The organism is Aeromicrobium sp. 50.2.37 (assembly GCF_024655735.1).
GTDB lineage: Bacteria > Actinomycetota > Actinomycetes > Propionibacteriales > Nocardioidaceae > Aeromicrobium.
The window spans coordinates 1-57,671 of the sequence record NZ_JANLGG010000011.1 but is presented as its reverse complement, the minus strand read 5'-3'; the positions used below and the strand labels follow the sequence as shown (position 1 = coordinate 57,671).

50 protein-coding genes (1 of these 50 running past the window's edge) are annotated in these 57,671 nt (G+C 71.6%); 29 read left to right on the top strand and 21 right to left on the bottom strand.

Translation table 11 applies throughout. From position 1 onward, the window contains the following. From NUV38_RS07675 to NUV38_RS07650, 6 genes are all read right to left on the bottom strand, one after another. Positions 1-123, bottom strand: partial view of a hypothetical protein gene (locus NUV38_RS07675; RefSeq protein ID WP_257728561.1) — the start only. Its footprint begins 324 nt before the window's first position; 123 of the gene's 447 nt are visible here — the first part of the coding sequence; it begins with the start codon at positions 121-123; its stop codon lies off the left edge, out of view. A gap of 102 nt (positions 124-225) precedes the next feature. After that, a complete protein-coding gene (locus NUV38_RS07670; protein WP_257728560.1) occupies positions 226-1,917 on the bottom strand; it encodes an FAD-binding dehydrogenase in 1,692 nt (563 codons plus the stop codon). 147 nt (positions 1,918-2,064) lie between these two features. Continuing rightward, positions 2,065-2,931, bottom strand: coding sequence for an oxygenase MpaB family protein (locus NUV38_RS07665; RefSeq protein WP_257728559.1), 867 nt, complete (start codon positions 2,929-2,931; stop codon positions 2,065-2,067). 198 nt (positions 2,932-3,129) lie between these two features. Beyond that, a complete protein-coding gene (locus NUV38_RS07660; protein WP_257728558.1) occupies positions 3,130-5,829 on the bottom strand; it encodes a dipeptide ABC transporter ATP-binding protein in 2,700 nt (899 codons plus the stop codon). After that, positions 5,829-6,926 carry an ABC transporter permease gene (locus NUV38_RS07655; protein ID WP_257728557.1) on the bottom strand — a complete coding sequence of 366 codons (1,098 nt, stop codon included), beginning with the start codon at positions 6,924-6,926 and terminating at the stop codon, positions 5,829-5,831. Before NUV38_RS07655 ends, NUV38_RS07660 begins: the two co-directional genes overlap by 1 nt. A gap of 83 nt (positions 6,927-7,009) precedes the next feature. Continuing rightward, positions 7,010-8,593: an ABC transporter substrate-binding protein gene (locus NUV38_RS07650; RefSeq protein WP_257728556.1), complete on the bottom strand. Its 1,584-nt coding sequence runs from the start codon at positions 8,591-8,593 to the stop codon at positions 7,010-7,012. Positions 8,594-8,847: 254 nt separating this feature from the next. On the opposite strand from NUV38_RS07650, the gene NUV38_RS07645 reads away from it, so the two are divergent. The 5 genes from NUV38_RS07645 to NUV38_RS07625 all read left to right on the top strand — a co-directional run bounded on the left by NUV38_RS07645 (position 8,848) and on the right by NUV38_RS07625 (position 14,311). Further along, complete coding sequence (locus NUV38_RS07645) at positions 8,848-10,470, top strand: GAF domain-containing protein (protein WP_257728555.1); 1,623 nt, start codon at positions 8,848-8,850, stop codon at positions 10,468-10,470. Between the two features lie 26 nt (positions 10,471-10,496). Beyond that, positions 10,497-11,144 (top strand): response regulator transcription factor, encoded by a 648-nt coding sequence (locus NUV38_RS07640; protein WP_257728554.1) that lies wholly within the window; start codon positions 10,497-10,499, stop codon positions 11,142-11,144. Between the two features lie 733 nt (positions 11,145-11,877). Then, positions 11,878-13,152 carry a serine hydroxymethyltransferase gene (gene glyA, locus NUV38_RS07635; protein WP_257728553.1) on the top strand — a complete coding sequence of 425 codons (1,275 nt, stop codon included), beginning with the start codon at positions 11,878-11,880 and terminating at the stop codon, positions 13,150-13,152. Positions 13,153-13,154: 2 nt separating this feature from the next. Beyond that, a complete protein-coding gene (locus tag NUV38_RS07630) occupies positions 13,155-13,979 on the top strand; it encodes an SURF1 family protein (protein ID WP_257728552.1) in 825 nt (274 codons plus the stop codon). Continuing rightward, complete coding sequence (locus NUV38_RS07625; protein WP_257728551.1) at positions 13,976-14,311, top strand: DUF3817 domain-containing protein; 336 nt, start codon at positions 13,976-13,978, stop codon at positions 14,309-14,311. The genes NUV38_RS07630 and NUV38_RS07625 overlap by 4 nt, the downstream gene beginning before the upstream one ends. A 9-nt stretch (positions 14,312-14,320) precedes the next feature. On the opposite strand, the gene NUV38_RS07620 is transcribed toward NUV38_RS07625, so the two are convergent. Then, positions 14,321-15,118 carry an enoyl-CoA hydratase/isomerase family protein gene (locus tag NUV38_RS07620; protein WP_257728550.1) on the bottom strand — a complete coding sequence of 266 codons (798 nt, stop codon included), beginning with the start codon at positions 15,116-15,118 and terminating at the stop codon, positions 14,321-14,323. Beyond that, positions 15,115-15,237: a hypothetical protein gene (locus NUV38_RS07615; protein ID WP_257728549.1), complete on the bottom strand. Its 123-nt coding sequence runs from the start codon at positions 15,235-15,237 to the stop codon at positions 15,115-15,117. Before NUV38_RS07615 ends, NUV38_RS07620 begins: the two co-directional genes overlap by 4 nt. 115 nt (positions 15,238-15,352) lie before the next feature. Here NUV38_RS07615 and NUV38_RS07610 point away from each other — a divergent pair, with 115 nt between their 5' ends. Continuing rightward, positions 15,353-15,877, top strand: a complete 525-nt coding sequence (locus NUV38_RS07610; RefSeq protein ID WP_055966091.1) for a peptidylprolyl isomerase — start codon at positions 15,353-15,355, stop codon at positions 15,875-15,877. Between the two features lie 2 nt (positions 15,878-15,879). Then, the gene (locus tag NUV38_RS07605; RefSeq protein WP_257728548.1) at positions 15,880-16,716 is read left to right on the top strand and encodes a rhomboid family intramembrane serine protease; all 837 of its coding nucleotides are present in this window, start codon (positions 15,880-15,882) and stop codon (positions 16,714-16,716) included. Positions 16,717-16,782: 66 nt separating this feature from the next. Here the strand turns inward: NUV38_RS07605 and NUV38_RS07600 are convergent, their stop codons facing one another. After that, complete coding sequence (locus tag NUV38_RS07600) at positions 16,783-20,370, bottom strand: hypothetical protein (RefSeq protein WP_257728547.1); 3,588 nt, start codon at positions 20,368-20,370, stop codon at positions 16,783-16,785. A gap of 372 nt (positions 20,371-20,742) precedes the next feature. Between NUV38_RS07600 and NUV38_RS07595 the strand changes: the two genes are divergently transcribed. From NUV38_RS07595 to NUV38_RS07580, 4 genes are all read left to right on the top strand, one after another. Further along, positions 20,743-21,561 carry an SDR family oxidoreductase gene (locus NUV38_RS07595; protein ID WP_257728546.1) on the top strand — a complete coding sequence of 273 codons (819 nt, stop codon included), beginning with the start codon at positions 20,743-20,745 and terminating at the stop codon, positions 21,559-21,561. A gap of 1 nt (position 21,562) precedes the next feature. Further along, complete coding sequence (locus NUV38_RS07590; protein ID WP_257728545.1) at positions 21,563-22,321, top strand: SDR family oxidoreductase; 759 nt, start codon at positions 21,563-21,565, stop codon at positions 22,319-22,321. 79 nt (positions 22,322-22,400) lie between these two features. Then, positions 22,401-23,333, top strand: coding sequence for an SPFH domain-containing protein (locus tag NUV38_RS07585; RefSeq protein ID WP_257728544.1), 933 nt, complete (start codon positions 22,401-22,403; stop codon positions 23,331-23,333). Positions 23,334-23,408: 75 nt separating this feature from the next. Continuing rightward, entirely contained in the window at positions 23,409-23,609 is a 201-nt protein-coding gene (locus NUV38_RS07580; protein WP_257728543.1) for a hypothetical protein, read from the top strand. Positions 23,610-23,627: 18 nt separating this feature from the next. On the opposite strand, the gene NUV38_RS07575 is transcribed toward NUV38_RS07580, so the two are convergent. Beyond that, complete coding sequence (locus tag NUV38_RS07575; protein ID WP_257728542.1) at positions 23,628-24,533, bottom strand: NAD-dependent epimerase/dehydratase family protein; 906 nt, start codon at positions 24,531-24,533, stop codon at positions 23,628-23,630. Between the two features lie 129 nt (positions 24,534-24,662). Here NUV38_RS07575 and NUV38_RS07570 point away from each other — a divergent pair, with 129 nt between their 5' ends. After that, positions 24,663-25,349, top strand: a complete 687-nt coding sequence (locus NUV38_RS07570) for a TetR/AcrR family transcriptional regulator (protein ID WP_257728541.1) — start codon at positions 24,663-24,665, stop codon at positions 25,347-25,349. A 16-nt stretch (positions 25,350-25,365) separates the two neighbouring features. Here NUV38_RS07570 and NUV38_RS07565 read toward each other — a convergent pair whose 3' ends face one another. Both NUV38_RS07565 and NUV38_RS07560 read right to left on the bottom strand, forming a co-directional pair. Next, positions 25,366-26,487 (bottom strand): homoserine O-acetyltransferase, encoded by a 1,122-nt coding sequence (locus tag NUV38_RS07565; RefSeq protein WP_257728540.1) that lies wholly within the window; start codon positions 26,485-26,487, stop codon positions 25,366-25,368. Next, complete coding sequence (locus NUV38_RS07560; protein WP_257728539.1) at positions 26,484-27,773, bottom strand: bifunctional o-acetylhomoserine/o-acetylserine sulfhydrylase; 1,290 nt, start codon at positions 27,771-27,773, stop codon at positions 26,484-26,486. The genes NUV38_RS07565 and NUV38_RS07560 overlap by 4 nt, the downstream gene beginning before the upstream one ends. 106 nt (positions 27,774-27,879) lie before the next feature. On the opposite strand from NUV38_RS07560, the gene NUV38_RS07555 reads away from it, so the two are divergent. Then, positions 27,880-28,314, top strand: coding sequence for a GNAT family N-acetyltransferase (locus NUV38_RS07555; protein ID WP_257728538.1), 435 nt, complete (start codon positions 27,880-27,882; stop codon positions 28,312-28,314). Positions 28,315-29,149: 835 nt separating this feature from the next. On the opposite strand, the gene NUV38_RS07550 is transcribed toward NUV38_RS07555, so the two are convergent. After that, the gene (locus NUV38_RS07550) at positions 29,150-30,469 is read right to left on the bottom strand and encodes an ATP-dependent 6-phosphofructokinase (RefSeq protein ID WP_257728537.1); all 1,320 of its coding nucleotides are present in this window, start codon (positions 30,467-30,469) and stop codon (positions 29,150-29,152) included. A gap of 186 nt (positions 30,470-30,655) precedes the next feature. Between NUV38_RS07550 and NUV38_RS07545 the strand changes: the two genes are divergently transcribed. The 4 genes from NUV38_RS07545 to NUV38_RS07530 all read left to right on the top strand — a co-directional run bounded on the left by NUV38_RS07545 (position 30,656) and on the right by NUV38_RS07530 (position 33,117). After that, complete coding sequence (locus NUV38_RS07545) at positions 30,656-31,312, top strand: SIMPL domain-containing protein (protein ID WP_257728536.1); 657 nt, start codon at positions 30,656-30,658, stop codon at positions 31,310-31,312. Between the two features lie 106 nt (positions 31,313-31,418). Next, complete coding sequence (locus NUV38_RS07540) at positions 31,419-32,702, top strand: alpha/beta hydrolase (protein WP_257728535.1); 1,284 nt, start codon at positions 31,419-31,421, stop codon at positions 32,700-32,702. A gap of 38 nt (positions 32,703-32,740) precedes the next feature. Next, positions 32,741-32,944, top strand: coding sequence for a hypothetical protein (locus NUV38_RS07535; RefSeq protein WP_257728534.1), 204 nt, complete (start codon positions 32,741-32,743; stop codon positions 32,942-32,944). Beyond that, entirely contained in the window at positions 32,872-33,117 is a 246-nt protein-coding gene (locus NUV38_RS07530) for a hypothetical protein (RefSeq protein WP_257728533.1), read from the top strand. The genes NUV38_RS07535 and NUV38_RS07530 overlap by 73 nt, the downstream gene beginning before the upstream one ends. A gap of 18 nt (positions 33,118-33,135) precedes the next feature. On the opposite strand, the gene NUV38_RS07525 is transcribed toward NUV38_RS07530, so the two are convergent. Then, complete coding sequence (locus tag NUV38_RS07525; protein ID WP_257728532.1) at positions 33,136-33,540, bottom strand: VOC family protein; 405 nt, start codon at positions 33,538-33,540, stop codon at positions 33,136-33,138. Between the two features lie 44 nt (positions 33,541-33,584). Then, entirely contained in the window at positions 33,585-35,414 is a 1,830-nt protein-coding gene (locus tag NUV38_RS07520; RefSeq protein WP_257728531.1) for a DUF3352 domain-containing protein, read from the bottom strand. A gap of 166 nt (positions 35,415-35,580) precedes the next feature. Here NUV38_RS07520 and NUV38_RS07515 point away from each other — a divergent pair, with 166 nt between their 5' ends. From NUV38_RS07515 to NUV38_RS07465, 11 genes are all read left to right on the top strand, one after another. After that, a complete protein-coding gene (locus tag NUV38_RS07515; RefSeq protein WP_235493072.1) occupies positions 35,581-36,177 on the top strand; it encodes a TetR/AcrR family transcriptional regulator in 597 nt (198 codons plus the stop codon). 1 nt (position 36,178) lies between these two features. Continuing rightward, entirely contained in the window at positions 36,179-37,009 is an 831-nt protein-coding gene (locus NUV38_RS07510; RefSeq protein WP_257728530.1) for a TIGR03084 family metal-binding protein, read from the top strand. Further along, positions 37,006-38,772, top strand: coding sequence for an acyclic terpene utilization AtuA family protein (locus NUV38_RS07505; RefSeq protein ID WP_257728529.1), 1,767 nt, complete (start codon positions 37,006-37,008; stop codon positions 38,770-38,772). The genes NUV38_RS07510 and NUV38_RS07505 overlap by 4 nt, the downstream gene beginning before the upstream one ends. Continuing rightward, positions 38,769-39,923, top strand: a complete 1,155-nt coding sequence (locus NUV38_RS07500) for an acyl-CoA dehydrogenase family protein (RefSeq protein ID WP_257728528.1) — start codon at positions 38,769-38,771, stop codon at positions 39,921-39,923. Before NUV38_RS07505 ends, NUV38_RS07500 begins: the two co-directional genes overlap by 4 nt. A gap of 163 nt (positions 39,924-40,086) precedes the next feature. Further along, the gene (locus tag NUV38_RS07495; protein WP_374626440.1) at positions 40,087-41,676 is read left to right on the top strand and encodes an acyl-CoA carboxylase subunit beta; all 1,590 of its coding nucleotides are present in this window, start codon (positions 40,087-40,089) and stop codon (positions 41,674-41,676) included. A gap of 211 nt (positions 41,677-41,887) precedes the next feature. Beyond that, on the top strand, positions 41,888-43,849 hold the full coding sequence (locus tag NUV38_RS07490; protein ID WP_257728527.1) for a biotin carboxylase N-terminal domain-containing protein: 1,962 nt from the start codon (positions 41,888-41,890) through the stop codon (positions 43,847-43,849). Then, positions 43,846-45,009: an acyl-CoA dehydrogenase family protein gene (locus NUV38_RS07485; RefSeq protein ID WP_055962600.1), complete on the top strand. Its 1,164-nt coding sequence runs from the start codon at positions 43,846-43,848 to the stop codon at positions 45,007-45,009. The genes NUV38_RS07490 and NUV38_RS07485 overlap by 4 nt, the downstream gene beginning before the upstream one ends. A 186-nt stretch (positions 45,010-45,195) precedes the next feature. Next, positions 45,196-45,942, top strand: a complete 747-nt coding sequence (locus NUV38_RS07480; RefSeq protein ID WP_257728526.1) for an enoyl-CoA hydratase-related protein — start codon at positions 45,196-45,198, stop codon at positions 45,940-45,942. Positions 45,943-46,058: 116 nt separating this feature from the next. Further along, complete coding sequence (locus tag NUV38_RS07475; protein WP_257728525.1) at positions 46,059-48,164, top strand: AAA family ATPase; 2,106 nt, start codon at positions 46,059-46,061, stop codon at positions 48,162-48,164. A gap of 142 nt (positions 48,165-48,306) precedes the next feature. Continuing rightward, the gene (locus tag NUV38_RS07470) at positions 48,307-49,914 is read left to right on the top strand and encodes a metallophosphoesterase (RefSeq protein ID WP_257728524.1); all 1,608 of its coding nucleotides are present in this window, start codon (positions 48,307-48,309) and stop codon (positions 49,912-49,914) included. Positions 49,915-49,948: 34 nt separating this feature from the next. After that, a complete protein-coding gene (locus tag NUV38_RS07465) occupies positions 49,949-50,887 on the top strand; it encodes an aminoglycoside phosphotransferase family protein (RefSeq protein WP_257728523.1) in 939 nt (312 codons plus the stop codon). A 367-nt stretch (positions 50,888-51,254) separates the two neighbouring features. Here NUV38_RS07465 and NUV38_RS07460 read toward each other — a convergent pair whose 3' ends face one another. From NUV38_RS07460 to NUV38_RS07450, 3 genes are read right to left on the bottom strand one after another with little or no spacing between them, the layout of a single operon-like run. Further along, positions 51,255-52,460 carry an ArgE/DapE family deacylase gene (locus NUV38_RS07460; RefSeq protein WP_257728522.1) on the bottom strand — a complete coding sequence of 402 codons (1,206 nt, stop codon included), beginning with the start codon at positions 52,458-52,460 and terminating at the stop codon, positions 51,255-51,257. Next, complete coding sequence (locus NUV38_RS07455; protein WP_257728521.1) at positions 52,439-52,813, bottom strand: type II toxin-antitoxin system death-on-curing family toxin; 375 nt, start codon at positions 52,811-52,813, stop codon at positions 52,439-52,441. Before NUV38_RS07455 ends, NUV38_RS07460 begins: the two co-directional genes overlap by 22 nt. 9 nt (positions 52,814-52,822) lie before the next feature. Then, a complete protein-coding gene (locus tag NUV38_RS07450; RefSeq protein WP_257728520.1) occupies positions 52,823-53,026 on the bottom strand; it encodes a CopG family transcriptional regulator in 204 nt (67 codons plus the stop codon). A gap of 204 nt (positions 53,027-53,230) precedes the next feature. Between NUV38_RS07450 and NUV38_RS07445 the strand changes: the two genes are divergently transcribed. Beyond that, positions 53,231-55,174, top strand: coding sequence for an anthranilate synthase family protein (locus tag NUV38_RS07445; RefSeq protein WP_257728519.1), 1,944 nt, complete (start codon positions 53,231-53,233; stop codon positions 55,172-55,174). 28 nt (positions 55,175-55,202) lie between these two features. Here the strand turns inward: NUV38_RS07445 and NUV38_RS07440 are convergent, their stop codons facing one another. From NUV38_RS07440 to NUV38_RS07430, 3 genes are all read right to left on the bottom strand, one after another. Further along, a complete protein-coding gene (locus NUV38_RS07440; RefSeq protein WP_257728518.1) occupies positions 55,203-55,415 on the bottom strand; it encodes a DUF2945 domain-containing protein in 213 nt (70 codons plus the stop codon). An 18-nt stretch (positions 55,416-55,433) separates the two neighbouring features. After that, positions 55,434-56,351 (bottom strand): DMT family transporter, encoded by a 918-nt coding sequence (locus NUV38_RS07435; protein WP_257728517.1) that lies wholly within the window; start codon positions 56,349-56,351, stop codon positions 55,434-55,436. 167 nt (positions 56,352-56,518) lie between these two features. Further along, positions 56,519-57,671, bottom strand: a 1,153-nt coding sequence (locus NUV38_RS07430) for a S1C family serine protease (RefSeq protein WP_257728516.1), incomplete at its 5' end; no start/stop codon positions are given.

Below are 57,671 nucleotides of genomic sequence, written 5' to 3'. Positions count from 1 at the left end.
GACGGTGGGAGAGTTCCAGACCTTCTGGGACTGGGTGCGGATCTGGTCGTAGCGCTCGCGTCCGGCCTTCGTGCCGAGCACGTAGCCGGCGACGCCAGCAGCAGCGATGAGCAGCTTGTTCACGTCGGACCCTCCTTCGGTGGTGGTCCGTCCATCTTGCTCCACTCCGCGGCGCCCAGCCACTCGGGTCGCGCGAGGTGGAGGCGGGCGGGAGCGACGCTCCCGTCAGGACAGACGTCGTCCGAGCGACCGCCCTGCCGCACGGCCGGAGAAGATGCACCCGCCGAGGAAGGTGCCCTCCAGGGCGTTGTGCCCGTGCACCCCGCCGCCGCCGAAGCCCGCGACCTCGCCGGCCGCGTAGAGACCGGGCACGGGCATGCCGCTGGCGTCGAGCACGCGCGACTCGAGGTCGGTCTGCAGCCCGCCCAACGTCTTGCGCGACAGGATGTTCAGCCGGACGGCGATCAGCGGACCGTGCTCGGGGTCGAGGATCTTGTGCGGCTTGGCCACGCGAACGATCTTGTCGGTGCGCGAGCGTCGCGCGTTGTGCACGGCCATGAGCTGCAGGTCCTTGCTGAACGCGTTGTCGACCTCACGGTCGCGCTCCACGACCTGCTGCTCCAGCGTGGCGAGGTCGATCGTGGCCCCGCCGCGGCTCTTCGCGTTCATCCCCTCGACCAGCTCGGCCAGCGTGTGCGCGACGACGAAGTCCTCGCCGTGCTGCTTGAACTTCTCGACCGGCTCCGGTGCGCCCTTCGCGAGCCGTGTCTGGGCGAGGAACTTCAGGTCCTTGCCGGTGATGTCGGGGTTCTGCTCCGAGCCCGACAGCGCGAACTCCTTCTCGATGATCGACTGCGTGAGCACGAGCCAGGAGTAGTCGTGGCCGGTGGCCAGGATCTCCTTCATCGTGCCCATCGTGTCGAAGCCGGGGAAGTTGGGCGCGGGCAGGCGCCGGCCGGTCGCGTCGAACCAGAGCGACGACGGGCCGGGGATGATGCGGATGGCGTGGTCGGGCCAGATCGGGTCCCAGTTGTGCACGCCCTCGGTGTAGGCCCACATGCGGTCGCGGTTGACCACGCGGCCGCCGACGGACTCGGTGATGGCGAGCATGCGACCGTCCACGTGCGCGGGCACGCCGAGGATCATGTGCTCCGGCGTGGGTCCGAGACGGTCGGTGGGCCACGCCTCGCGCATGGCCTCGGGGTTGCCGCCGATGCCGCCCGACGTGACCACCACGGCCGCGGCGCGCTTCTCGAACGCGCCGACCGGGGTGCGCGACGATGCGACGCCGCGGTCGGACTCGTCCGGCTCCAGCTCCGTGCCCCGCACGCCGACCACCGATCCACCCTCGACGACCAGGTCGTCGACCTGGTGGCGGAAGGCGAACCGCACCCGGCCCGCACGCTCCGCTGCCAGCACGGGCTCGGCGAACACGCGGACGACCTCGGGGCCGGTGCCCCACGTGAGGTGGAAGCGGGGGACGGAGTTCCCGTGCCCGCTCGCGCTCCCGCTGCCGCGCTCGGCCCAGCCGACGATCGGCAGGACCTTGAGGCCGAGGTCGCGCAGGTACTGGCGCTTCTCGGTGGCCGCGAAGTGCACGTACGCCTCCGCCCAGCGTCGACCCCAGGCGTCGTGCCCGGTCTCGTCGTCGGTCGGGCTCTCGAACGCCGCGGACCCGAACCAGTCCTGCAGGGCGAGCTCGGGCGAGTCCTTGATGCCCATGCGCCGCTGCTCCGGGGAGTCGACGAAGAACAGGCCACCGAGCGACCAGAAGGCCTGCCCGCCGAGGTTGGAGCGGTTCTCCTGCTCGACGACCAGCACGCTGCGGCCGGCGAGCACCAGCTCGTGCGTCGCCACCAGCCCCGCCAGTCCGGCACCCACCACGATCACGTCAGGTTCGAAGCTCTTCTGGTCCACCCCCCGATCCTGCCAGGCCCCCCGACCACCGCACGTCCCGGTGATTCCCATCAGTTGATGGGAATCACGAGCTCCCCTCGGGAATCTCCCGCTCACCATGGCGTGCCCGCCATGGTGAGTGGCAGAGAACCATGGTGAGTGGGAGGTTCAGGCCTCGACCGGGTGCTCGGGCGGCGTCATGGCCCAGCGGATGGACCGGGTCACCACCTCGCCGCCCAGCCGGACGGCACTCGCCTCGGCCACCGGGAGCCAGGGCAGGCGAAGCGGCCAGCGCGACCAGCGCGGCATGAGTCCGACGCCCGCCGCCGCGAGCACGCCGTACGGGACGCGGATGGCGAGGGGCACGGGCGGGTGGACGAGCAGGTACCGCACGGTTCGTCGGGCCGCCTCGGTGCTCTCGAGCTCCGGCCGGAACGCCTCGAGCGCAGCCTCCAGCTCGGCGACCGACTCCGGGACGTCGCTCGCCCCGAGCTCGCGGGCCACCACGGCGGCCTCGCGGACGTAGGCGTCGCGCCCCTCGGCGTCCAGCGGCTGGTGCCCGTACCGGTCGTGGGCGCGCAGGAAGCTGTCGACCTCGGCCACGTGCACCCAGCGCAGCAGGTGCGGGTCCGAGGCCCGGTACGGCCGACCGTCGGGAGCGACGCCCTCGATCGTGTCGTGCACGGCGCGCACCGCGCGGATGGCGCGCTCGGCGTCGGCATCGGTGCCGAAGGTCGTGACCGCGAGGAAGCCGCTCGTGCGCTGGAGCCGGCCCCAGGGGTCGCCGCGGAACCCGGAGTGCTGGTCGACCGCGGCCATCGCCAGCGGGTGCAGCGACTGCAGGAGAAGTGCCCGGATGCCTCCCACGAACATCGACGCGTCGCCGTGGACCGTCGCGATCGCGGAGTCCGGAGCGAACCGGCGCGGTCCGGGCGCGAACATGATGCGCTCGCGTCGGGCCGGTCCCTCGTCGCCGGCGACGCGCGCGAAGATCGTCGCGCCGAGCGTCGAGCGTGCAGAGGTCAGCGGCTTCATCGCTCCAGTGTCACCCGGGGTGCGGCGTTCCACCCGCCGACCGGGACGGAGGTAGCCGGCCACTCACCTCGGCCATCCCCGACTCACCATGGCGAGCACGCCATGGTGAGTCGGAGATTCCCGAGGTGAGCTCGTGATTCCCATCAACTGATGGGAATCGCCGGCACGCGGCCGGCGGGGGTGGCCCACCGGGTCGGGTCAGGGGGTGGCGCGGCGGGCCCGCTGCTCGACGGGGTCGGGGACGGGGACGGCCGCGATGAGGCGGCGGGTGTAGTCCTGCTGCGGGCGACGCAGCACGTCCTCGCGCGGGCCGACCTCGACCAGTCGACCCTGCTGGAGCACCGCCACGCGGTTCGCCAGCGAGTCGACCACCGCGAGGTCGTGGCTGATGAACAGGCACGCGAAGCCCACCCGCTGCTGCAGCTCGGCGAAGAGCTCGAGCACCCGCGCCTGCACCGACACGTCCAGCGCCGACGTCGGCTCGTCCGCGATCAGCAGGTCGGGGTCGAGCGCGATGGCACGGGCCAGGCTGATGCGCTGGCGCTGGCCGCCCGACAGCTCGTGGCCGAACCGTGTCGCGTACGACGCGGGCAGCTCCACGGACTCCAGCAGCGACGCGACCTTCGCGTCCACCTCCGCACCGGACAGGTCGGTCTGCACCCGCAGCGGCTCGGCGATGCAGTCGCCGATGCTCATCCGCGGGTTGAGCGACGCCGCCGGGTCCTGGAACACGAAGCCGAAGCGCGACCGCAGGGGTCGCAGCCGCGCGTCGGACAGACCCGACACCGTGGTGCCCGACACGGAGATCGTCCCGCTCGTGGGCTGCTGCAGCCCGACCGCGGCACGGCCGATCGTCGACTTCCCGGAGCCGGACTCCCCCACCAGCCCGAGCACCTCGCCCCGACGCACCTGCAGCGACACGTGGTCGACCGCGGTGAACGCCGGCTGCCCGAGACGCCCGGGGAACTCGACCACCAGGTCGTCGACGTCGAGCACGACGTCGGCCTCCTCGGACACGAGCGACGGTCCGTCCTCACGACCGAGGTGGGGCACCGCGTCGAGCAGGGCACGGGTGTAGGGGTGCCGGGGCGCGGCGAACAGGCGGTCGACGGGTGCGGTCTCGACCAGCCGGCCGCGGTACATGACCACGACGCGGTCGGCCACGTCGGCCACGACGCCCATGTTGTGCGTGATGAGCACGATCGCGGTGCCGAGGCGGTCGCGCAGGCTGAGGAGCAGGTCGAGGATCTGCGCCTGCACGGTCACGTCGAGTGCGGTCGTGGGCTCGTCGGCCACGATCACGTCGGGGTCGCAGGCGATGGCCATCGCGATGACGACCCGCTGCTTCTGGCCGCCCGACAGCTGGTGGGGGTAGTAGTCGACCCGCTGCTCCGGGTCGGGCAGACCGACCATCTCGAGCAGCTCGACGGCCCGCGCGCGGGCCGCCTTGGCGCTGACGTCGCGGTGGGCGCGGATGCCCTGCACGATCTGCCAGCCCACGGTGCGCACGGGGTCGAGGGCGGTCGACGGCTCCTGGAAGACCATCGAGACCTCGTCGCCGCGGATCGGCCGCAGCTCCTTGGCGCTGCGGCCGACGAGCTCGCGCTCGGCTCCCACCTCGGTCGTCCCACCCCGCGACGGGTCCTGGCCCGAGCGCAGCACCGCCGAGCCCGACACCGTCGCGGTCGACGGCAGCAGCCCCAGCACCGCCCGGGCCGTGACCGACTTGCCCGACCCGGACTCACCGACGACGGCCAGCACCTCGCCCGGCGCGACGTCGAACGTCAGACCGCGCACGGCACGTACGGCTCCGCCGTCGGTCGCGAACGAGACGGTGAGGTCCCCCAACGAGAGGACCGCCGCCCGTCTGACGTCGTCCGGCACCTCGTCGACGCCACCGCTGGCGTCGAGCTGGGCCAGCGCCTGCTCGTCCAGCTCGATCTCGGACTCGGTGGCACCGGATCCACCATCACCACCACGCGTGCGCAGCAGCGGGTTGAGCACGTCGTTGAGGCTCTCGCCCACGAGCGTCACGCCCAGCACGACCAGCACGATCGCCAGACCCGGGAAGACGCCGGTCCACCAGATGCCGTTGGTCGCGTCGGGCAGCGCCTTGTTCAGGTCGTAGCCCCACTCCGCGGCGGCCGACGGCTCGATGCCGAAGCCCAGGAAGCCCAGGCCGGCGAGCGTCAGGATGGCCTCGGAGGCGTTGAGGGTGCCGATGATCGGCAGGTTCTGCGCGACGTTGCTGAACACGTGCTTGAACATGATGCGCGGCGTCCGCACGCCCACCACGCGGGCGGCGTCGACGTACGGCTCGGTCTTCACCGACAGCGTGGCGTTGCGGATCACCCGGAAGTACTGGGGCACGAAGATCACGGTGATCGAGATGGCGGCCGACATGATGCCGCCGAACGCCCCGCTCGACCCGCCGGACAGCACGATCGAGACGACGATCGCGAGCAGCAGCGACGGGAACGCGTAGAGCGCGTCCATCACGAGCACGAGCACGCGGTCGAGCCAGCCGCCGAGGTAGCCCGAGACCAGACCGAGCGGCACGCCGACGAGGCTCGACAGCACCACGGCCAGCGCGATGACGATGACCGCGGTGCGGGTGCCGTAGACGACGCGCGAGAACACGTCGGTGCCGCCGACGTTGGTGCCGAACCAGTGCGCGGCCGACGGTGCCTGCTGGGTGCCGAACACGACGCCGTCGGCACCGCGGTCGTCGTTGAAGCCGTACGGCGCGATCCACGGTGCGAGGACGGCCACGACGACGAACGCGATCACGATCGCGAAGCCGAGGAGCAGCATGAAGCGCTGCAGGCCGTGGCTCTGCCGCACCACACCGGGCACGTACCTCGACAGGCTCGGCATCCGGTTGGTCGTCCGCGCCATCAGAACCGCACCCTCGGGTCGACGAGCGCCACGATGACGTCGATGAGGAAGCTGGCCAGGCACACGACGAGCGCGATGAGCGTGACGATGCCCTGCACGGCCAGGAAGTCGCGGGCCTTCAGGTACTCGGCGAGCATGTAGCCGATGCCCTTCCACTCGAAGGTGGTCTCGGTGAGCACGGCACCGGCGAGGAGCATGGCGATCTGCATGCCCATGACGGTGACGACGGGCACGAGGGCGTTGCGGAACGCGACCTTGCGCACCACACGACCCTCGGAGATCCCTCGGGCGCGGGCCGCGGTCACGTACTCGGCACGCAGCGTCTGCAGCAGGTTGATGCGCACGAGCCGCAGGAAAACGCCTCCGGTCAGCAGACCCAGGGCCAGCGCCGGCAGCAGCGCGTACTGGAGGACCTCGAGCACGTAGCCCGGGTCGCCCCACAAGATGGCGTCGACGAGCAGGATGTTCGTCCGCGGCTTCACGTCCTGCAGGGTGAGCAGCGTGGTCGTGGAGGCCCGCCCCGACGACGGCCAGCCGAACGGCGTGAACGCCAGCTTGAGCAGCAGGCCGACGAAGAACACCGGCGCCGCGTAGGCCACGATCGCGAACAGTCGCAGGGTCACGTCGGGCAGGCGGTCGCGGTAGCGGGCGGCGAGCCGGCCCAGCGGGATGCCGATCGCGAAGGCCACGACCAGGGCGTAGAGCGTGAGCTCGAGGGTCGCCGCGCCGTTGACCTTGAGGATCTGCGAGATCGGCTGGTTGTCGGTGAGCGTGGTGCCGAAGTCGCCGCGCACCAGCCCCGACACGTACTCCCAGTACTGCACGAGCATCGGACGGTCGAGACCGGCGTCGGCCTTGCGCTGGGCGATCTGGTCGGGGGTCAGTCGTCCGCCCTGGGCTGCGGTGATGGGGTCGCCGATCACCCGCAGCAGCACGAACACGAGGGTGACGAGCACCCAGATCATCGGCACCACGAGGGCCAGACGCACCAGCAGGTAGCGCGCCAGGGGCGGCAGGCCCCGACGCCGGGCGGGCGCGGGCCCCGGTGACGGGCTGGTGGGCGGCTCGTCCGCGGCGAGCACCTCGGCGGAAGACATGGGACTCCTGGTGGGAGAGGACGGACAGGCCTTCGACAGGCTCAGGGGGCGAGTGCTCCCCGAGCCTGTCGAAGGGTCGAAGGTCAGCCCTTCGAGAGCGACGAGAACCGGAACTTGAACGCCGCGTCGAGCGTGTCGTCCACGCCCTCGACGTCGTCACCGGCCACGGCCACCTGGGCCCCGGTCAGCAGCGGCAGGATCGGCACCTGCTGGGCGACCCGCTCCTGGACCTGGGCGAGCGTCTTCTCGCGCTCGGCCTCGTCGGCCTGCGTCCGCTCGGTGTCGAGCAGCTTCGTCGTCGTGTCGTCCTCGTAGTGGGACTGCAGGAAGTTGTTCGGCGCGAAGAACGGCGTCAGGTAGTTGTCCGGGTCCGGGAAGTCCGGGAACCAGCCCAGCTGGTACATCGGGTAGGCGTCCTTCACCCGCTCCTCGGAGTAGGTGTTCCACTCGGTGGACTGCAGGTCCACCGTGAAGAGCTTCGTGGCCTCCAGCTGCCGCTTGACCATGGCGTACTCCTGGTCGGAGTTGGAGCCGTAGTGGTCCGGGTTGTACTGCAGCTTGAGGTCGACGGGCGTGTCCACGCCGGCGTCGTCGAGGAACTTCTTGGCCTTGGCCGTGTCGGGCTTCTCGCCGTAGAGCTCCTTGAACGGCTCCGTGGCACCGGGCTGACCGTCGGGGACGGCCGAGTAGGCCGGCGTGAACGTGCCCTTGTAGACCTGCTCCGACAGCTCGGCGCGGTCGATCGAGCTGGCCATGGCCTGGCGGATCGCCGTCTTCTGCTCGTCGTCGTCGCCCGGCATCGTCTTGAGGTTGAACACGATGTAGCGCAGCTCGCCGCCGTCGCCCTGGTGCACCTCCACGCCGTCGGCCTTCTCCAGGCTGGCGATGTCGGTGGGGGTGAGCGAGCGCCACGCCACGTCGATCTTGCCGTTCTGGACGTCGAGCTTGAGGTTGTTGGAGTCCGAGTAGTAGGTCATGGTGACCGCGTCGTTCTCGGGCTCGCCGTAGGCGCCGTCGTACTTCTCGTTCTTGGTGAACTCGGCGATCTCGTTCTTCGTGTACGAGCCGATCGTGTACGGACCCGAGAAGCCCTGGGCCTTCACGGCGGCGTCGTCGTCGAGCACCGAGTCGGCGGGGTAGGTCTCCTCGTCGACGATCGGTCCGGCCGAGGTCACGAGCACCTGCGGGAACGTCACGTCGTTGGGGGCCGCGAGGGTGAACACGACGGTCTTGTCGTCGCGCGCCTCCACGCTCTTCATGGCCCCGAGCAGCGATGCCGGGCCGTTCGGGTCGTTGATGTCGACGATGCGCTTGAAGGAGAACGCGACGTCGGAGGCGGTCAGCTCGTTGCCGTTGGCGAACGTCAGCCCGTCCTTCATGGTGCAGACGAACTCGGTCGGCGTCTCGAAGTCGCACTTCTCGGCGGCGTCGGGCGTGAGCTCGGTGCTGCCCGCGGGGAAGTTCAGCAGGTACTGGTAGGCCTGCGTCTGGATCTGCGTCGAGCCGTTGTCGTACGCACCGGCTGGGTCGATCGAGACGACCTTGTCGGTGGTGCCGACGAGGATGCCGGCCTTGGTGTCGCCTGAGTTGCCTGCGCCGCAGGCGGCCAGGGTGAGCCCGGCCAGAGTCGTCGCAGCGAGGACCGCTGCCCCCCGATGGATGTGCATGCGCTGCCTTCCTGAGCAGGTGTGCCACGCGCTGATGGTTGCGCGGATCATGGACTTCTCGGCACGCTAGTGGGGGCTCGCGCCCGCTGGAAGGGTGCGCAGGTTGCGTTTCGATGACGACGCGGCCGGTGTGGGTGGCCTCGCGTCATGGTCTGGTCGCTGGGGACTCTCGCAGACATGTGTCCATCAGGTTCGGCTCAACCCCCTCCGCGGGAAGGGCCACAGCACTATCCTCCCTCGGGAGGGAGTCGTCGATGAAGAAGAGCGGAGTGGGGTCGGAGCGTCAGAGCAGCCTGCTCGACGCTGTCGTCGCGCTGTCCCAGGACCTCTCCCTCGACAACGTCCTCCAGCGCATCGTCGACTCCGCCAGCGAGCTGGTCGGAGCCACCTACGGCTTCCTCGGCGTGCTCGACGGTCGGTCCTCGAACCGGCTCGGCACGTTCGCCGTGCACGGGCTCGACGCCGAGCACCAGGACATGATCGGCCGCCTCCCCCAGGGGCAGGGTCTGCTCGGCCTGGTGATCGACCGGCCCGAGCCGCTGCGGGTCAACGACCTGAAGTCCCATCCCGAGAGCGCAGGGTTCCCGCGGCTCCACCCCGACATGACGTCGTTCCTCGGGGTGCCGATCCGCGTCCACGACCAGGTGTTCGGCAACCTGTACCTCACCGACAAGCAGGGTGACGGCGGGTTCACCGCGGAGGACGAGGCGGTCGCGGTGGCCATCGCGTCGGCCGCGGGCGTGGTCATCGAGAACGCCCGGCTGTTCGAGCAGAGCGAGCAGCAGCGGCGCTGGCTGCGAGCCACCTCCGAGGTAGCCACGGCGCTGCTGCGTCCCATCTCCCGCCAGGCCGCCAGTCAGCTCATCGTCGAACGGGTCCGCGACGTCGCGGGCGCCGGCGCCGCTGCGCTGGTCGTGCCCGACGACGACGGTCCGTTCGTGGTCGCGGCGGCGGTGGGCATCGAGCCCGACCCGGTCGGCGTCCGTCCCGACATCCCGTTCCTGCGCGAGGTCGTCCGGTCGGGGCAGGCGGTGGTCATCTCCGACGCCCTCCACGACGAGCGCATCGACGACGACACGCTGGCTGCGCTCCCGGGGCTGCAGACGGTGCAGGCGCACCCGTTGCACTTCGAGGAGGGCACGGCGGTCCTCGTCATGGGATGGTTCTCCGAGCAGGCGTCGGCCACCTGGGCGCTCGACCCCGAGCTGCCGAACGGCTTCACCCAGCAGGCCGCCCTCGTGATGCAGGTGGTGCGGGCTCGCGAGACCCAGGCCAAGCTGGCGATCTTCGAGGACAGGGACCGCATCGGCCGCGACCTGCACGACCTGGTCATCCAGCGCCTCTTCGCCATCGGGCTCTCGCTCGACAGCGCCTCGGCCTCCGTCCCACCGGCGGTCGGGGCACGACTGTCCGACGCCGTCGACGGGCTCGACCAGACCATCAAGGAGATCCGTCGCACGATCTTCGACCTCAGCTCGCCCACGGTGCCGGCCAACCTGCGCCTCGAGATCGACGCCATCGTCGGTGAGGCCGAGCGGATGCTCGGCTACCGCCCGACGGTGGAGACCATCGGACCGGTCGAGAGCGTGGTGCCCGACATGGCGGCCGAGCAGCTCGCGGCCGTGCTCAAGGAGATCCTGTCCAACATCGTGCGGCACTCCCACGCCGGTGAAGTGGCGATCGAGCTCGACGTCACCGACGACATCGTGCTCACCGTGACCGATGATGGTCTCGGGCTCGACCCCGACCAGCCGTTCGGCAACGGACTGCGCAACATGAGGCACCGCGCCCAGAACCTGGGCGGCAGCTGCGAGTTCCTGGAGCCGTCGCACGGCGGCCTCCAGGTCCGCTGGAGCGTCCCGAAGTCGATGCCGTGATCCCCGCCAACGAAGGAACCCCCCACATGAGCGAGTCCGTACGGATCTTCCTGCTCGACGACCACGAGATCGTCCGACGTGGCATCCGCGACCTCCTGGAGGCGCAAGAGGGCCTGTCGGTCATCGGTGAGGCCGGCACCGCTGGTGAGGCGCTCGAGCTCATCCCCACGCTGCTGCCCGACGTGGCGGTGCTCGACGCCCGACTGCCCGACGGATCGGGCATCGAGGTGTGCCGCGACGTCCGGGCCGCGCACCCGGAGGTCAACGTCATCATCCTGACGTCGTTCGACGACGACGAGGCGCTGTTCTCCGCGATCATGGCCGGCGCCGCCGGCTACGCGCTCAAGCAGATCCGCGGCAACGACCTCGTCGACGCCGTCCGCCGGGTGGCCGACGGCCAGTCGCTGCTCGACCCCGCGGTGACCGCCCAGGTCCTCGACCGGATCCGCAACGCGCCTGCGCCGAAGGACCCGCTCGCCGAGCTGACGGCCCAGGAGCGCCGCATCCTCAGCCTCATCGGCCAGGGCATGACCAACCGCCAGATCGCCACCGAGATGTACCTCGCCGAGAAGACGGTCAAGAACTACGTCTCCCAGCTGCTGTCGAAGCTGGGGCTCCAGCGCCGCACCCAGGCCGCCGTGCTCGCCGAGAAGCACCGCCTCTCCGGCGACTGACCCCCTCCTTCGGCCCGGCTTGGCTGCCTCCTGGCCTGCGGCTGCCTTCGCTGGGTGGGCTTCGGCCTTGCGGCTGCGCTGCTCCGGCTGGGTCTCGTCCTGCGGCTGCGCTGCCTCGGCTGGGTCTCGGCTCGGTCTCCGAGAGGGCCTCGACCGGCGGATGGCCTCCCGCTCGGCCGAGTCCCGGTGCTGCGGGCTGGTCCTGGGCCGTCGGAGGTAGGTGAGGCACCGAATCGAGAGGTCAGAGGTAGGTGATGCACCGAATCGGGCCGGCAGAGGTAGGTGACGCACCTCAAAACGCTCGGATTCGGTGCTTCTCCTACCTCCCACTGCCCAAGCCGGGTGAGAGGTAGGTGGCCCGCGGAATCGGCGCGTCTGAGGTAGGTGGCCCGCGGTATGGCGGCCCGTATGCGCGGGCCACCTACCTGCGCCCGGCGAATAACGCGCGCCACCTACCTCTGACGGCCTCGACCGACGCACGATGAGGCAGTCGGGTGGTCAGGACGACCCGAACGCATCATCGTGCGTATCGGTGGCCCGAGAACCCGGACCGAGCACGCACCCCACCGCCGGTCGAGGCTCCTTTCGGAGCGCAGGTCGACGCGAGGCCGAGGCAGCCGCAGCCGCAGGACGAGCCCCAGCCGAGGAAGCGCAGCCGCAGGACGAGACCCACCCCCGCCCACGTCACACCCGGACTCCCCCGCCCTTCGAGGAGGCCCACTACCCTGGGGGCATGGACCTGAACCAGTCGCTCGCCGCGTTCGACCCCGACGTCGCGCGTCTCCTCGACGCCGAGCTGGAGCGCCAGCAGACGACGCTCGAGATGATCGCCTCGGAGAACTTCGCCCCCGTCGCCGCGCTCCAGGCGCAGGGCAGCGTGCTCACCAACAAGTACGCCGAGGGCTACCCGGGCAAGCGGTACTACGGCGGCTGCGAGGTCGTCGACGAGGTCGAGCAGATCGCGATCGACCGGCTGAAGCAGCTGTTCGACGCCGACTACGCGAACGTCCAGCCGCACTCGGGTGCGAGCGCGAACGCCGCGGTGCTGCACGCGATCGCCCGGGCGGGCGACACGATCATGGGTCTGGACCTCGCCAACGGCGGCCACCTGACGCACGGCATGAAGATCAACTTCTCCGGCCGGCTCTACGAGGTCGTTCCGTACCACGTCGACGACGCCGGTCTGGTCGACATGGACGAGGTGCGCACCCTCGCCCGTGAGCACTCGCCCAAGGTCATCATCGCCGGCTGGTCGGCCTACCCCCGCCAGCTCGACTTCGCCGCGTTCCGCGAGATCGCCGACGAGGTGGGCGCCTACCTGTGGGTCGACATGGCGCACTTCGCGGGCCTGGTCGCCGCCGGCCTGCACCCGTCGCCGCTGCCGCACGCGCACGTCGTGTCCAGCACCACGCACAAGACGCTCGGTGGTCCTCGCGGCGGCGTGATCCTGTCCAACGACGCCGAGCTGGTCAAGAAGCTGCAGTCCGCGGTGTTCCCCGGCCAGCAGGGTGGCCCGCTCGAGCACGTCATCGCCGCCAAGGCGGTGGCCTTCAAGATGGCGCTCGAGCCCGACTTCAAGGACCGCCAGCAGCGCACCATCGAAGGTGCGCAGATCCTGGCCGAGCGGCTGCTCGCCGACGACGCCCGTGAGGCCGGCGTGCAGGTGCTCTCCGGCGGCACCGACGTCCACCTCGTGCTGGTGGACCTGCGCGACAGCGAGCTCGACGGACAGCAGGCCGAGGACCGGCTCCACGAGGTCGGCATCACGGTCAACCGCAACGCGGTCCCGAACGACCCGCGTCCGCCGATGATCACGTCGGGACTGCGCATCGGCACGCCCGCACTCGCCACCCGCGGGTTCGGTGCCGAGGAGTTCGGTGAGGTCGCCGACGTCATCGCCGAGGCGCTCAAGCCGGGCGACATCGACGTCGAGGGCCTGCGCAAGCGGGTCACGACGCTCGCGGAGCGGTTCCCGCTCTACCCGCACCTCACGCCCTTCACCTCCTGATCGTGACGTCCGCGGCCAGGCCGTCCACCGCGCGGCTGTGGCTGCGGCTCACGCCGCTGCACCTGTTCGCCCTGGTGGCGCTGGCGGCGTGCGTGGCGGGCGGGTTCTGGCAGCTCGGTGCGTACGAGTCGCGCCAAGGTGACGCGGCGCGCGAGTCCGCTGCTGCGGCGCCGGCTCCCATCGTCGACGTGTGGGGGCTGGGGCAGCCCTACCGGACCGACCTGCAGGACCGCCGCGTGACCGTCGAGGGACGGTTCGGACCGGTGGACGAGCAGTTCTGGGTCCGCGGCGAGATGACGCAGGGACGCTCCTGGCTGGTCGCTCCCTTCCTCGTCGACGGCTCCGACGGTGCACTCCTGGTCGTGCGCGGGGGCGTCGACTCGTCGACGCCCAGGAACGCGGCGATCCCGGAGGTTCCCACAGGACCGCAGAAGCTCACCGTCGTGCTGCAGCCCAGCCAGGGCGGTGGGTCGCCCCTCGGTCGCGAACGCACGACGACGGCGATCACCACGCCGTCCCTGCTCAACGAGCTGCCGTACCGGCTCTGGTCGGGCTACGGGCTGCTCGCGACGCCTTCGTCCGAGGGCGCACAGGCGCAGGGGTGGGAGCTCGTGGAACCGCCCGACCCCGACGTCTCCTGGACGGTGGGCCTGAAGAACCTCGCCTACGCCCTCCAGTGGTGGGTGTTCGGCCTGTTCGCCGTGGTCATGTGGTGGCGGATGTGCCGCGACCAGGTCGACGAGGCACGTGCCCGCCACGACGCCGCAGCAGCGGAGCGACCCGCCCACCGACCCGACGACCAGCCCGCCGATAACCTGGCCCCGTGAGTCGCATCGCTGTCGCCTACCGCATCCTCGCCTGGGTCGTGGGCGTGAACCTGCTCGTCGTGTTCGCCGGATTCTTCGGCAAGATCCTCACCGAGCCCGGCTCGTGGTGGCGCCGCAACCAGGACGTCTTCCTGGTCATCGACCAGGTCCACGGGCTCCTCTTCATGGTGCTGCTCGTGCTCATCGCCCTGCTGTCGAGCCGTCACCGCTGGAAGCCGGCCTTCACCGTCACGACGATGCTCCTGGCCACGGTGCCGTTCGTGAGCTTCTGGGCCGAGCGCCGCACCACCCGCGTGCTGCGCGCGGAGGCCGACGCTCCCAGCGCCCCCTGACCGGACGGCTCAGCGACCGGTGAAGGTCGCCTTCCCGGGGCCGTTCTCCAGGAACGAGGCCATCCCGTGCTGCAGGTCCTCGGTCTCGAACAGCTCCGACGCGATGCGCGTGGTGGCTGCGACGGCACCGGGCATGCCCGACGACTCGTGCACCCGCAGGATCCGCTTGGCCGCACCGAAGGCCCGGGTGGGGCCGACGGCCACCTGTCGCACGACGTCGAGGACGGCGTCGTCGAAGCCCTCGACGGGGAGTACGCGGTTGACCACGTTCCAGCGCTCGAAGGTGGCGGCGTCGAAGAGCTCGCCGGTGAAGACGACCTCCTTCGCCCGTCCGACGCCGGCCCGCTGGGCCAGGCGCTGCGTGCCACCCATGGTCGGGGTCAGGCCGATCACGCGCTCGACGAGGCCGAACTTCGCCTTCTCGCTCGCCAGGACGATGTCGCAGGCCAGCGCCACCTCGAGCGCCCACGTGAGGGTGAGGGCGTGCGCCGCGAAGAAGGTGGGCACGTCGAGGGCGGCGATCCGCTCGGGCAGCTCGAGCATCCGGTCGTAGAGCGCCTTGGTGTCGGCCTGCGAGGTGCGGGCGTGGAACTGGGCCACGTCGACCCCGCCGGACACGAGCTTGCCCTCGGCGCGCACCAGCAGCGCGCGCGGCGGGTCCAGCTCGACCTCGTCGAGCGCGACGTCGAACGCGTCGTGCAGCTCCAGGGAGTACAGGTTGACCGGCGGTGCGCTGAAGGTCAGGACGGCGATGCCGTCGACCCGGGTCACCTCGACCCGCAGGTCGGTCCCCGCGGCGGCGCTCATCGTGCGTCACCGGCCGGGTCGTAGACCCCGCCCTGGTCGGCCGTGAGGTTGCGGGCGACCACGACGCCCGCCGCCAGGGCGAGCAGGACAAGGACCAGGCGCAGGGGGTGCTCTCGCATGCACTCACGGTAGCGCCAGGTCCGTCTCTCGCCCTGCGGAGCGTCGGCGTGGCTTGCTTGTCGGGGCGTGGAAGGATGGAAGGGTCCCGCCCCGCACGACCTAGTGAGGAACGACGTGTCTTCCCCCCTGAGCGCCACCTTCAAGACGAACCACGGCGACGTGGTCATCCGTCTGTTCCCGGACCACGCCCCCAAGACGGTCGAGAACTTCGTCGGTCTCGCCGAAGGCACCAAGGAGTGGCTCGACCCGGCCACCGGCCAGGTCGCCACCCGCCCGTTCTTCGACGGCCTCACGTTCCACCGCATCATCAGCAACTTCATGATCCAGGGCGGCGACCCGCTCGGCACCGGGACGGGTGGCCCCGGCTACACGTTCGAGGACGAGTTCCACCCCGACCTGCGCTTCGACAAGCCCTACCTGCTGGCCATGGCCAATGCCGGGCCCGGCACCAACGGCTCGCAGTTCTTCATCACCGTGGTCCCCACCGACTGGCTCAACCGCAAGCACACGATCTTCGGCGAGGTCGACGGCGAGGCGAGCCAGAAGGTCATCGACGCCATCGTGGCCGTGCCGACCGACGGCTTCGACCGTCCGGTCGACCCCGTGGTGATCGAGAAGGTCACGATCGACCGCGGCTGACCGTGGACGAACCGCGCGCCGCCGGCGCGCAGCGGTGCTACCGGCATCCTGACCGCGAGGCCTACATCTCGTGCCAGCGGTGCGAACGGCCGATCTGCCCCGACGACATGCGTGACGCGTCGGTCGGCTTCCAGTGCCCGGAGTGCGTGAACAAGGGCGCCAAGGCCGTCCGCGCTCCGCGCACCGTCGCCGGTGGCGCGGTGCAGGCGCGCGAGGGCATCGTCTCGATGACGCTCATCGTCGTCAACGTCACCTTGTACGTCCTGCAGATGGCGACGGGTGACCTGCGCAGCGAGCTGTACCAGCAGGGCACCATGTGGCCGTTCGGCGTGGCCGAGGGCCAGTACTGGCGGCTCCTGACCTCGGCGTTCCTGCACCTGTCGGTCCTGCACATCGCCTTCAACATGTACGCCCTGTACCTGTTCGGGCCGTTCGTGGAGCGCGCGCTCGGCACGGTGCGGTTCATCGCCGCGTACGTGACGACGGCGGTCGTCTCGGGCGTGTTCGTCATGTGGCTGTCGAACCCCCTCGGCGGCACCGCCGGCGCCTCGGGTGCGGTCTTCGGCCTGTTCGGCATGGCCCTGGTGCTGCTGCTCAAGGCCCGCCAGGACGTGCGCGGCCTGCTGGTGCTGCTGGCGATCAACGGAGCGATCAGCTTCACGGGCAACATCAGCTGGCAGGGCCACCTGGGTGGTTTCGTGGCGGGCTGCCTGCTCGGTCTCGTCTTCGCGTACGCCCCGCGCGAACGCCGCACCCTCGTGCAGGTCCTCGCGTTCACCGGGATCTGGGTGGCCGTCGTGGTCGCGGTCGCGGTGCGCACGGCGTCGCTCACGGCCTGAGCGCACACAACACGACCGCGCCCCCTCACCGGTGCGGCAAGGGGGCGCGGTCGGCGCGGCAGTCGATCAGCGCGGCGTGCGGTTCACGTTGCAGATCGCGTCGCGCAGGTTGAGCGTGATCGGGATGCCGATCACCTCGACCCGGACCTGAAGCGCGGTGGCCGACACGCACCGGACGATGCCGGTGCCGCCCGTCGCCCGGACACCCGTCGTCTGGCCGAAGAGCTTCGTCGTCTCCAGGTCGGTCCTGGCGTCGACGGCCGAGAAGCCGTTGCCCGGGGTGAAGGTCAGCCGCGCCGAGCCGAGCTCGGCCACGACGTTCCCGCCGCGGATCGGGTGCTCGCACCCCGCGCTCCCGCACGCACCACCGAACGACGTGGTGTTCAGGTAGACCGGCCCCCCGTCGTCGGCGTCGAGGTCACCGGTCAGGTCGAGCCGCTGCAGGCGCAGGCCGTTGGCCGACAACCCACCGGCGGAGTCGACGAGGTCGAGCGTCGTGTACTCGCTCGCGTCGAACTGCACGGACCCGATGCCCGGGTCGTCGATCCCGGCGCCGGGCAGGCAGGCCTCGTCCTCGGCCATGCACACCCGCAGCCTCGCGGGCAGCGGTCCGGCGATGGAGCCGGAGAGCCCGCCGAGGTCGAAGGACAATCGGTTCGTGCTGGCGTCGGCCGCGTACTCGAGACGGGTCGCCCCCTCGGCCTCCACCAGCCGCAGCGTCATGTTCGGCTGGAGGTGGTCGATCGTCGCCGTGACCGGGTCGCCACCGTCGTCGAGCGAGATCTCGAAGATCCTCCCGGCGACGGTGTCGAGCAGGACGTCCGGCTGGTCGCCGAGCGAGGCCCTGATCGCCCGCAGCCCGCTCACGCGGGCAGCGAGCCGGGTGTCGTCCTCACGCTGGCGCAGCGCCAGGCCGTCCGTGTCGGCCGGCAGCTCCAGCGGGGTGCCGGAGTGCGCGTCGACCTCGACGAGGCCCACCGCCTTGCCGCCGGTGTCGAAGCTGACGCCGTCGTCACCGACCTCGACCGCGAGCAGCTCGGGCACGTCCGTCAGGCGCAGGTCCAGCTGGTCGGCGCCCAGGAGTCGTCCGCTCTGGTCGGTGGCCTCCACGGTCACCGACTCGATGGGGTCCGAACCGCGGACCGAGACGGCACCGTCGTCGGAGAGCCCGAGCGTCAACGTGCGGGGTGCGTCCTCGATCCGGGCGTCGAGCGTCAGCGTCTCCTGCGTCACCAGGGCGCGCAGCGGTGTCGGCGCGATGGTCAGGCCGAGGGAGATCGTCTCCTGCAGGTCGATCGTCATCCCCTCGAACCCCGGCAGGCGGACTGCGACGGAGTCGTGGCCGCCCTCGTCCACGAGACGCAGGTAGCTGGGGTCGTCGAGCGTGACGATCTCGCCCCCGCGGCTGTAGCCCGCGGCGAACGTCCCGATCGGGCCGCTCGCCTCGAGACCGCCGGCACCGTCGGCACCGAGGGTGAAGTCGATCGACGTCGGCACCTCCTGCAGGCTGAGGCGGACGTCCTGGGCCGTGCGGCCCTTCGCCAGGGTCTGCGCCCGCAGCGTGACGTCGTCGAGCTCGACGTCGCCGGTGACGGAGGCGTTGAGCCCCGTCTCCTCGGTGCCGGTGAGACCGACACCGACCTCGCCGTCGACCGAGCGGAAGGTGCCGTCGACGACCGTGACCTCGTCACTGCCGCCGTCCTCGGTGAACTGGATCCCGATCTCCGTGGGCCGCTGGGTCGTGAAGGTGCCGGCCACCTGCTGGGTGCCGCCGAGCGACAGTGCCAGGCGCGCCGCCTCGGGCGCGTGGTCGAAGCTGATGCCGAAGCGCTGCTCCTGGGGTGCGAGGTCCTGCGGCGCCTCGAGCGGGGCGTCGTCGAGCTCGACCTCGTCACCGGAGGCGACGGGTGTCTCGTCCGACGGCTCCGCCTGCTCGGGCACGATCGCACCGGTGACGGCCAGGGGGGCGGTGCCGCTCGAGGCGACCTCGAGCGCGGCGCCGCCCGAGGCCAGGACGACCGCGGCACGGAACTCGCGCGGGGCGTCGCTGGTGCGGGTGTCGAAGCCGAACCGGTAGCGGGTGGCGTCGCCGGGCAGCCCGACGACGGCCTGCAGGCTCAGGGGCAACGGCGTGCCCTCCGCGTCGGCGCGCAGCGTCGTGATGACCGGCGTGGTGCCCTCGAGCGTCACGCGGGCAAGCACGTCGGGCTTGCCGTCGCCGGTGACGTCGAGGTACTGCGGGACGCCGATGACGGCGGAGAACTCGCGGGCCCTCTGGGTCCCGTCGGGTTGCGCGAGCACGGCACGCCAGCGGAACCGCGCCGCGTCGGCGAGGTCTGCCAGCGGGCTGCCGGCGGTGACGCCGTCGATCACCGCGTCGACCGTGTCGTCGAGCGGGTCACCGATCCGCCCGACCTCGTCTCCGAGATCGCCCAGCTGGGCCGCGAGCTGCTCGAGCAGCGGGTCGACGGCGGCCTCCGAGTTCGGCAGGCTGCCGGTGAGTCCACCCACCGCCGTGCCGAGGTCGGCGACGACGCCACCGAGCAGTCGGGTCAGACCGCCGATCAGCCCGTGCTCCTCGGGGGCGCTCTCCGCGGCCGCATCGCCGACGTAGAGCTTCACGTCGTCGCGGGACGGACTCCAGATCTCGGTGCCCGCGAAGACGGCGGCCACGGGCTCGACCCGGCTCTGTCCCTCGACGGTGACGGTGCGCTGGGCCACGCCCTCGGCGTCGGTGCTGGCGTCGGTGGGGTCGTCCCCGATCGACAGAGCCACGGGGAGGTCGGCCACGGGCTCGCCGGCACGGGCGCTGCCCGGGGTGACGTCGGTCAGGACCGCGGCGAGCGTCGCCTTCCTGCCGGGCTGCACGCGGGTGGTGCCGTCGTAGCGGAGCGCGGTGCTGCGACGTGCGACGGTCGCGCTGGTGCTGCCGTCGAGGCCGAGGTAGGAGGCATCGTCGGCCACCGAGGCGGAGACGCCGAGGGCGCCGCGCGGGAGGTCGGGCAGGTCCACGACCACGCTGCCGCGGCCCTGGGCGTCGGTCGTCACGGTCCGCTCGTCGTCGCCGACGGTCACCGTCACGCTGCGACCACCCAGCGCACGGTCGGTCACGCCGTTCGCCTGCACCGACGTCGTCACCGAGACGGCGAGGTCCTCGCCGCTCACCACGGACGCGGGAGCGCTCACCCGCACCGCGGCGCGGTTGCGCAGGGTGACCACGAGGTTCGAGGCCTGGACCTCGCTCTGGGCCGTGCAGCCCAGGTTCGCGAAGCCGGAACGTCGGGAGTCGCGTGTCCACGACTGCACCCGGTAGCTGCCGAGCGGCTGGCCGAGCGTGTCCCAGGTGCTGCTGAGCGCCCCGGACCCGTTGCGCGAGGCCGTGTGGACGACCTGGCCGTCGGCGACCCGCGTCACGCTCAGGCGCGAGGAGCTGCGGTCCTGGGCGATGCAGTTGTTGTCGCCGCCCCGCGCCTCGTTCACCGCGACGATCCCGGAGATCTCCTGACCCGCGGTCAGGCCGGAGACGGCTGCCTGTGCACCCAGCGTGGGGAGGACTCCGGCCAGCACGACGGCACTCGCGCCGAGGACGCCGAGTCGTCGCCGGCGCGCGCCTCGAAGCGGGTCGCGGTGGCGTGGGGAGGGGCGATGGGGCATCGGACGGCTCCTGTGCGGGACGTGAGAGGACTGTCAGATTCCTCCAACGTCGGCGGTGACGGGGAGTCACGGGCCATTTTCGGGGGGCTCCGACGGCTCTGGTGGCCGCGTCGTCGGATCCGCTAGGTTGCACCTCCGGTGAGACCCGCGTCACGTCATGCGGAACGGTGCGGCACGAATGACACCCGTGTCGTTCTCCCCAGGGTTGCCCACACCTGTGAACAACACCGGTGTGATTCGTGCACAGGGCCCTCCACAGCTGTGAACAACACCCGTGTCATTCGCGCACAGGGTTGCCCATACCTGTGGGGAAGGACCGCGGACGCGAGCACCGGGCTGGATCGCCATTTCAGATACCGTTAGTATCTGAGCATGACCACCTTCGCTCCGGGCACGCGTGTGCTCGTCACCGGTGCCGCCTCCGGCCTCGGCCTCGCCCTCGTGACCCAGCTGGCCGAACGAGGCTGTCGGGTGCTCGCGACCGACGTGCACGCCGACGTCCCGGCTCCCGTGCAGGTCCTCGCGGACGCCGGACCCGGCACGGTGGAGTACCGCCGGCTCGACGTCACCTCCGACGTCGACTGGCAGACGGTCCGCGACCACGTCGTCGAGACCTGGGGCGGCCTCGACGTGCTGTTCAACAACGCCGGCGTCGCCGCTGGTGGTCGCATCGAGCTGTCCGAGATGGACCAGTGGCAGTGGATCGTCGACATCAACCTGCTGGGCGTCGTGCGGGGCTGCCGCACCTTCGTGCCGATGCTCAAGGAGCAGGGGAGCGGCACGATCGTCAACACCGCGTCGGCGGCCGGCCTGATCCACCCGCCGCGCATGAGCGAGTACAACGCGGTCAAGGCGGGGGTCGTGGCCCTCAGCGAGACCCTGTTCCACGAGCTCAAGCCGAACGGGATCGCCGTGAGCGTCGTCTGCCCGACGTTCTTCAAGACCAACCTGACCGCCTCCATGCGCGGCAAGGACGAGTCGGCGCAGGCCTCGGCGGCCAAGCTGATCGACGGGTCGAAGCGCACCGCCGCCGACATCGCCACGGTCGTCCTCGCCGACGTGGAGAAGGGTCGCCACATCGTGCTGACCGACCGGGAGGGCAGGATCGCCTACACCGCGAAGCGCTTCCTGCGTCCGCTCTACTACCGCGAGATGGCCAAGGCCGCCGTTCGCATGGCTCGGAAGGACTGACGTGCGCACCAACGTCCTCATCACCGGGGCCAGCTCGGGTCTCGGTGCCGAGATGGCCCGCCAGCTCGCGGCCCAGGGGCACCACCTGGCCCTGACCGCGCGTCGCGTGGACCGCCTCGAGGCGCTCGCCGCCGAGATCACCACCGCGCACCCGGACGTGCAGGTGGTCGTGCACGCGCTCGACGTGAACGACCACGACCAGGTCTTCGCCGTCTTCAAGGCCGCCATCGGTGACCTCGGCGGGCTCGACCGGGTGATCGTCAACGCGGGCCTCGGCAAGGGCGGGCGCATCGGCATCGGCATGTTCGCGGCCAACAAGGAGACCGCCGAGACGAACTTCATCGCCGCGATGGCCCAGTGCGAGGCCGCGATGGAGCACTTCTACGAGCGCAAGGCCGGCCACCTCGTGGTCATCTCGTCGATGTCGGCCATGCGCGGCATGCCGTCGTCGATGACCTCCTACGCCGCCACGAAGGCCGGCATCGCGCACCTGGCCGAGGGGATCCGCATGGACCTCGTCGGACGCAAGGGCGTGGACATCGCCGTGACCACGCTGTTCCCCGGCTACATCGCCTCGGAGATGAACGAGCAGGTCGAGCAGGAGCAGAAGCTCATGGTCGACACCGAGACGGGCGTGCGCTCGATGGTCAAGGCCATCCAGAAGGAGGTCGACACCGCGGCCACGCCGGGCTGGCCCTGGGCTGCTGTCGGCCAGGTCATGAAGCACGCCCCGCGCGGCATCGTGCGCAAGCTGGTCTGACGGGTTGGGTCGCCGGTCGATAATGTGATATCACTTTCATAGCACTCCGGACGACCCGGGGAGCTGGGAGGAGACCATCATGAGCGCACCTGTCATCCCCGAGCCCGCCTCGGCCGTCGAGACGCCGCTGGCCGACGAGAAGCCGACCATCGCCGAGCGCGAGGCCTGGAGCACCGGGGGAGCCACGATCGCCATCGCGTCGATCATCGGCTTCCTCGTCGGTGTCGGCCTGGTCGTGCTCGCCGCCGTGCAGGAGTCGATCCCGCTGATCGTCGTCGGCGTGCTGCTCGCCCTCGTCGCGTTCGCGGCGTCCTGCGGGCTCACGCTCGTGGCGCCCAACGAGGCGCGGGTGCTGCAGATCCTCGGCGGCTCCTACACCGGCACCGTCCGCACGGAGGGCCTGCGCTGGGTGAACCCGCTGACCGGCCGCACCAAGATCTCCACCCGCATCCGCAACCACGAGACGGGTACGGCCAAGGTGAACGACGCCGACGGCAACCCGATCGAGATCTCGGCGATCGTCGTGTGGCGGGTCGAGGACACCGCGCGCGCCAGCTTCGAGGTCGACGACTTCGTGGAGTTCGTGGCCATCCAGACCGAGGCGGCCGTGCGCCACATCGCCGGCAGCTACCCCTACGACGCCGCCGGGCGTCTGTCGCTGCGCGAGAACGCCGACGAGATCACCGGCCGGCTGTCCGAGGAGGTCGACGAGCGGGTCCGGTCCGCCGGCGTCCGGATCGTGGAGTCGCGGATCAACCGCCTGTCCTACGCCCCCGAGATCGCGCAGGCGATGCTGCGTCGTCAGCAGGCCGGCGCCATCGTGGCCGCGCGCCAGGAGATCGTCGAGGGTGCCGTGGGCATGGTCGAGTCCGCACTGGAGCGGCTCGAGTCCAAGGACTTCGTGCAGCTGGACGAGGAGCGCAAGGCCGCCATGGTGAGCAACCTGCTCGTCGTGCTGTGCGGCGACCGCGACGCCCAGCCCGTGGTCAACACCGGCTCCCTGTACTCCTGAGAGCCGTCCTCGACCATGCATGCCCGCGATCCCGTGACCCCGCCGCGATGAGCCCGACCCGATGAGCCCGACCCGATGAGTACCGAGCGCAAGAAGCTGCTGCTGCGGCTGGACCCGCAGGTCCACGACGCCCTCGCCCGCTGGGCGTCGGACGACCTGCGGAGCACGAACGCGCAGATCGAGTACCTGCTGCGCGGGGCCCTCAAGGACGCCGGGCGGATGCCGAAGGGTGCCTCGGCCCCACGCCGCCCCGGCCGTCCGCCGAAGGAGGACTGACGGCCGTCCGCATCGGCGTCACCCGACGAGGACGGACGCTCGCACGGCGTCCTCGAGGGACGTCGCGGCGATGCCGAGCCGCTCGACGCTCGCCTGCTCGTCGACCAGCAGCGGCTCCGTGAAGAGGTACGACATCGCGGCCATGGCCCGCATGTCGGCGCTGACCGGCGCCAGGGCCTTCAGCGCCCAGGCGGGGACCGGCCGCACCCGGGCCGACGTGTGCCCCGCCGCCACCGCGTAGGCCGTGGCCAGCTCGCGCTGGGTGGCGTGGACGACCGGGGCGAGGACGATCCGGTCGCGCGCGGCGGGCAGCTCCGATGCTGCGACCATCGCCGACGCCAGGTCGGGCAGGTACGTCCACGCGTGGGGGAGGTCGACCCGACCGAGCGGGCGGACCGTGCGCCCTTCGGCCGCCGGCTCCCTCACGCGGTCGCCGCCGTGCGCCATGGAGGCACCCGGACCGTAGAAGTCCGACGCCACCACGCTCGTGGTCCGCGCCGGTGACGCTGCGCGACGCGCGAGCAGCTCGGCGCGGACGCGTCCCATCGAGGACCGGGGCGCGACGTGGAGGTCGTCGCCGAGGACGCCCGACGTGTCGAAGGCGTACACGCTCTCCGGGTACACGACGTGCACGTCGTGCCGTGCCGCTGCGTCGAGGACGCCGGCCTCCAGGGGGTACAGCTCGCGCTCCCACACGTCGGGCCTGTACGCCGAGGCGTGCAGGCACAGGTGCACGACGTCGACGTCGGCGAACGCGTGGTCGAGGTCGGCGGCATCGGTGGCGTCGAGCCGGACGCGTTCGACGAGCGGGTGCTCGGGTCCGGAACCGGACCGGGTGCCGACGCGGACGGCGTCTCCGCGACGGGCGAGGTGAAGAGCGACGTGAGGGCCGACCTGGCCGGCTCCGATGACGAGGGTGTGCATGGTGTCTCCTGGGTGATCAAAGCGAGAGCAGTGCTCTCGGTTGTGACCAGCGTGCACCCCTCGCCCCCCGAAGTCAAGAGCACCGCTCGCTTTGTCGACATGGTGGCCGCAACGTCGTAGGGTGCTGCCGTGCCCACTCCCCGCGAGCTCGCCCGCGAGCAGACCATGCGCGACATCGTCCGGATCGGTCGCGCGCAGCTCGCGACCTCCACCCCGGCCGAGCTGTCCCTGCGAGCGGTGGCGCGCGAGCTCGGCATGGTGTCGTCGGCGGTCTACCGCTACGTGAAGGACCGGGACGCCCTGCTCACGCTGCTGATCGTCGACGCGTACGACGAGCTCGGCGCCGAGGTGGAGGCCGCCGTGAAGGCGGCGGAGCGGCGCAGCGCGGTCGCCCGCCTGCAGGCGGCGACCCAGGCGATGCGGACGTGGGGCCTGCGCGAGCCGTCACGCTTCGCCCTGCTGCACGGCACACCCGTCCCGGGGTACGCGGCGCCGCGTGACACGACCGTGCAGCCGGGCACGCGGGTCGTCGTCGCGCTCATGGGCGTGCTCGAGGACGCGCACCGTGCCGGGCAGGTGCGGGAGGTGGCCGGCCCCCTCCCGCGGAGCCTGCGCACCGACATGGAGGCGATCCGTGAGGAGTTCGGCCTCACCCTCCCGGCCGGCAACCTGGTTCGGGGCATGGGCCTCTGGTCGGCCCTGGTCGGTGCCGTCGCCTTCGAGGTCTTCGACCAGTACGGCCCCGACACCCTGACCGACCCGGCCGCCTTCCTCGACGTCCACGTGGCGGCGCTGGCCGAGACCGTGGGCCTCTAGTCCCGGATCGGGGGCGTCAGTCGGCGAGCAGGGCTGCGGCGAGGTCGCCGACCTGGTCGAACTCCACCAGGAAGCCGTCGTGCCCGTGCAGCGACGTGACGACGTCGAGGCCGTCGGCGCCGGGGATCAGGTCGGCCAGCTCCTGCTGCTGGTGGATCGGGTACAGCCGGTCGGTGTCGATGCCGGCCACCACGGTGCGCGCGGTGATGCGCGCCAGCGCGGCCGCCACCCCGCCACGGTCACGGCCGACGTCGTGGCTGTCCATCGCGCGGGTGAGCACCAGGTAGGAGTTGGCGTCGAAGCGACGGACGAGCTTGACGCCGTGGTGCTCCAGGTACGACGCGACGGCGAACCGGCCGTCGTCCTGGACCGTCCGTCCGAACCGCTCCTGCAGCTCGGCCTCGCTGCGGTAGGCGACGTGGGCGATGCGGCGGGCCACGTCGAGGCCGGCGGTCGGGCCCAGGGGAGCGCCGTAGTAGTCGCCGTCGTGGAAGTGCGCGTCGGCGGTGATGGCTGCCTGCTGCGTCGACGACAGGGCGATCTGCTCCGCCGACGCCTGCGCCGACGTGGCCAGCAGGAACAGACGCTCCACGCGCTGCGGGTGCGTGACGGCCCACTCCAGGGCCCGCATGCCCCCGGCGGAGCCGCCGATGACCGCGTACCAGCGGTCGATGTCGAGGTGGTCGGCGAACGCGACCTCGGCCGCTACCTGGTCGCGGACGGTCAGGTCGGGGAAGCTCCCGCCCCAGGGCTCGCCGTCGGCCGGTGCCGCCGAGGACGGGCCGGTCGATCCTTGGCAGCCGCCCAGGATGTTCGCGGCCACCACGTAGTAGCGGTCGGTGTCGATCGGGCGGCCGGGACCAACGAGCGTGTCCCACCAGCCCGGGCTCGCGTGCCCGTCGCCGACGGGGCCGACCACGTGGCTGTCACCGGTCAGTGCGTGCAGCACCAGCACGGCGTTGTCGCCCGTGAAGGTCCCCCACGACTCGTACGCGAGACGCACGTCGGGCAGCACGGCACCCGACTCGAGGGTCACGTCGCCGACGTCGACGAACTGTCGGGAACCGACAGGATCTCCCTCACGCCACGCGCCGGTGACGGAAGGGAGATCCTGGTCGGTCAGGTGAGGTGAGGTCACTTGGCCGCGCGCAGTCCCGCCTCGAGGTCGGCGAGGATGTCGTCGATCCCCTCGATGCCGACGGCCAGACGCACCAGGCCCGGGGTCACGCCGGTGGCGGCGTGCTCCTCCGGGGTGCCCTGAGAGTGCGTGGTGCTGGCCGGGTGGATGGCGAGCGAGCGGACGTCGCCGATGTTCGCCACGTGGCTGAACAGCTCGAGCGAGTCGATGAACCGGCGCCCGGCATCCACGCCGCCCGGCAGCTCGAACGTCAGCACCGCACCCGAGCCGCGGGGCGTGTACTTGTCGGCCAGCTCCTTGTAGGGGTTGCCATCGAGCGAGGCCCAGGTGACCTTCGAGACGTCCTCGCGGGCGGTCAGCCACTCGGCGACCTTGCGGGTGTTCTCGATGTGGCGCTCCATCCGCAGGCTCAGGGTCTCGAGGCCCTGGGCGATGAGGAAGGCGTTGAACGGCGAGAGGGCAGCGCCGACGTTGCGCAGGTATTGCACGCGCAGCTTGGCGATGTAGGCCGCCGGGCCGAGGGCCTCGGCGAACACGAGCCCGTGGTAGCTGGGATCGGCGGTCGTGAAGCCGGGGAACTTGTCGCCGTGGGCGGCGTAGTCGAACGTGCCGCCGTCGATGACGACGCCGGCGATCGTGGTGCCGTGGCCGCCGATGTACTTGGTGGCCGAGTGCACGACCGTGTCGACGCCGTGCTTCAGCGGGTTGAGCAGGAACGGCGTGGCCACGGTGTTATCGACGATGAACGGGACGCCGACCTCCTTGGCGACCGCGCTGATCGCCTCGAGGTCGAGGATGTCGCCCTTCGGGTTGCCGATGGTCTCGCCGAAGAACGCCTTGGTGTTCTCCTGCGCGGCGGCCCGCCAGGCGGCGGGGTCGTTGTTGTCCTCGACGAAGGTCACCTGGATGCCGAGCTTCGGGAAGGTGTGGCGCAGCAGCGAGTCGGTGCCGCCGTAGAGGCTGGCGGACGCCACGATGTGGTCACCGGCCTCGGCCACGTTGGTCAGGGCGCCGGTGGTGGCGGCCTGGCCCGAGGCGAACAGCAGAGCGCCGACGCCGCCCTCCAGGGCCGCGAGACGCTCCTCGACGACGCCCTGGGTGGGGTTCATGATGCGCGTGTAGATGTTGCCCGGCTCGGCCAGCGCGAACAGGTCGGCGGCGTGCTGGGTGTCACGGAACTGGTACGACGTCGTCTGGTAGATCGGCAGGGCCCGCGCACCGGTGGTGGGGTCGGGCGTCTGGCCTGCGTGGATCTGCTTGGTCTCGAACGACCACTGATCGCTCATGGGATCTCCTGAGGTGGGGCGCGGGGTGTCGATGGACCTCCACGGTGACAGGTCGGCCAAGGGATGAGAAGGGGTCTCATCATGCGGACCGTGCGACGATCGCCCCATGGAGCTGCGCCGCGCCGTCCTCGGCGACGAGGGTCTGCTGGCCTCGGTCGAGCGGGCGGCGAACACCGACGCACTGGCCCACGTCTTCGACGGGCCCTACCCGTGGACCGCGGTGCGCGACCGCTGGATCGAGGTGCTGGCCGATCCCGCCGTGACCGCGTCGCTCGTGGTGGTCGACCAGGTGGCGGTGGGCTACCTGGCCCACGACGCGACGACGCTGCGCCACCTCGGCGTGGTCGCCCGCCATCGCGGCACCGGCCTCGCCGCCGAGGTGCTCGCGTCGGTGCCGACGTCGGTGGACCGGCTGTGGGTCCTGGAGGCCAACACTCGCGCGCGCCGCTTCTACGAGCGACACGGCTGGCGCCCCGACGGCCGATCACAGCCCTGCGAGTTCGAGCCCTTCCCCGTCGAGGTGGGGTACACGAGGGGCTAGGTGCGGTGGGTCGGCCAGGGGTGATCGGAGTGTCAAACGCGTGTGCCTCGTCGACGCCGACAGCCCGAAGGCCGGTCGTGCCGATTGCGGCGGAGGTAGGACAGGGAGGTCCAGATGTAGAAGCACGCGACCACCAGACCCAGCGTGGCAGCCACCCCCAGAAGGCTCCCCATCCCGTTCGTCACCAGCAACACAAGCCAGCAAACAAACAAGACGCAACTGAAGCCGAGATTGAGGCGCGCTCGCATCACGGTCCTACCTCCACGCAGGCAGACAATCCGATGGCCGTTGTCGCGTATCCGATCGAGCCTTCGCCAACGCTGCACCCAGCGCCGACGACTTCCCATCACCGGTGTTCTCGTTGCCCTGCGACCGCGGAAACTCCTGAGAGGCTTCGGTACCAACTGCCGGCGACACGGGCACCGCAGTCAGTACGCCCACCACGACCACCCCGGAAAGCGGCGCGATTGCTGCCGAGAAGGTCGAAGAGTGCGTCATGAGAGCCCCCAGTCACCGTGGCGCCTGGAAGTCAGACTCACGTCACCCGCCCTTGGCGGATTCGAGGAACCTAGCAGCCGCACCAGGATCATGGACAGGAACTGCGTAACCTTCGAGCTGACCCCGGTTGCATGTCGGCTCAGCCCGATCACACGGTGATCCACGGTGGGACGGGGTCCTTCGCCTCACCTCGGATAGGGCGATGCATCGGACAGACAGCACGTTCGCGGCGGTGCGGGTCCTGCGCTCGACTTCGGCACGTGCGGAAGCGGGCCCGTTGGCGATGAGCCGACGCAGGATCTCGCTGGCGAGAACCGGCTGATGTGCGCCAGCCGCCTCAGCGCATGTCGAAGGGCTGCGCGGTGGACTCGAGGACGCTCAGCCAGAGGTCGCCGTCGGGCGAGACGTGGTGGGGGCGGTGCGTCACGTAGGGGATGGGCACGTGCACGAACCGGTGCCGACGTCGTCCGACCACCATGTCGGTGCGACCGGCCATCGCCGCGTGCACGGCGGTCTGCGCCAGGCGCGAGCAGTACACCGAGTCGGCGGGCTCGGCCGGGACCGAGCGGATGAAGTAGCCGGGGTCGAAGTAGCGGAACAGCACCTCGGTGCCGCGCGACGAGAAGTCGTCGGTGATCCGCTCGCGCAGCAGACGGCCGATGTCGGCCAGGCGGGCGTTGCCGGAGGCGTCGGTCTCGTCGTGGCTGGGCAGGTGCTCCTGACCGGCGCCCTCGGCCACCACCAGCACCGCGTGACCCTGCGCCTGCACCTTGCGCCGCACGTGCTCGAGCAGCCCGTTGTCGCCCTCAAGCTCGAACGGCACCTCGGGGATGAGGACGAAGTCGGCGTCGTGGCCGGCGAGCGCGGAGTAGCAGGCGATGAAGCCGGCGTGGCGGCCCATGACCTTCACGAGGCCGACGCCGTTGAGCGAGGCCTCGGCCTCGATCTTGGCGGCCTTGATCGACTGCGCGGCTCGCGAGTAGGCGGTCTGGAAGCCGAAGCTCTGGCCGATGTGCGGGATGTCGTTGTCGATCGTCTTCGGCACTCCCACCACGGCGATCTGCGCGCCGCGCTCGAGGGCCTCCTCGGCGATGCGGTGGGCGCCGCGCATCGAGCCGTCGCCGCCGATGACGAACAGGATGTCGATGCCGCGCAGCTGGAGCGTGTCGACGACGGTCTTAACGTCCTGCGCGCCGCGTGACGAGCCGAGCACCGTGCCACCACGCTCGTGGATGTTGGCGACGAACCCGGGGGTCAGCTGCACCGGCTCGAGCAGGTTCTCGGGCACGAGTCCGGCGTAGCCGTTGCGGAAGCCGATCACGTCGTTGACGCCGTAGTGCTCGTGCAGCTCCATGACGAGCGCGCGGATCACGTCGTTGAGCCCGGGGCACAGTCCACCGCAGGTGACGATGCCGACCCGCACGGACGCAGGGTCGAAGAAGAGCTTGTCCCGGGGGCCGCCCGTCTCGAAGGAGGGCAGCTCCTCGAGCGGGAGGCCGCGTTGCTGGATCAGCGAGATGGTGTCGTCGAAGAGGATCCGGTCGTCCTCGCCCACGTAGTACTCGTTGGTCGCGCGCCCACCCACGTACTGGGCGAGGGGGGACGGGACGGTGGTCGGGCCGAGGGTTCGGACCTGCAGCTCGGCGAGGGTCACCATGGCTCCATCCTAGGGTGAGGGAACCCTCGGGTTCGCCACGGCGGCCCCGCGAGGACGGGCCGATCGTCCTGTGACGGCGCTGCGCGCGTCAGACTTCCGGCGGTCGTGCCTCTTCCGAACGAGAAGGCCGCCGTCCGGTCTCGGCGAAAGGACGCGCAGGCACCGCGAGCACGGCACGATGGGGGAATGGGTGTGCAGATCACGGTCCGAGGCTCCGCCGAGGGGCGATACCCGGCCGAGCGCGCCCTCCTGCGGCTCGAGGTCGTGGTCGAGGGAGCCGACCGCCAGGACGTGCGCGACCGCGCCGTGGCGCTGCAGGAGCCGCTGCGCTCCCAGCTCGGCGAGCTCGTGAGCCTCGACGCCGTGCGGACGTGGTCGAGCGAGCAGGTGCGCGTGTTCAGTCGGCACCCGTGGGTCGACGACCGTCGATCTGACGACCTGGTGCACAGCGCCCAGGTGCAGGTGCTGGCCGAGTTCGTCGACTTCGAGCGGCTCAGCGGCTTCGTCGACCACTGGTCGGGCCAGGCCGGGGTCGAGGTCCAGGGACTCGAGTGGGACCTCGGCGTCAAGAGTCGCCGCATCTACGAGGCAGAGGTGCGCAAGGCTGCCGTCGACGACGCCGTCACCAAGGCCCAGTCCTACGCCGACGCGGTGCGACGGGGTCGGGTGACCGCGCTCGAGCTGGCCGACCCCGGCATGCTCGAGCGGCCGGGCGACCCCGGGCACGGCGAGCCCCGCGCCTTCGCTCTGGCCTCGGCCGACGCAGGAGGCGCCGCACTCGACCTCGTGCCGGCCGACATCGTGATCCGCGCGGAGGTCGACGCCCGGTTCCAGGCGGAGTGATCTGACCGCCAGGCTCGGCGTGAAGGTGCGCTGACCTGCGCAAACATCCCGTCCGGGTGTGACGGGGCTCCTGGCCCCCAACCCATACCGGGAGTACGGTGGAAGCATGTCCCTGCGTTCGTTGGCACGTCGCCTGCGCGACCTGCTCCTGCCCGGTGGCTCGTCGCCGACCGGTGACGAGACCACCCGCGCCCGTCCGCTCCCGCCGGTCGTGGCGGTCGCCGAACGAGCGAGGAACGTGCTTCCGCTCGGCTCCCGCCCCATGCGCGTGGTCTACGACGAGGCCGTGGTGCACGAGTCGGTCAGCCTCAAGAGCCGGTTCCTGGGCCGCACCGCCCGGCTCGTCTTCAAGCCGATCCTGCGGCTGGCACCCCTCAACGACCGCACCCTCACGACGCTGCGCTCGCTCGACCGCTTGTCGGCCCGCGGCCCACGTTCGCGCTACGTGGAGCCCGTCTCGTTCGAGCTCGGTGGCGTGCACGTGGAGTCCATGACGCACCGCTACGGGCCCGAGAGTGAGATGACCGTGCTCTACCTGCACGGCGGCGGTTTCTTCTCCTGCGGCATCGAGACCCACCGGCGGATCTGCGAGCGGCTCGCGCTCTACACCGGCGCGACGGTGATCTCCGTCGAGTACGTGCAGCTGCCCGAGGGGTCGGTGGCCGACTCGGTGAACGACGCCATCACCGCCTACGAGGCGCTCGTGGAGATGAGCGACCGCCCCGACAAGATCGTGGTCGCGGGCGACTCCGCCGGCGGCTACCTGACCATGAAGATCGCCGAGCTGGCCCACCGCCGCGGTCTGCCGGCTCCCGCCGCGCTGCTCACCTTCTCGCCGCTGCTCAGCCTCGATCCCGACCGCATCGACAAGGAGGGCGTCGCCCGGGTCTCCCGCGTGCGCGACGCCTACCTGCCCGTCGGCCGGGTGGCACTGATCCGCAAGCGGTGGGTCCCCGAGGGCGCGGTCATCGAGGGCGAGGTGTCGCCGCTCGACGCCGTCGACCACATCAGCTCGCCCGCCTTCTTCGTGGCGGTCGAGGACGAGATGCTGCGACCCGAGGTGGAGGCCATGGCACTCATGCTCGCCGAGCGCGGCGTCGAGGTCGAGACGCACCTCTGGCGTGGCCAGGTGCACGCGTTCCCGGTCCTGGCGGACACCCTCCCGGAGAGCCGGCAGGCCCTGCGGCTCGCCGCCGACTTCGCCCGGCGCGCGGTCGGCGAGGCCTCGACCACCGAGCACGAGGCCGACCCGACCCAGCACGACGACCCGCAGCACGAGGAGACCATCTCCGGCGAGGTCGTCGACGAGTCGTCGGCCGCCCAGGACGAGGTGATCGAGGGCGAGCTCGTGGGGGAGGGCCGGCGTCGCTGGTTCTTCCAGGCCGGCTGACGGGCCGCGTGGGGCACCACGTCTGGGACGATGGCGACGTGAGACCTCGATGGCTGCAGGCGGCGATCATGCTGCTGCCGCTCGTGTCGCTGGCGCGGGGCATCGACCTGCTAAGCCTCGTGGTGCTGCTGGCCGTCGCGGCCTACTTCGGCACCCGCCGGCAGGCGTCGTGGACGACGCGGTGGGCCGCGCGATCGACCTCTCCCTCGCGGGGCTCGTGGTCGTGGCGCTGGTCGTCCTGACGATCAACGTGCTGCCGCGCGACCTGCACGAGGCCGTCACGGTGACGCCGACCGGCGCGTGGGCCGCGACGGTGGTGGTGTGCGCGGGACTCGCTCTCACCACGAAGGACCGTCCGCGCTGGACCCCGCTCCTGCACCGCGTGACCGTGCTGCAGGACCGACCCGGCACCTAGGACACGCGCCGAGGAAGCTCAGCCCTCGTCGCGGGCGGCGTTCTCCGCCTCGGAGCGCAGGATGCAGAACTCGTTGCCCTCCGGGTCGGCCAGCACCACCCAGCCCGTCCCGGGGCCGTACTTCCCCCGCAGGTCGGCGACCTGGGTCGCGCCGATCGAGACCAGCCGGGCCACCTCGTCGGCCTGCGTCCCCGACCGCGGTCGCAGGTCGAGATGGATCCGGTTCTTGACGGTTTTGGGCTCGGGCACCTCGATGAACAACAGGTGGTGGCCCGAACCCGGGTCGAGGATCATGCACTCCTCGTGGCCGGGCTCGTTGGGGTCGCCCTCGACGTCGACGTAGCCGAGGACCTGCTTCCAGAACTCGCTGAGCGCGTAGGCGTCGGCGCAGTCGACGGAGGTGTGGGAGACGAACGACGTCATGTCGTCAGCCTCGCCACACCCCCGTCTCCTGTCCAGCCTGACTGCTACTTCTTCTCGGTGAACGCGACGGCGAGCGAGAAGCCGCGGAAGCCGTCGTCGGGGCGGGTTCCGCTGATGCCGAAGGCCTCGATGTTGCGCAGGCCCGTGAACACCTCGTCCTCGGCCAGGTCGGGCTCGGCGTTCTCGACCGTGTCGAGGATGGTGCTCACGTCGACGAACAGACCGCCGCCCTTCGCGTCCTCGTCGATGACCGAGGAGAACCGGTCGGTGCCGCCGAGTCCGCCGTCCTCCACGAGCGACTCGGCCACCTTCGGCGACGTGGCCAGCGAGACCGCGTCGTCGCCGTCGGCCGTGGCGATCTCGACGCCGGCCAGCTTCTGGACGGTCGCCACGAGGCGTCCGGCCAGGTCGGACGCCTTCGCCTCGTCACCCTCCATGACCAGCCCGGTGCTGACCTCGGACGGGTCGGACGGACCCTGGGCGCTCGCGAGGGTCTCCAGACCCTCGGAGCCGACGTACACCGTGAACGCGTCACCGAGCAGGGTCACGAGGTCCTCAGGCAGTGTGACGTCGAGCGTCTTCTCGATCTCGGCCAGCGTGTCCTCGACGTCGGGGGCCTGCGAGCCGCCGAGGCCACCGCCGGACGACTGCTGCTCGAGCTGGTCGAGGTACTCCTGCTGGTAGCCCTCGGGGTCGGCCGCGTAGGCGTCCGCGTCGAACTCCACCGGCGGGGCAACCGGTCCGGCGGCGGCACCGCCGGACAGGCCGGGCACGAAGCCGAGCGCCGGGCCGAGCTCGAGCAGGTCCTGCACGCCGCTCTTCAGCTCGTCCCAGTTCTCCTCCACGGCCTTGCCGCCGCCGGGAAGCGTCAGACCCACCACGGTGTCCTCGGGCAGGGCGCCCAGACCGCGGATCTCGGGGACCTCGCTCGGCTCGTCTCCCTGTCGGGCGACGGCATCGAAGTGCAGCGAGGTGGGCGACGCGCTGAGTGCGAAGGCCACGCTGCTCACCTCGTCGGTGATCTGGTCGAGCTCGGCCGCGTCGCCGCCGAGCTCCTCGTCGAGCCCGGCCTTCTTCGCGGCCTCGACGCCCTTCTTCACGTCGACCCAGCCGGACATGACGCCCTGCTCGTCGAGCGCGTCCTGGCCGGCGGTGAACTGCTCGACGTCGGCGAGGGGCTTCTCCTCCGCGGCCTTCACGGCGGCGGTGGCGCTCTCCTGGGAGGGCGTGACGATCGCGTAGCCGTCGAGGAAGCCGATGCCGTACTCCTCGTCGTTGCAGGCGAAGAGCTTGGCGATGCCCTTCTTGGCGGCGTCCTCGTCGCTGACCTGCACGGCGATGCGGATGACCTCCTCCTCGTCCTCGAAGTTCGAGCCGATCCCGAGGCCGAGGCGCTCGCCGAGCCACGGCTCGACATCCCGGTCGTAGTCGACGTCCTTGCACTCGCCGAGCGCGTCCTCGAGCACCAGCTTGCGCAGGTCGTCGTCCTCGTCCTCGATGCCCAGCTCCTTCGACAGGTCCGGCACGCGCTTGGCCAGGCGGAAGAGGTCCACCTTCTGGCTGGCTGACGGGTCGAGGTCGAGCCGCACGTAGGCGACGGTGTCGGCGGGCAGCACGTCGTGGGGCTGGGTGCCGCCGCCGGAGAGCTGCGTGAAGGCGTAGGCGCCGCCGCCGATCGCGGCCACGGCCACGGCACCGGCGATGCCGAACCCGATCTTCTTGCCGGCGCCGCCGCCGGACCCGGCAGCCGCGCCCTCGGTCCCGGTCGTCGCGGGCTGCACGACGGTGGCGTCGGCGGTCGCGTCCCCGGACGGCGCGGGCTGCGGCGTCGGCTCCGGCGTGGGCTGGGGGCTGGTGGGGGTGTCGTCGCTCATGGGGGTCCTCCAGGGGGATGTGTGCCGTCGCAGGCTATCGACGGCGAACCGGCGGGGTCCTGGGCCCTTGGACCTGTTCCTGGGCGCGCGTACCAGGACTGCGTCACACCGAGAGAACTAACAAACAGACTTGACTGTTTGTTGTGTCGAACCGCAGGATGGCCTGGTGACCACGACCCGCACCCCGCAGGCCGAGCGGACCGCTGCCATGCGGCTTCGGCTCATGGAGGCCACGGTCGACTCGCTCGTGGAGCTCGGCTGGGCCGGCACCTCGACGACCGTCGTCTCGCAGCGCGCCGGGGTGAGCCGGGGTGCGCAGCTGCACCACTTCCCGAGCAAGCAGGCCCTCGTGGTGGGCGCCGTGGAGCACCTCACCGAGCGCCGCCGGCACGCCATGGCCGACGCGGTGCGTGCCCTGCCCGACGTCGGCCGCACCCGAGCCGTGCTCGACGTGCTGGCCGAGCAGTTCACGTCGCCGGTGTTCTTCGCCGCGCTCGAGCTGTGGGTGGCCGCCCGCACCGACGCCGAGCTGCGCGGAGCCGTCGGCCCGCTGGAGCGCCGCGTCGGCCGCGAGACCCACGCCTACGCGGTCGACCTGCTCGGGGTCGACGAGGACCGCGGCAGCAACCGGGCGCTCGTCCAGGCCACGCTCGACCTGCTGCGCGGCCTCGGCCTCGCCGGGACCCTCACCGACGACAGCCGACGTCGAGCCGCCGTGCTCGACGCCTGGGCCGTCACCCTCGACGCCGGACTGGAGCGCTGACATGCCGCCGACCGACCCCGACGACCGGCTCGCCGCCGTCCTGACCGACCTCGCGGCCGAGAGCGACCAGCTCGACGGCTGGGTAGCCGACCTGCCGGTGCAGGAGTGGGGCGCCGTCACCACGCCCGAGGGGTGGACGGTGGCGCACCAGGTGGGACACCTGGCCTGGACGGACCAGGCGTCGCTCGCCGCGCTCACCGACCCCGAGGCCTTCGGTGCGGGGATGAAGGCCGCGGCCGAGAACCCCGGCGGCTTCGTCGACGACGGCGCGAACAGCTGGGCCGCCAAGCCCGTCCCGACGCTGCTCGACGAGTGGCGCGACGGTCGGCGCCGACTGGCCGAGGCGCTGCGCGCCGTGCCCGCCGGCGAGAAGGTGCCGTGGTTCGGCCCGCCCATGAGCCCCACGTCGATGGCCACGGCTCGCGTGATGGAGACGTGGGCCCACGCGCACGACGTGGCCGAGGCGCTCGGCGTCGATGTCCCCCGGACCGACCGCGTGCGCCACGTGTGCCACATCGGCGTGCGCACCCGCGGCTTCGCCCACCTGATGCGGGGCGAGGAGCAGCCGACGTCGGACGTGCGGGTGGAGCTGGTCGCGCCCGGGGGCGACACGTGGACCTGGGGTCCGGAGGACGCCGAGCAGCGGGTGAGTGGCGACGCCTGGGACTTCGCACTGCTCGCCACCCGTCGTCGGCACCGCGACGACGTGGACGTGTGTGCCGAGGGCGCGGACGCCGACCACTGGCTCGACATCGTGCAGGCGTTCGCCGGGCTGCCCGGCAACGACCCCCGACCCCTGGCCGAGCGGCGCACCGACGGCGGGGACGCATGACCCTCGACCGGCCGGCCCGGATCGGCAACTGCTCCGGCTACTACGGCGACCGGCTGTCGGCCTTCCGCGAGATGCTCGAGGGAGGCGACCTGGACTACCTCACCGGTGACTACCTGGCCGAGCTGACCATGCTGATCCTCGGCAAGGACCAGATGAAGGACCCGTCCACCGGGTACGCCAAGACCTTCGTGCGCCAGCTCGAGGACGGGCTCGCGCTCGCGCTCGAGAAGGGCGTCAAGGTGGTCACGAACGCCGGTGGCCTCAACCCGGCCGGGCTCGCGGATCGGATCCGCGAGATCGCGACCGCCCAGGGCCTCGACGTGCGCGTGGCCCACGTGGAGGGCGACGACCTCAAGGCCCGCGCGGCCGAGCTGGACCTGCCCGGTGACGCGCTCACCGTCAACGCCTACCTCGGTGCGTTCGGCATCGCCGCCGCGCTCGAGGCCGGCGCCGACGTCGTGGTCACCGGTCGCGTCACCGACGCCTCGGTGGTGATGGGCCCCGCGATCCACGCCCACGGGTGGGGTCGCGACGCCCTCGACGCCCTCGCGGGCGCGCTCGTGGCGGGTCACGTCATCGAGTGCGGCACGCAGGCCACGGGTGGCAACTTCAGCGGGTTCCGCAGCCTCGACACGTCCGCGCCGCTCGGGTTCCCGATCGCCGAGGTCGCAGCCGACGGCAGCAGCGTCGTCACCAAGCACGCCGGGGTCGAGGGGCTGGGGGCCGAGGAGCGGGAGGTGGGTGGCGCGGTCACCGTCGACACCGTCACCGCCCAGCTGGTCTACGAGATCCAGGGTCCGACGTACCTCAACCCCGACGTCGTCGCGCACCTCGACACCGTCGAGCTGACGCAGGACGGCCCCGACCGCGTGCGCATCGCGGGCGTGCGCGGCACGCCCCCGCCGGCCACCACGAAGGTCTGCCTCAACCTGATCGGTGGCTTCCGCAACAGCGTGGAGCTGCTGCTCACCGGGCTCGACATCGAGGCGAAGGCCGCCTGGGTGCGCCGCCAGGTCACCGACGCGCTGCAGTCCGACCCGCCCGACGAGCTCGTGTGGACGCTCGACCGCACCGACGTGTTCGACCCGCCCACCCAGGCCGCAGCCACCTCGTTGCTGCGCTGCGTGGCCAAGAGCGCCCGGCCCGAGCCGGTGGGTCGCACGTTCAGCGACGCGTTCGTGAACGTGGCCCTCGCGTCGTACCCCGGCTTCACCCTGACCGCCCCGCCCGGACGTGGCGCGCCCTTCGGCCTCTACCGCCCGGCGTACGTGCCGCAGTCCGAGGTGCCGCACGTCGTGGTGCACCCCGACGGCAGGCGTGAGGAGATCGCCCCGCCCACCGTCACGGCCGATCCCGAGCAGGGCTCGACCACCCGACCCGCGCCGGCGCCTGACCTGGGCGACACCCGCGCCGTCCCGCTCGGCGAGCTCGTGCACGCGCGCTCCGGCGACAAGGGTGGCGACGCGAACGTCGGGCTATGGGTCCCGGCGGAGCATCCCCGACGCGACGACGCCGTGGCGTGGCTGCTCGGGGTCGTGAACCCCGGCTGGGTCCAGGCGATGCTGCCCGAGGCCGCCGACCTCGACGTCGACGTGCACCCGCTGCCGAACCTCGGCGGCGTGAACGTCGTGATCCACGGGCTGCTGGGGGAGGGCGTGTCGTCCTCGACCCGGCTCGACCCCCAGGCGAAGGCCCTCGGCGAGTGGCTGCGCGCCCGCGTGACCGCCGTCCCCCTCACCCTCCTCGAAGGAGCCCGACCATGACGAACCCGTGGACCACCCCCGAGCGCGAGGCGCTCCGCGCGGCCGTCGAGCAGTTCACGCGGCGCGAGATCGTGCCGCACCTGCCGCAGTGGGAGGACGACGGACAGCTCCCGCGCGAGCTGCACGCCGCCACGGCGAAGGCCGGCTTCCTGGCGGTCGGCTACGCCGAGGAGGTCGGTGGCGCGGGCGGCGACTCGCTCGACGCGTGCGTCGTCACCGAGGCCATGCTGGCCGCGGGTGGCTCGACCGGTCTGCAGGCCAGCCTGTTCACCCACTCCATCGCGGTGCCGCACATCATCGACGCCGGTGACCCAGCGCTGGTCGACGCCTACGTCCGGCCGACGCTGGCCGGCGAGAAGATCGGCTCGCTCGGGGTGACCGAGCCCAGCGGCGGCTCCGACGTCGCGAACATCCGCACCCGCGCCGTGCGCGACGGCGACCACTACGTCGTCAACGGCGCCAAGACGTTCATCACGTCGGGCGTCCGGGCCGACTTCGTGACCACCGCGGTCCGCACCGGTGGTGAGGGGCACGCCGGGATCTCGCTGCTCGTCATCGACAAGGACACGCCCGGCTTCACCGTGAGCAAGAGCCTGCGGAAGATGGGCTGGCACTGCTCCGACACCGCCGAGCTGGCGTTCGAGGACGTGCGCGTCCCCGTCGAGAACCTGGTGGGCGAGGAGAACGGCGGCTTCTACCTCGTCATGCAGCAGTTCGTGGGCGAGCGGCTCGGGCTGGCCGTGCAGGCGTACGGCACCGCGCAGCGCGCGCTGGACCTCGCCGTCGCGTACGCCCGCGAGCGCGACACGTTCGGCAAGCCGCTCATCGCCCGGCAGGTGATCCGCCACAAGCTGGTCGAGATGCACGCCCGCACCGCCGCCGCGCGTGCCCTCACCCGGCAGGCGCTCGAGCGCTCGCTCGAGACCCCGAAGACCGACCCGTCGCTCATCCTCGACGCCGTCACCGCCAAGAACGTCTCGGTGGCCGCCGTCGAGCACGTGGTGCACGAGGCCGTGCAGATCTTCGGTGGCATGGGCTACATGCGCGAGTCCGAGATCGACCGCCACTACCGCGACGCCCGCATCCTCGGCATCGGCGGCGGCGCCACCGAGGTCATGAAGGACCTGTCCGCGAAGCTCCTGGGCTACTGATGACCACCACCCCCGATCCCCGGACCAGCGATTCCCATCACCTGATGGGAATCGCGAGCTCACCTCGGTTCTCCCTCACTCACCCTGGCGTGCCCGCCATGGTGAGTGGGAGATTCCGCAGGGGAGTGGACCGCGTCGGACCGGCCGAGACGAAGGACGTGCTGTGAAGACGACGATCGACCCGACGACGGCGACGTTCGCCGACAACCGCGCCCAGATGCTCGAGCGCGTCGCCGACCTGGGCGAGCAGCACGCGCAGGCGCTCGCCGGGGGAGGCGACAAGTACGTCGAACGCCACCACCGGCGCGGCAAGCTCACCGCGCGTGAGCGAATCGAGCTGCTCGTCGACCCCGACACCCCGTTCCTCGAGCTGGGCGCGCTCGCCGGCTGGGGCACCGACTTCACCTTGGGCGGCTCGATCGTCACGGGCATCGGCGTCGTCGAGGGCGTCGAGTGCATGATCGTCGCCAACGACCCGACCGTGAAGGGCGGCTCGTCGAACCCGGTCACCGTCAAGAAGGGGTTCCGCGCGGCGCAGGTCGCCGAGGAGAACGGCCTCCCGACGATCAACCTGGTCGAGTCCGGCGGCGCCGACCTGCCGACGCAGAAGGACATCTTCATCCCGGGTGGCGCGAGCTTCCGCAACATCACCCGGGCCAGCGAGGACCGACGGCCCACCGTGGCCCTCGTGTTCGGCAACTCGACCGCCGGTGGCGCCTACATCCCCGGCATGAGCGACTACGTGGTCATGGTCGACGGGGGAGCGAAGGTGTTCCTCGGCGGCCCGCCGCTGGTGAAGATGGCCACCGGCGAGGAGTCCGACGACGAGTCGCTCGGCGGCGCCTCGATGCACGCGAAGACGTCGGGGCTCGCCGACTACCTCGCCGTGGACGAGCGCGACGCGATCCGCCTCGGCCGGCAGATCGTCCGACGGCTCAACTGGCGCAAGAAGGGCTCGGCCCCCCGCGCCGACTACGCCGAGCCCGTCCTCGACGCCGAGGAGCTGCTGGGCATCGTGCCCACCGACCTCAAGGTGCCGTTCGACCCGCGCGAGGTCATCGCCCGGCTGGTCGACGGAAGTGAGTTCGACGAGTTCAAGCCCCTGTACGGCTCGAGCCTGGTCACCGGGTACGCGCAGCTGCACGGCTACCCGATCGGCGTCCTGGCCAACGCCCAGGGCGTGCTGTTCAGCGCCGAGGCGCAGAAGGCCGCGCAGTTCATCCAGCTGGCCAACCAGACCGACACGCCGCTGCTCTTCCTGCACAACACCACCGGCTACATGGTGGGCGCGGAGTACGAGCAGGGCGGGATCATCAAGCACGGCGCGCAGATGATCAACGCCGTCTCCAACTCCAAGGTCCCGCACCTGTCGGTCGTCATGGGCGCCTCCTACGGCGCCGGTCACTACGGCATGAGCGGCCGTGCCTACGACCCGCGGTTTATGTTCAGCTGGGTCGGCGCGAAGTCGGCCGTCATGGGTCCGGCGCAGCTGGCCGGCGTCATGGAGATCGTGGCGCGCCAGTCGGCCGAGTCCAAGGGCCAGGTGTTCGACGCCGAGGGCTTCCAGGGCGTCAAGGACTACGTCGAGCAGCAGATCGAGGAGCAGTCGCTCGCCTACTTCACGTCGGGGATGGGCTACGACGACGGCGTGATCGACCCGCGCGACACCCGCGCGATCCTCGGCATCTGCCTCTCCGCGATCCACACCGCGCCCGTCGAGGGCGCCCGCGGCTACGGGGTGTTCCGCCTGTGAGCCGCTACGTAGGTGGTCGAGTAGCGCGGAGCCGCGAGGGACGAGCGTGCTCCGGGCGTATCGAGACCACCCTGGGCGGATCAGCACCCGGTGGGGATCAGGCCGATCCGTTGCCGGCTGGTCTCGATACGCAGCCACGACGCTCGTCCCTCGCGCGTGCCCGCTACTCGACCAGCGGAAGCCCGGTTCGTCCGAACGAGAGGAACTCCTCATGATCCGCACCGTTCTCGTGGCCAATCGCGGCGAGATCGCGCGACGGGTGTTCCGCACCTGCCGCGACCTCGGCATCCGCACCGTCGCCGTGCACTCCGACGCCGACGCCACCGCGCCGTTCGTGGCCGAGGCCGACGTGGCGGTGCACCTCGTGGGCAACAGCCCGACGGAGACGTACCTGCGCGCCGACCTCGTGATCGACGCCGCGCGCCGGGCCGGTGCCGATGCGATCCACCCCGGGTACGGCTTCCTGTCCGAGAACGCCGACTTCGCGCGGGCCGTCGCCGAGGCCGGCCTGGTCTGGATCGGCCCCACGCCGGAGTCGATCGACGCGATGGGCAGCAAGATCCGCGCCAAGGAGCTCATGGCCGAGGCCGGTGTTCCGATCCTCAGCGTCGACCCGGGGACGGCGACACCCGCTGACTTCCCGCTGCTCGTGAAGGCCTCGGCGGGCGGCGGTGGACGCGGCATGCGCGTCGTCGAGCGCGCCGAGGACCTCGAGGGCGAGCTGACGGCCGCCGCGGCCGAGGCGGCGTCGGCGTTCGGCGACGACACCGTGTTCGTCGAGCCGTACCTGCCGACCGCGCGCCACGTGGAGGTGCAGGTGCTCGCCGACACCCACGGCACCACCTGGATCCTCGGCGACCGCGACTGCTCCATCCAGCGTCGGCACCAGAAGGTCGTGGAGGAGGCGCCCGCGCCCAACCTCAGCGACGCCGTCCGCCGCACCCTGCACGACGCGGCGCGCAACGCCGCAGAGGCCGTCGGGTACGTCGGCGCCGGCACCGTCGAGTTCCTCGTGTCCGACGGTCACGCCGACGACGGACGCGTCTTCTTCCTGGAGATGAACACGCGCCTGCAGGTCGAGCACCCCGTCACCGAGGAGGTGTTCGGCATCGACCTCGTCGCGCTGCAGCTGTCGGTCGCCGAGGGTCACGCGCTGCCGGCCGACGAGCCGTCCGGACCCACGGGCCACGCGATCGAGGTGCGCCTCTACGCCGAGGACCCTTCGACAAGCTCAGGACAAGCGCCCACGTTCGAACCCCAGACCGGCACGCTGCGCACCTTCGAGGTGCCGGACGGCTTGGGCCTGCGCACCGACTCGGCGGTGGAGTCCGGCTCGGTCGTCACGCACTTCTACGACGCGATGATCGCCAAGGTGGTCGCCCACGGCGACGACCGCACCCAGGCGGTCCGCCGGCTCGACGACGCCCTGCGCCGCACGCGTGTCCACGGCCTCACCACCAACCTGGGCCTGCTGCGCGGCGTCCTGGCCGACGAGGAGTTCGTCGCCGCCCGGGTGCACACCGCGCTGCTCGCCGAACGGATCGCCGACTGGACCAAGCCCCTCCTCGACGACGCCGCGGTGCAGCGGGCCGCCCTCGCGGCCGCACTCGCCCAAGCGCGCACCGCGTCGACGTCGTCGCCCGCGCTGTCCCGCATCCCCACCGCGTTCCGCAACGTGCCCAGCCAGCCCCGCGCACGACGGCTCCGCGTCGGCGACGAGGAGGTCGTCGTCGAGTACCGCTCAGACGGTGGACGGCTCGTGAGCGACCTGGCCGACGTGGTGGAGGCGTCCCCGACGGGCGCGGTCCTCCGGGTCGACGGCGTCACGGAGACCTACCGCGTGACCGTGGCCGCCGAGACGGTCGACGTGGACGGGCCCGCCGGGTCGCTGTCGTTCGACGTCGTGCCCACGTTCGTCGACCCGGCCGACGTCGTCGCCGAGGGCTCGCTCCTCGCCCCCATGCCGGCCAGCGTCGTGCAGGTCGGCGTCGAGGCCGGGCAGCAGGTCACGAAGGGTGACGTCGTGGTCGTCCTCGAGGCCATGAAGATGCAGCACACCATCACCGCGCCCGTCGACGGCGTGGTCACCGAGCTCGCCGTCACGGCGGGCCAGCAGGTCGAGTCCGGTGCGGTCCTCGCCGTCATCGAAGCCACCGAAGGGAACCCAGCATGAGCCAGTTCACCGAGACCCAGGAGCGGCAGGAGCTGCGCAAGGCCGTGGCGTCCCTGGGCGCCAAGTACGGCGAGAAGTACTTCCACGAGACCGCGGCGGAGGGACGCAAGACCACCGAGCTGTGGGCGGAGGCCGGCAGGAACGGCTACCTCGGCGTCTCGATCCCCGAGGAGTTCGGCGGTGGTGGCGGCGACATCGGCGACCTCGCGGCAGTGTGCGAGGAGCTGGCCACGGCGGGCTGCCCGCTGCTGCTCATGGTGGTCAGCCCGGCGATCGTCGGCACGACGATCGCGCAGTACGGCACGCAGGAGCAGAAGGAGCGCTGGCTGCCCGGCCTGGCCGACGGCACCGCCACGTACGCCTTCTCCATCACCGAGCCCGACGCCGGCTCCAACTCCCACAACATCGTCACGAACGCCCGCAAGGACGACGACGGCACGTGGGTGCTCAACGGCACCAAGACCTACATCTCCGGCGTCGATGAGGCCAGCCACCTGCTGGTCGTCGCCCGCTACTCCGACGCTCGCACCGGCAAGCTCAAGCCCGCGCTGTTCATGGTGCCCACGGACGCCGAGGGCTTCACGAAGCAGCAGATCGAGATGGGCGTCGTGAGCCCCGAGAAGCAGTTCACGCTGTTCTTCGACGACGTTCGCGTGCCTGCCGACGCCTTGGTCGGCGACGAGGACGCCGGTCTGGAGCAGCTCTTCGCGGGACTCAACCCCGAGCGGATCATGGCCGCGTCGATGGCTACGGGCACGGCCCGCTGGGCGATCCGCAAGGCGGTCGCCTACGCCAAGGAGCGTGAGGTGTGGGGCAAGCCGATCGGCGCCCACCAGGCGATCAGCCACCCGCTCGCCCGCCTGCACATCGACGTCGAGATGGCGCGCCTGCTCACCCAGAAGGCTGCCGCGCTCTACGCCGCCGGCGACCTGATGGGTGCCGGTGAGGCCGCCAACATGGCGAAGGTCGCCGCCGGCGAGGCCGCGGCGAAGGCCGTCGACCAGGCCATCCAGACCCACGGCGGCAACGGCCTGGCGCTGGAGTACGGCCTCGTGCAGGCCGTCGCCTCGTCGCGCCTGAGCAACATCGCCCCCGTGTCGAAGGAGATGGCGCTCAACTTCGTGGCCCAGTTCTCCCTCGGCCTGCCCAAGTCCTACTGATCACTGCGATGGTGGTCTCGATACGCATCGACGCGCTCGCTGGCGCTCGCCGTCGCCGCTACTCGACCGACGGTGATCGCTGGTCGAGTAGTGCGGGGTGCGACGAAGGAGCCAGCCCGCACGTATCGAGACCCTGCCGAGCGAGGCCCCGAACGTATCGAGACCACCGACGAGCGAGGAGACGTCATGAGTGAGCTGGTGCACCTGGAGGTGGCCGACGCGGTCGCCACCGTCACGCTCGACAGCGAGCACAACCGCAACGCGCTCAGCCGGCAGCTGGTCACCGAGCTGGCCGAGCGGCTCGAGCGCGCCGACGCCGATGCCGACGTGCGCGTGATCCTCGTCCGGTCCGCGCACCGCGTGTTCTGCTCGGGCGCCGACCTCTCGGAGGCGGCGAGCGGTGGGATGGAGGAGGGCGCGCGGGCCATCGTCGCGCTGCAGCGCCAGATCGCGACCGCCGGGACACCGGTCGTGGTCGAGCTGGCCGGCCCGGTGCGGGCCGGGGGCCTCGGCATCGTGGGAGCAGCCGACGTGGTCGTCGCGGCGGAGTCGGTCACCTTCGCCCTCACCGAGGTGCGACTCGCACTCGCCCCGGCGGTCATCTCGCTCACGCTGCTCGAGCGCTTCACCGACCGGGCCGCTGCCGACCTCTTCCTCACCGGCCGCCAGTTCGACGCCCGGGAGGCGCAGGCCGCGGGCCTGGTCACCCGGGCCGTGCCCGACGCCGATCTCGCCGACGCGGTCGGGTCGGTCCTGGCCGACCTGGTGCAGGGCTACCCGCAGGGGCTGCGCGAGACCAAGCGACTGCTGAACCACGACCTCGTGGCCCGCATCGACGCCCTGGGTGCCGACGTGGCCGAGCAGTCCGCGCGCCTGTTCGGCAGCGCCGAGGCCCGGGAGGCGATGACCGCCTTCCTGCAGCGCAAGCGCTGAGCCTGCGCCGGGGCGGGTGACGTTTCGGCCAACACCTGCGGGCTGAGGGAATTCCTGGGCGCCCAGGTCGTTAGGATGGGGAGTTCGCAGAAAGACCCACGAGAGCCGAGGAAAGCGTGTCCTCCGAGCAGCAGGCCGCCGCCGAGATCGCGGCGGAGCAGGCGTACGTCGACGTCGTGTACGGCCGTCTCGACGAGTCCACGAAGGTGGCGCAGTCGCTCGTCACCGAGGGCTTCGCGCGTGGCCACGTCGGCAACGAGGGCGGTCTCGTCGAGCGTGACGCGATGGTCTTCCAGGCCACGCGCCGGCTGACGGCGCTCAACGCCGCCCATGACGGCCTGGTGTTCGGCCGGCTGGACCTGCTCGACGGCGAGGCGCGCTACATCGGCCGCATCGGCGTGCGCGACGCCGACCGCGAGATCCTGCTCATCGACTGGCGCGCTCCCGCGGCGGCGCTGTTCTACCAGGCCACCGCACAGGAGCCGTCCGGCGTGGTGCGTCGGCGGGTGCTCCGCAGCTCGGGCAAGACCGTGGTGGGGGTCGAGGACGACCTGCTCGACGGCGACAACGCTCCCGACGACATGGTCGTGGTGGGCGAGGGAGCGCTGCTGGCCAGCCTCTCGCGTGCTCGTGACAGCACCATGCACTCCGTGGTCGCGACCATCCAGAAGGAGCAGGACGAGGCCATCCGGGCGCCCAGCCGCGGCGCCACGATCATCGGCGGCGGCCCGGGCACCGGCAAGACCGTCGTCGCGCTGCACCGCGCCGCCTACCTGCTGTACACCGACCGGCGACGCTTCGAGTCCGGCGGCGTGCTCGTCGTCGGGCCCTCGTCGGTGTTCATGAACTACATCGAGCGGGTGCTGCCGAGCCTCGGCGAGACGGCCGTGACGCTGCGCTCGCTCGGCGAGGTCGTCGACGGGCTGAGCGCCCGCGAGCACGACGAGCCGGTGGCGGCAGCAGCGAAGGGCTCGGCGCGCATGCTGCCGGTGCTGCGCCGCCTCGCCACGTCGCCCCAGCCGGGCGAGCCCACCTCGTTCCGCTACTTCTACAAGGACGACGTGCTCGTCCTCGACGCCAAGAGGCTGGCGAACATCCGCCGCGGGCTGCTGGCCAACCTGCCGCGCAACCGCGCCTACGCGAAGGCGCCGGCCGCCGTGGCGCGCGCGCTGTGGCAGCAGGTCGAGGGTGAGCGGGCGCTCGAGAAGGGCGAGGAGGGCTTCCTCGACACGCTCACCACGGACTACCGCTACGTCGACTTCGTGGAGGCCTGGTGGCCGCCCGTCGAGGCCGTCGAGCTGTGGCGCACCCTGCCCCGACGGGTCCGCGAGCTGGCCAACGGCGCCTTCTCCGCCGAGGAGCTCGACGCCATGGTGGCGTCGTGGCAGACCGGCGAGCCCGCCATCGAGGACGTCCCGCTCATCGACGAGCTGCGCTACCTCGTGGGCGAGGTTCCTCCGGAGGACGACGACGACCACGACGTGCCGCGCCAGCTGATGAGCTTCGAGCGCCGTGAGCGCGAGGTCGAGAACGAGCTGCGCTCCACCACCAGCATCGACGACGACGGGTACGCCCACGTGCTCGTCGACGAGGCCCAGGACCTCTCGCCCCTGCAGTGGCGCATGCTCGGGCGCCGCGGTCGGTACGCCAGCTGGACGATCGTCGGCGACCCCGCGCAGTCGTCGTGGCCGCACCCCGAGGAGGCCGCGGCCGCCCGGTCCACCGCCCTCGAGGGCAAGCCGGAGCACCGGTTCCGGCTGTCGACCAACTATCGCAACTCCGCGGAGATCTACGAGCTCGCGGCCGACGTGGCCCAGGTCGCGATCCCCGGTGCCGACCTCGCCGAGGCCGTGCGCAAGACGGGGGAGTCGCCGCGCCACGAGTGGGTGGCCGACGCAGCGCTGCTCGACGCGACCGCCGCGGAGGTCGCCGCGATGCTCGAGCGGGTCGAGGGCACGGTGGCCGTGGTGGCCGCCCGCGCCGATCTGCCCCGGCTCAGGGAGCGGCTCTCCGGCGAGCTGGCCGCACACGACCGTCTGCGGGTGCTCGACGGGCTCGACACCAAGGGCCTGGAGTTCGACGCCGTCGTCGTGGTGGAGCCCGACGCGATCGTCGCCGAGTCCGAGGCCGGCTGGCGCACCTTCTACGTCGTGCTGACCCGCGCCACCCAGCTGCTCACCACCGTCGGCACCACCCAGACCTGGCTCTCCCGCGTCTCCTAGCCCGCCCCCTCTCCGCGTTGTGGACACTTCCGGGGCGGTCCGGACCGTGAAAGTGCCCCGGAACTGTCCGAAACGGGTGGGTCCGGTGCCACGTCGACGCACTCCGTCCGCGCGCGTCGGCCATCCCTCCTAGGGTGGTGCCGTGCGAAGGATCCTGGTCGGAGTGGCCCTGCTGGCGGTGGCCGTGCTGGCCGGTCTCCCCGTCGCGTCGTCGACGTTCGTGCACAGCGAGCGGCACCTCACGATCGGCGCGCACCAGGCCGTGGTCAGCCCGGCCTTCGACGGGCACGCGACCCTCGACTTCGGGCCGCTGCTGCCGAAGGCCCGGGTCGACGTCGACGCACCCGTCGGCCTCGGCGTCGACATCCGCCTGGGCGACTCCGACGCCGTCGGCCTGGAGGAGCTGCTGCAGCGCGACGCCGCGATCGCGGCGCAGCCCCAGGGCGAGATCCGCGAGGTCACGGCGGCCGTCACCGACATGGCTGCCGAGGCGGCGCTGCGGGGCGTCGGTGTCGGCGTGCTGGCCGTCACGGTGGTGGTGCTGGCGTGGCGGGCGGTCGGTGAGGACCGACGTCGTCGGATCCGCCGCGACGCCGTGCAACCGTCGCGCGGGCAGGTGGCGGGAGCGGTCGCCACGTCGGTCGTGGTGGTCGGCGCCCTGGTGCTGGTGACCCTTCCCGAGCGCCAGGACGACGCGCCCGAGCAGACGTGGTCGAGCGTGCGGGAGGTCTTCCCCCAGCTCCCGGCCGACCCGGTGCTCGACCGGCTCGAGCTGGCGCAGGGCAGCGCCACGACGAGCAGCCGGGCCCTCGTCGAGGGTGCCCTCTACCTCTACCAGGACTCGGTCAGCTTCTACGGAGCGCTGGAGGAGCAGGCCCAGCAGGTGAGCGTGCGCCGGCCCGAGGAGGGCGAGAAGACCGCCCTGGTGGTCACCGACCGGCACGACAACATCGGGATGGACCCGGTCGCGCGCCGCATCGCCGATCAGGCGCAGGCGGAGCTCCTCATCGACCTCGGCGACGACACGTCGCAGGGCGGGGAGTGGGAGAACTTCAGCATCAACTCCCTCGCCCGCGAGTTCGACGGCTTCGACGTCGTGGCCGTCGGCGGCAACCACGACGCCGACCCCACCGTTGAGCAGATGCGCAAGAGCGGTTTCACCGTGCTGGACGCCGAGCCCGTCGAGGTCGGCGGGGTGCGATTCCTGGGCGAGACCGACCCGCGCGGCACGAAGATCACCGGCTACACCGAGGACGCGGCCACCCGCGACTCAGCGCTGTCGGACCAGGACACCGCCTTGCGCGACGTGGCGTGCGAGGCCGACGAGAGCGGCGAGCGGGTGGGCGTGCTCGCGGTGCATTCGTGGGCGTCGGCGAAGGAGGTCGCCGGCAGCGGCTGCGTCGACCTCGTGCTCACCGGCCACCTGCACTACCAGGTGGGGCCGAAGGCGATCGCGGGTCCGGACGGCGCCACGACCACACGCCTCACCACCGGCTCGACCGGCGGCGCGGTGCTGCCGATCGCGCTGGGCAGCAGCCTGCGTCGCGACGCCCAGGTCACGCTCGTCACCTTCGACGCCGAGGGCGCGCCGGCCGGTCTGCAGGTCGTCACCTTCACCCCCGCCGGCGTGATCGACGTCGGCGACTACACGCCGCTGCCGCTCACGTCGGCCCCCACGCCGGCCGAGCCCGATCCCACCGAGGACCCGACGGCCGACGAGGAGGATCCCGAGGCGCCCGTCCAGCCGTGACCCGACGGTGGGCGCCGGGTGGTTGTCTGGGGACGTGATCGCGCTCCCGCCGGACGTCCTGGCCTTCGCTGACCGCGGGCCGGAGTGGGCCGCGTTCGTGGACGCCCTGCCCCGGACCGTCGAGGAGCTGCTGACGGCGTGGAACCTCACGCGGGACGGAGCGGCGATGCACGGCGAGTGCGCGGTCGTGCTGCCGGTGCGCACCGCCGACGGGACCGAGGCCGTGCTCAAGGTCGGGTTCGTCGACGAAGAGACGCGGCACGAGCACCTGACGCTGTCGACGTGGGACGGCCGAGGTGCGGTGCGGATGCTCCGTGCCGACCCGGCTCGTGGGGCGCTGCTGCTGGAGCGCGCCGGCCCCGCCGCACTGTCCTCGCTGCCGGTGCTGGAGGCGTGCGAGGTGGTCGCCGGGCTCTACGGCACGCTGCACCGGCCGGCACCGCGTCGGCTCGTCGCGCTGTCGTCGCTGGTCGCCCGCTGGACCGAGGAGCTCGCCGCGGCGGAGGCCACGGTCCCGGCGCCCCGACGTCTCGTGCAGCAGGCCGTCTCGCTCGGCCGCGACCTGGCGGCCGACCCGGACACCGACGGCGTGGCGGTGCACACCGACCTGCACGACGCGAACGTCCTCGCCTCGCGGCGTGGCGGTGCGGACCCGGACGGTCCTTGGCTGGCGATCGACCCGAAGGGCATCAGCGGCGACCCGCACTACGAGCCGGCGCCCCTGCTGTGGAACCGGTGGGACGAGGTCCTGGCCGCTCGCGACGTGCGCTTCGCGGTCCGCCGCCGCTTCCACACCGTGGTCGACGCGGCGGGCCTCGACGAGGACCGGGCGCGCGACTGGGTGGTGGTGCGCATGATGCACAACGCGCTGTGGGCGGTCCAGGACGCGCAACGGATCGGCCGACCGCTCACGACGGAGGACCGGGACTGGTCGACGGCCTGCGTCAGCGTGGCGAAGGCCGTCCAGGGCTGACGGTGCCGGCGCTGGTCGGGTTCGCCGTCACGTCGCACCGGCTCGCGTCCGTGCCGGTCTCCGAGAGGCCTCGACCGGGCGGCCGGCGCGATGGCCGGCCTGGGTTCTCGGGCTGTGAGGAGTCGCGGGGTGGGGAGACGGTGCGCGCGCTGATGTCGACCCCGAGCGGTAGGTGACGTACCGAACCATGCCGCCAGAGGTACCGCTGGCCGCTCCGTTCCGAGCGTCACCTACCGCTCCTCGGGGCCGCGGCCCGAGAACCCGACCCGACGACGCTGCCAGCCGCCCGGTCGAGGCCCTTGCGGAGACTTTGCCCTGCGAAGGCCGAGGCAGCGCACAGCGGGTCTTCGTCGAGACCTCCTGCAGGTCAGCTGCAGTGGTGCAGCAGGAGGTGGGCGTACGCGCGAGCGCTCAGCACGACCTCGTCGATCGGCACGTACTCGTCGACGGCGTGGGCGTGCTCGATGTGGCCGGGGCCGAACTGGACGGTGGGGATGCCCGCCGCGGCGTACTGGCGCAGGTCGGAGCCGTACGGGGCGCCCACGAACGGCGGCGCCTCGGCGCCGGCGGCCACCACGGCGTCACGCACCGAGTCGCCGAACGGGTGGGCGTCGGGCAGCGAGCCGGCCGCGAACCGACCGCCGGGCCACGTGACCTGCGGCGGGTGCTCGCGCAGCCACGGGTCGTCCACGGAGGCGATGGCCGCCTCGAACGCGGCCATGGCATCGGCGAAGGACTCGCCGGGCATGACCCCGAACCGGCCCTCCGCGACGAGCAGGTCCGGCACGGTGCTGGCCCAGTCCCCGGCCTGCACGATGCCGACCGACAGGGGCCACGGGCGGTCGGTGAACGGCGCCGGCGGGTCGACGTTGCGCTCGGCGTCGAGTCGACGCAGCGCCGCGTGGACGCGCTCGAACAGGTCGACCGCGCTGACGCCGTGCCCGGCGCGCGACCCGTGCGTGGCCCGACCGCGCAGCTCGAGCCGGAACGTGAGCGACCCGGCGTTGGCCGAGACGATCTGGCCCGCCGTGGGCTCGGCGATGAGGCAGGCGAGACCCGTGTGGCCACGCCGCAGCGTGGCGAACGTGCCGATGCCGCCGTCCTCCTCGCCGACGACCACGTGCACCGCGAACGGCTTGGTCAGCCGGTCGCCGACGGCACGCACCGCCGCGAGGATGGCGACGACGCCGCCCTTCATGTCGCACGTGCCGCGTCCGTACCAACGGCCGTCGGCCTCCTGCAGGTACCAGGGGTCGTGTGCGGTCCACCAGTCCGGGTCGCCGGGCGGCACGACGTCGACGTGGCCGTTGAGGACCAGGCCCGGGGCCCCTGGCCCCCCGCCGGTGCCGACGCACCCCCACGCTTCGTCGCGCTCGACCTCCTCGCCGGGGTAGTCGGGGTCGGCGCGCAGCGCGGCCAGGTCGATGGGCCACAGGTCGACGTCGAGCCCCAGGCCCTGCAGGGTCGCGGCGCACCAGCGCTGCACCGACGCCTCGGACTCGCTGCCGCCCACGCTGGGGTAGCTGACGAGCTGCGCGAGGTCGCGGCGGATCAGGTCGACGTCGATGTCCACGAGGCCAGTCTGGCAGCGCACTCGTGGTAGTCGACGCGGCCCTCCGCGACACCGATGACGAGGTCGTGGGCGGGATCCTCCGGAGCGTCGAGGACGACCCCGTTCAGCCGGTAGAGGATCACGGCCGAGAGCCACCCCAGCCGCTCGTTGCCGTCGACCAACGGGTGGTTGCGCACGATCGACTCGAGAAGGACGGCCGCCTTCTCGTCGAGCGTCGGGTAGGCGTCGTCCCCGAAGCCCGTGGTCTGCGGCCGGTGCGCGGCCGAGTCGAGCAGGCCGGGGTCGCGCACCGCTTGCAGACCTGCCTCGTCGGCGATGGCGAGCAGCAGGTGGAGGTCGAGGTACCGCGTCACGGTCCCGGTCTACTGAGCGAGTCGGTCCAGCAGCGGACCGTACTGGTCGATGGCCTCGCGAGTGAGGCGCCGGACCTCGTCCTCACGGGAGATGCGAGCCGCGCTGTCGTCGATGGCGCGCGCCGCTGCCTCGTTCTTGCTGATCCCCTGGGCGTTCGCCAGCCGGGTGAGGGCGGCGTCCTGCTCATCGGTGAGTCGCAACGTCATGGCCATGCTCCGATGGTATCTGCGTGGTATCAGTCCCTCAAGACGCTACGCTGCCGGGGTGACACCACGCTCCGATCGTCCACAGGCCATGACCTGGTGGCGCCTCCTCTAGAGGAGGCCTGTCACGCGACCCCACGCCCAGACCCCTCAGCCGAGCGGTCTGGGCGTTCTCCGTCCCGGCGTCGGCCGAGGCGACCCGAAGGACACACCATGACCCATCCGATCGTCGCCGAGCTCCAGCAGCAGCCCGCGTTCGCGCTCATCCGCGTGCGCGACAGCGACACGGTGACCCTGCTCGGCGGCGGCTTCGAGGACGTCGAGGACCTGGCCGACGTGCCTCTGTCGGCCGGCGTCCCCGACAACGAGCGCGGCGGGGGTGCCGGGCCGCGGGCGGCTGGCGGCGGAGTGTGGGACCACCTGGTGCTGGTGCCGTTCCGACAGGCTCGCGAGCGCGGGTTCGCCGCGCACGACGACGGCACGCCCCTGCGCGTGGTGAGCGCCGACGTCCTCCACGAGGTCCCGCTGGCCGACCTGCTGCCGACGCTGCCCGACGGCGGCGTGCAGCTGGCCGACCGCGGCGGCTTCGAGACGTCCGACGCCGACTACGCCTCGATGGTGCGCCAGATCATCGACGACGAGATCGGCCGCGGCGAGGGTGCCAACCTGGTGATCGGGCGGCACTACCGGGCCAAGGTCGCCGACTGGGGCCACGACGCCGCACTGGCCGTGTTCCGCCGGCTGCTCGAGCGCGAGCGCGGTGCGTTCTGGACCTTCTGCATCTTCACCGGCGACCGCTACCTCATCGGCGCGAGCCCCGAGCGGCACGTGAGCGTCGAGGCCGGCCAGGTGCGGATGAACCCGATCAGCGGCACGTTCCGCACCAAGGGGCTCACGACCCACGCCGAGAAGACGTCGGCCCTGCTGGAGTTCCTGCGCGACGAGAAGGAGATCTACGAGCTCTTCATGGTCGTCGACGAGGAGCTCAAGATGATGTGCGACATCTGCCACGAGGGGGGTCTCGTGCTGGGGCCGTACCTCAAGCCGATGAGCCACCTCGTGCACACCGAATACCTGCTCGCCGGCCGCACCGACCGCGACGTGCGCGCCGTGCTGCGCGACTCGATGTTCGCCGCCACGGTCACGGGCAGCCCCGTGGAGAACGCCTGCCGCCTCATCGAGCAGTACGAGCAGCACGGCCGCGGCTACTACGCGTCGGTGGCCGCCCTGGTGGGACGCGACGCCGACGGGCTGCAGCGCGCCGACGCGCCCATCCTCATCCGCACCGCCGACGTCGACCTCGAGGGCAACCTGAAGGTCACCGCCGGGGCCACGCTCGTGCGCGACTCCGACCCCGACTACGAGACCGCCGAGACGTGGGCCAAGGCCTCGGGCGTGCTGAGCGCCTTCGGCCTCGTCGACGCGCCGGCCCCCGCCACGGGTGGCGCGCCCGACACGTTCGACGCGTTCACCCGGGAGGACGACGTGCTCATCGCCCTCGGCGAGCGCAACGCCCGGCTCAGCCAGTTCTGGCTGTCGGACCAGTCGGGTGCCGCGCCCGAGCCGTCGCTGCAGGGCCGCAGGGTCGTGGTGGTCGACGGCGAGGACGACTTCGTCAACATGCTGTCGCACGTGTTCGGCGTGCTGGGCATGAGCACCGACGTCGTGCGTCACGACGCCTACCGCGCCTGGGTCGAGGGCGGGCGTGCGCTCGACGAGTACGACCTCGTGGTCGTCGGTCCGGGCCCGGGCGACCCACGCGACGTCGGCGACGCCAAGATCGCGGTCCTCGACGACGTGGTGGTCGACCTGCTCGCCTCGGAGCAGCCGTTCCTCGCGGTGTGCCTGGGCCACCAGGTGCTGAGCCGCAACCTCGGCCTCGACGTCGACTTCAAGGACATCGTCTTCCAGGGCACGCAGTCGCGCCTCGACGTGCTGGGCCGACCGGAGACCGTGGGCTTCTACAACACGTTCGTGGCCCGCGTCGGCGCGGCGGGCCTGCCCGCCGGCGTCTCCGTGGAGCGGGAAGAGGCGACCGGCGACATCCACCACGTGGCCGGTCCGCACTTCCACGGCATCCAGTTCCACGCCGAGTCGGTGCTGACCCAGCGAGGGTTCGCCATCCTGCGCGACCTGGTCCTCGACCTGCTCGGCTGAGCGGTGGGCGCGGCCGGGGGTCGCGCGGCTAGCTCTTCAGCTTGTTCAGCGCCGACGGCTCGTGCGCCGCCTTCGCGCCGGTCTTCTCGCTCTCGACGACGAGCTTCGGCTCGTCCTCGCTGGCCCGCCACTGGCGTCCGTCGAGCTGGAAGTCCTTGGTCTTGCGCTCCACGACCTTGCCCTGCGTGCGCCCCTGCGGACTGTCCCAGCTGACCCGGTCACCGACCTGAATGTTCGCCATGGGTCCAGCCTGTGGTGGTCAGGCGCGGGCCGCACCTCGGGGACGCACGCGGGTGACGGCCACGCCGGCCAGGCAGAGCGCACCACCCACGAACGCGAGGGGCGCCGGCACCTCGCCCAGGAGCGCCCACGAGATGAGCGTCGCGACGGCCGGCACGAGGTACGTCGTCGACGCGACCGAACCGGCGCTGAGCCGGCGCAGCGCGTACGACCAGGTCGTGAACCCGATGGCGGTGGGGAAGACCCCCAGGTAGACGAGCCACGCCACGTCACCGCTGGACGCCGACCCCAGCTGGTCCACGAGGCCCGGCGCGAACGGCAGGCAGACCACGGCGCCGATGGTGCACGCCATCCACACCGACATGGCCGGCGCAACGGTGCGCAAGGTCGGCTTCTGGGTCAGGGCGCCGACGGCGTAGAGCACCGCGGCGGCGACGCACAGCAGCACACCGGTTGCGCTGGCCGTCTCGACCGCCGTGTCGTGGCGCGTGCTGGTGGCGATGAGCACCACGCCGGCGAAGGCGATCGCCATGCCGACCACGAGCGGACGCGGGAAGCCCTCCTTGAGCACGATCCCGGCGAGCAGCGCGATGAGGATCGGCCCGATGTTCACGACGAGCGCGGCGGTGCCGGCGTCGAGGTAGGTCTCCCCGGCGTTGAGGGCCACGTTGTAGGCACCGAACCACAGCACCCCGTAGACGACGACCAGACCGAGGGTGCGGCCGCGCGGCAGGCGGTGCCGCCACGGCCGGGCGATCACGACGAGCGCGAGCGCTCCGACGACCAGCCGACCGAGGCTCAACGGACCGGGCTCGAAGACGTCGGCCACGGCGCGGATGCCGACGAACGCCGACGCCCACAGCACCACGGTGACGGCGAGCGCGGCCACCGACCAGTCCCGCTCGGTCACGCGTTCGGTCACGGGGGAGACGGTCATGCCTCCACGCTAGGGCTGGCAGGACCTCGACGTCGCGCGGTTTTCGGACACGTAGCCCTGAGATGCCGCCAGACATGGCTCCTCCCCGGACGCAGGTGCCGCGTTCCGGGGAGGAGCAGGGCGGCGCAGTGCTCGGGGGGAGGGGCGCGCCGCCGTTCGGGGGAGCGTCAGTCGCTCGTCTCGCCACCGTCGGAGGCGAGGGTCACCTCCGCCTCGGCCTTCTTGCCGTCGCGCAGGTAGGTCAGCGTGACCTTCTCGCCGGGCCGGTAGCCGCGGATGCCGGCCACCAGCGCGTCGGAGCTGCCGACGGGCTGGCCGTTGATGGAGGTCACGATGTCGCCCTGCTCCAGACCAGCCTCGGCGCCGGCGCTGTCGGGGTTGACCTCGGTGATCTCGGCGCCGATGCCGGTGATGTCGTCGCTGTCGACGGCAGGACGGACGGTGACGCCGATGAGGGCGTGCTCGACCTTCTCGCCCTTGACCAGCTGGTCGGCCACGCTCTTGGCGAGGTCGATCGGGATGGCGAAGCCCAGGCCGATGGAACCGGCGCTCGCGGTGGTCGTGCCACCCGAGCGGATGGCGGAGTTGATGCCCACCACGCGGCCCTCGAGGTCGACGAGCGGGCCACCGGAGTTGCCCGGGTTGATCGCGGCGTCGGTCTGCACGGCGGGGAACACGGTGGTGTTCTGGCCCGAGCCGTCGGAGGAGGACACGGGACGGTTGAGCGCGCTCACGATGCCGCTCGTGACGGTGCTCTCGAGACCGAAGGGCGAGCCGATCGCCACGACCTCCTCGCCGACCGCGAGGTCGGACGACTTGCCGAACGTGGCCGGGGTGAGGCCGTCACGCTCGACCTTGACCACGGCGAGGTCGGTCTTCGGGTCGCGGCCCACGATCGTGCCCTTGGACGTGGTGCCGTCGCTGAAGGCCACCGTGATGGTGCCCTGCTCGGCGGCCGCCTCCACGACGTGGTTGTTGGTCAGGATGTTGCCGTCGCTGCTGATGACGATGCCCGTCCCCGATCCGGCCTCGGAACCACCGGACACGTTGATCTGGACCACGGACGGCAGCACGGCCTTCGCGACCTTCTCGACCTGGCCGCTCGTGGCCTGGTCGCTGCTGCTGCTCGAGTCGAGCGAGCTGACCACCGGGCTCGTGCCGGAGTCGCCGGCCCCGAGCTGGTCGTAGAGGGCGGCTCCGCCGGCTCCGGCGGCTGCGGCCAGAAGGGCGATGGCGGCGACGCCGGCCACGGCGCGGCGGGGTCGACGTCGGGGCTTGTCCGCCGGCGCGGTGTGCTCGGCGAAGGGCGGCTGCTGGCTG

Excerpts from the sequence above, each read along its gene's own strand:
- NUV38_RS07665 (WP_257728559.1), bottom strand. The coding sequence starts at position 2,931 with ATGAAGCCGCTGACCTCTGCACGCTCGACGCTCGGCGCGACGATCTTC.
- NUV38_RS07660 (WP_257728558.1), bottom strand. The coding sequence starts at position 5,829 with ATGGCGCGGACGACCAACCGGATGCCGAGCCTGTCGAGGTACGTGCCC.
- NUV38_RS07655 (WP_257728557.1), bottom strand. The coding sequence starts at position 6,926 with ATGTCTTCCGCCGAGGTGCTCGCCGCGGACGAGCCGCCCACCAGCCCG.
- NUV38_RS07650 (WP_257728556.1), bottom strand. The coding sequence starts at position 8,593 with ATGCACATCCATCGGGGGGCAGCGGTCCTCGCTGCGACGACTCTGGCC.
- NUV38_RS07645 (WP_257728555.1), top strand. The coding sequence starts at position 8,848 with ATGAAGAAGAGCGGAGTGGGGTCGGAGCGTCAGAGCAGCCTGCTCGAC.
- NUV38_RS07640 (WP_257728554.1), top strand. The coding sequence starts at position 10,497 with ATGAGCGAGTCCGTACGGATCTTCCTGCTCGACGACCACGAGATCGTC.
- glyA (WP_257728553.1), top strand. The coding sequence starts at position 11,878 with ATGGACCTGAACCAGTCGCTCGCCGCGTTCGACCCCGACGTCGCGCGT.
- NUV38_RS07620 (WP_257728550.1), bottom strand. The coding sequence starts at position 15,118 with ATGAGCGCCGCCGCGGGGACCGACCTGCGGGTCGAGGTGACCCGGGTC.
- NUV38_RS07615 (WP_257728549.1), bottom strand. The coding sequence starts at position 15,237 with ATGCGAGAGCACCCCCTGCGCCTGGTCCTTGTCCTGCTCGCCCTGGCG.
- NUV38_RS07600 (WP_257728547.1), bottom strand. The coding sequence starts at position 20,370 with ATGCCCCATCGCCCCTCCCCACGCCACCGCGACCCGCTTCGAGGCGCG.
- NUV38_RS07595 (WP_257728546.1), top strand. The coding sequence starts at position 20,743 with ATGACCACCTTCGCTCCGGGCACGCGTGTGCTCGTCACCGGTGCCGCC.
- NUV38_RS07585 (WP_257728544.1), top strand. The coding sequence starts at position 22,401 with ATGAGCGCACCTGTCATCCCCGAGCCCGCCTCGGCCGTCGAGACGCCG.
- NUV38_RS07580 (WP_257728543.1), top strand. The coding sequence starts at position 23,409 with ATGAGTACCGAGCGCAAGAAGCTGCTGCTGCGGCTGGACCCGCAGGTC.
- NUV38_RS07575 (WP_257728542.1), bottom strand. The coding sequence starts at position 24,533 with ATGCACACCCTCGTCATCGGAGCCGGCCAGGTCGGCCCTCACGTCGCT.
- NUV38_RS07560 (WP_257728539.1), bottom strand. The coding sequence starts at position 27,773 with ATGAGCGATCAGTGGTCGTTCGAGACCAAGCAGATCCACGCAGGCCAG.
- NUV38_RS07555 (WP_257728538.1), top strand. The coding sequence starts at position 27,880 with ATGGAGCTGCGCCGCGCCGTCCTCGGCGACGAGGGTCTGCTGGCCTCG.
- NUV38_RS07550 (WP_257728537.1), bottom strand. The coding sequence starts at position 30,469 with ATGGTGACCCTCGCCGAGCTGCAGGTCCGAACCCTCGGCCCGACCACC.
- NUV38_RS07545 (WP_257728536.1), top strand. The coding sequence starts at position 30,656 with ATGGGTGTGCAGATCACGGTCCGAGGCTCCGCCGAGGGGCGATACCCG.
- NUV38_RS07540 (WP_257728535.1), top strand. The coding sequence starts at position 31,419 with ATGTCCCTGCGTTCGTTGGCACGTCGCCTGCGCGACCTGCTCCTGCCC.
- NUV38_RS07525 (WP_257728532.1), bottom strand. The coding sequence starts at position 33,540 with ATGACGTCGTTCGTCTCCCACACCTCCGTCGACTGCGCCGACGCCTAC.
- NUV38_RS07520 (WP_257728531.1), bottom strand. The coding sequence starts at position 35,414 with ATGAGCGACGACACCCCCACCAGCCCCCAGCCCACGCCGGAGCCGACG.
- NUV38_RS07510 (WP_257728530.1), top strand. The coding sequence starts at position 36,179 with ATGCCGCCGACCGACCCCGACGACCGGCTCGCCGCCGTCCTGACCGAC.
- NUV38_RS07505 (WP_257728529.1), top strand. The coding sequence starts at position 37,006 with ATGACCCTCGACCGGCCGGCCCGGATCGGCAACTGCTCCGGCTACTAC.
- NUV38_RS07500 (WP_257728528.1), top strand. The coding sequence starts at position 38,769 with ATGACGAACCCGTGGACCACCCCCGAGCGCGAGGCGCTCCGCGCGGCC.
- NUV38_RS07490 (WP_257728527.1), top strand. The coding sequence starts at position 41,888 with ATGATCCGCACCGTTCTCGTGGCCAATCGCGGCGAGATCGCGCGACGG.
- NUV38_RS07485 (WP_055962600.1), top strand. The coding sequence starts at position 43,846 with ATGAGCCAGTTCACCGAGACCCAGGAGCGGCAGGAGCTGCGCAAGGCC.
- NUV38_RS07480 (WP_257728526.1), top strand. The coding sequence starts at position 45,196 with ATGAGTGAGCTGGTGCACCTGGAGGTGGCCGACGCGGTCGCCACCGTC.
- NUV38_RS07450 (WP_257728520.1), bottom strand. The coding sequence starts at position 53,026 with ATGGCCATGACGTTGCGACTCACCGATGAGCAGGACGCCGCCCTCACC.
- NUV38_RS07445 (WP_257728519.1), top strand. The coding sequence starts at position 53,231 with ATGACCCATCCGATCGTCGCCGAGCTCCAGCAGCAGCCCGCGTTCGCG.
- NUV38_RS07440 (WP_257728518.1), bottom strand. The coding sequence starts at position 55,415 with ATGGCGAACATTCAGGTCGGTGACCGGGTCAGCTGGGACAGTCCGCAG.
- NUV38_RS07435 (WP_257728517.1), bottom strand. The coding sequence starts at position 56,351 with ATGACCGTCTCCCCCGTGACCGAACGCGTGACCGAGCGGGACTGGTCG.